This window comes from Occallatibacter sp. (assembly GCF_035317045.1).
In the GTDB taxonomy this organism is placed as follows: Bacteria; Acidobacteriota; Terriglobia; order Terriglobales; family Acidobacteriaceae; genus Telmatobacter.
This window is the reverse complement of record NZ_DATHHT010000002.1, coordinates 288,357-344,401: the sequence shown is the minus strand read 5'-3', so window position 1 is coordinate 344,401 and position 56,045 is coordinate 288,357. Positions and strand designations below refer to the sequence as shown.

Here is a 56,045-nt window from a genome sequence, read left to right as displayed (position 1 = left end):
TGTGGCTCGCAACAGCACTTCCTGTAACTTCATCGCCCGCTCCGCTGCGGTCCTCGGATAGATCTCCATGCTCTCGCGCATGGCTCCATCCTCGCCGCCCGAAAAGCGGACATATCACTTGCTAAAAACACCGGACATATTCTGTGCTAACGACACGTCTGTGGGCGAGGTTACCAATTCGCTAATAGAAAAAGACAAATACCATGAGCACAATCGAGACACTCGCCGAACCCTCCAAACCCGCGAAGCAGGCAAAAACGACCCATAAGTCAATGCTGAGAAAACTCTGCGGCTAAGCCCAAGGCAAGTGCTCTAAACTGTCGTTGATTCCAAACGGGAGGGATTGCTTCATCCTCGTCCCTCCGCAGCAGGATGCACGATGCTCCTCGAGTCATTACGCCAACAGGTTTTCGAAGCCAACCAGGAAATCGCCCGTCGCGGTCTCGCCCCGCACACTTTCGGGAACGCCAGCGGCATAAGTCGTCCCGGTATCGACGGATCCGGGGCAAAACCGCTGGTCGTCATCAAGCCCAGCGGCGTGGATTACGCTGCCCTCACTCCCGCCGACCTGGTCATCACCGATCTCGACGGCACAATCGTCGAAGGCCACCTGCGCCCCTCCAGCGATCTCGACACGCATACCCTCCTCTACCGCGAATTTCTGCAGATTGGCGGCATCGTCCACACCCACTCCGAATTCGCCACCTCCTGGGCCCAGGCCTGCCGTCCGATTCCCTGCCTGGGAACCACCCACGCGGATTACTTTCACGGCCCCGTCCCCCTCACCGAACCCCTCACCGCTGAAGAAGTCGCCTCCGGCTATGTCCGCAATACAGGAGTAGTCATCGTCCGCCGCTTCCGGCAAGATGTGCTCGACCCCGTTGCCGTTCCCGGGGTCCTTGTTGCCGGCCACGCCCCTTTCGCTTGGGGAAAGTCACCGGCAGACGCCGTCGAGCATGCCGACGTCCTCGAGTACATCGCCCGGCTCGCCTTTCGCGCCACGCTGCTCAACGCCGCCATCGAACCCATCCCCTCCCACGTCAGCGACCACCATTACCGGCGAAAACATGGCCCGAAGGCGACTTACGGACAGCGATAACACCCCGCGTTCCGATACGCATCGGATCGCACCGTAAGGGACGGTAAAACCAGCCGTTTCCGCGAAGTCCCTGACAGCAAAACGCGATACTGATTTCGGTAGGTCGATTCCTCTCTACGTATCGCACCTATTGTTTTCTGCATTTTTCACAAAAATCCACATCGGACCGGTTGACGTCATGATCGTGGAAACGTCTCTATCTTGCATTTTCTGTTTGATTTGCCGGGATGGTACCAATGGGCGTGGAGCGTGATCCGCATGGCAGCTTGCGTGCTTTCACTCAAGTGAAGCGCGAATCCCACGGTATGGAAGCGAACTTATTCAACAGGTTGCAGGCAACACTGCTGGCCCTGGCGACGGTCGGCCTGGTGGTGCTTGCCGTGTTGAATTTCCGGCAGGAGAGCCGCTTCGAGCAGCCCGACGACGGCGTTTGGTGGGTCGAGGCGCATGGTGGCCTGCAGGCAAGCAAGGTCATTCCCGACGGTGCCGGCCAGCGTGCCGGCATTCACAAGGGTGATCTGCTCACCGCAGTCAATAATGTTGCAGTCGCCCGAGTCTCTGATTTTGAGCGCGAACTTTACCGCACGGGCGCCTACGGTACAGCCAATTACTCCGTCACTCGCGGTGGAGAGCCACTCGATACGCCGGTCGTCGTCTACCCGGGAACGACGGATCGAAGTTCCTATCTCGGCCTCCGCCTGATTGGCCTGATCTATCTTGCTATTGGCATTTACGTCCTCTTTCGACGCTGGACCGCGCCACGCGCTCTTCACTTTTATCTGTTCTGTCTGGCGTCGTTTGCGCTTTACGGCCTCGCCTATACAGGGCAACTGGATACGCTCGATTGGACCGTCTTCTGGGTTGGTGTGATCGCGGGAGCCGTTCAACCTGCGCTATTTTTGCACTTTGCGGTCAGCTTTCCCGAGGAGCGCTTCAAAGGGGCTCTGCGGCACTGGATGTCGCCACTGCTCTATTTGCCCGGAATCGGCCTTTTCAGCCTCTGGCTGATGGCATTCACGCGCTGGCAGGCGACGGGTCTGCTGAAACACCGCCTCGAACAGGCTGGAATCGCCTATGACGCGTCCTTTTACGTGCTCGCCGCGATCCTCTTCTCGGTCAGCTACAGCCGGTCAAATTCGCCCCTGCTGCGGCAGCAGCTGAAATGGCTGTATCGCGGCGCATGGCTGGCGGTCGGTCCGTTTACCGTTCTCAACGCCATTCCCTTCCTGCTCGACATTCGCATGCCAAGCCCGCTCACCAAGCTGGCCGGCTTGTCTCTGGTCTTTCTTCCATTAACTTTCTGCTGGGCGATCATCCGCTACCGACTGATGGATACGGACTTGATCTTCAAGCGCGGCGTGGCCTATACGCTCGCAACCGCGACCCTGGTGGGCGGATACTTTGGTGCCATCGCTCTGAGCACCGTGATGGTTCATCAACGGCTCCCCGATGCCGTAAAGGAGTGGGGTCTCATCGTTGCCATCATCGGCACGGCTGCGATCTTCGACCCTTTGAAGCGCCGCATTCAAGGTTGGGTCGACAAGGCATTTGACCGGCAGAAATACGACTACCGCAAGGCGCTGGTCGAGTTCGGACGCAGCCTCAGTTCCGAAACCGATATCGAGGCGCTGCTCAACTCCATCGTCGAGCGGCTCCCGCGTACCCTTCTTGTTTCGCGCGTCGCAGTCTTTCTCGCACAGCCTTCCGGAGGCATGCGACTTGCCGCATCGCATGGGCTGCTCTCCACCGCCACCGAGCACAAACTGGCCCTCGGCTTCCTCGACTTTGACCGCGCGGCGCTCGATCATTCGCACATCTTTCTCGAGAATGCCCAGCAGGCGCTTCATCTGCCGCCCGAACAACAGCGCTCGGCCTCTTTGCTCGACCTGAACTATTACCTGCCGTGCCGCGTGCAGGACGGCTCGACCACGCGCACCATCGCCGTGATCGGGCTGGGCCGCACCATCGGCGGCGACTTTCTGTCGAGCGAAGACGTGGAATTACTCGAGTCTCTCGCAAGCTACATTGGCATTGCACTGCAAAATGCAAGCCTCTATGCACAGCTTGAAGTGAAGATCAGCGAGTTCGAGCGACTGAAGGAGTTCAACGAAAACATCGTCGAATCGATTAATGTCGGCATTCTCGCTCTCGACCTTGAAGACCGCATCGAGAGCTGGAATGCGCAGATGGAAGCCATGTATGCCGTGAGCCGCGCTGAAGCTCTAGGCCAGAAGCTCGGCGACGTCTTCCCTGACGAATTCGTTTCCGCAATTGAGGGCTTCCGCAACGAGCCCGGTGTGCACCATCTGTACAAGTTTCACCTCACCACCAAGGCCGGCGAACCGCGGACGGTCAACATCGCCATTGCTCCCTTGCTTTCGCGCGACTTCGTGATCGTGGGCCGCATTGTCCTGGTGGACGACATCACCGAGCGCGTGTCGCTCGAAACGCAGCTGGCGCAGGCCGACAAGCTGAGTTCCATCGGCTTGCTGGCCGCGGGCGTTGCGCATGAGATCAACACACCCCTCGCCGTCATCTCCTCGTACTCGCAGATGCTCTCAAAGCAGATGCGCGGCGATGCCCGCCTCGGCCCTGTTCTCGAAAAAATCACGCAGCAGAGCTTCCGAGCCTCTGAGATTGCCAATGGCCTTCTGAATTTTTCGCGCACTTCCACCACGGAGTTCCGCGAAACCAATCTCAACCAGGTCATTCGCGATACGCTTTCGCTGCTGGAGCACCAGTTCAAAACCGCGCAGGTCGTCGTCGACACGGAACTGATCGAAAACCTGCCGGCGATTCACGGCAACCCCGGCAAATTGCAGCAGGTGTTCCTCAATCTTCTTCTGAACGCCAAAGAATCAATGCCCGGCGGCGGAACGTTACGTATCGCCACGCTGGTCAATGGACACGTCGAAGCCGTTATATCCGATTCCGGTTCGGGCATCGCGCCGGAGCATCTGAAGCGCATCTATGATCCGTTCTTCACTACAAAAACCACGCCCAGACCAGGCGAGAGACGTGGTACAGGTCTTGGACTTTCCGTTTCCTACGGGATTATTCAGGAGCACGCAGGCAAGATTCATGTCGAGAGCGCCATCGGCGCCGGCACAACCTTCCACCTTGAATTCCCGCTACTAAGGAAGTCGGTACATGTCTGAGGTCGATCAGTCTCTAAATCTCTCTTCATCCGGTTCAGTCTTCTCGCCCGGTTCCGCTGCTGGAAGCATTCTCGTCATCGATGACGAGGGCGGCATCCGCGAGTCGCTCGAAGTGTTGCTTTCGCTCGAAGGCTATTCGATCAAGACTGCCCCTGACGGCGAACAGGGCCTGCGCATGCTCGAAATGGAGAGCTTTGATCTTGTCCTGCTCGACCTGGCGTTACCCGGCCAGAGCGGACTCGATTTGCTTCCGCAGATCAAGGAGCGCCAACCCGAGACGCCGGTCATCATGATTACCGCGTACGGCACGGTCGAAAATGTCGTCGACGCCATCCGCGCCGGGGCTGAGAACTTTGTTCAAAAGCCGTGGGACAACGAGAAGCTCCTGGCTGACATTCGTTCCGCCGTCGCGCGCTACAAGGCGGAAGAAGAAAACCTCCAGCTCAAGCGGACACTCAAGCAGCGCTACAACTTCGCCAACATTGTAGGCAAAAGCGAGATCATGCTGCGGGTTTTCGACCTCGTCTCGCAGGTTGCGCCCAGCCGCTCCACGGTTTTGATCCAGGGCGAAAGCGGCACCGGCAAAGAACTGATCGCCAAGGCGATTCATGCGAACTCGCCTCGCCGCGACAAGCCATTTGTGCCCATCAACACCGGTGCCATGCCGACCGAGTTGCTTGAGTCCACGCTCTTCGGCCACGTAAAAGGCGCATTCACCTCTGCGATCGCCTCGAAGAAAGGCCTGTTCGAAGTCGCCAACGGCGGCACGCTTTTTCTCGACGAAATTGCCACGATGGGCTCGGATACGCAGGCGAAAATCCTGCGCGTGCTGCAGGATCGCCGCTTCATGCATCTTGGCGGCATCCAGGAAATCCAGGTTGACGTGCGCATCATCGCCGCCACCAACATCGATCTACGCCAGGCCGTGCGCGAAGGCAAATTCCGTGAAGACCTCTTCTACCGCCTCAACGTAATCATGGTCGATCTACCACCGCTGCGCTCGCGCCGCGAAGACATTCCGCTGCTCGTCAATCACTTCCTGGAGTTCTACGCCAACGAAAACGGACTCTCGCCGCGAAGGCTCTCCGCCGACGCATTGCGAGCGCTGATCGATTACGAGTGGCCAGGCAACGTGCGCGAACTTGAGAACTCCATCGAGCGCGGCGTCGTGCTTTCATCGGGCCCCGTCATCGGCTCTGAACTCCTGCCGGGCCACATCACGGGTCGCAGCTTTCAGGACGCGCTTCTCGAGCACAACCCCAACGCTTCGCTGTTTGACATCCTCGAAGACATCGAGCGTCGTATCATCGTTGAGAAACTCGAGCGCTGCAACTGGAACCAGACCGATGCCGCGGAGCAGTTCCACATTCCGCTCTCCACGCTGAACCAGAAGATCAAGCGCCTGAACATCGAGATCCGCAAACGCGGTCGCGAATAATGGAGCCTTACGGAAGACCTTAAGCCCGCAGGCGGATCTCCGTCGGCTCGGTGACGCGCCGTGCTGGCGCTCCAAACCCACTCAACGCCATCTCCCACTGGCGCAAAAACCATCGGAGTTGGTCAGGCGGCTGCAGCCACACCTCCGCAGCGGTCTCCCGCCACTCTCTCCGCATCAGCACGCTTAGATGGGGATTCGGTGTTCGATTGATCGCGCAGAATGCGGACTCGTCCGTAAGATCGTCTCCCAGATAAGTCACCGGCGCGTCCAGTTCCGCCTGCTCCACGATCGCTTGCACCGCTCCGCCTTTGTCACGCCCTGCGCGCAACTCGATGCCAGCCTCAAAATCGAGCAACGACAATCCGCTTACCTGCGCCGCCGGCTCAAAGAGCGCACGCGTCTTCTGCTCGATCGATTTCGCTTGTCGCTGAGAATGCCCGCGCCAGTGCATGACCACCGCATTCGGCTTGTCTTCAAAGAGCCCGCCAAACGGATCGCGACGCAGTAGCTGCCGCAACTCCTCAAGCTTCGCGCACGCCTCCTCAGGAGCTTCCTGCAACTCGCGGCGGCCGTCGACGAACAGCCGCTCCGCACCATGCAGACCCCAGACTTCAACTGGTTCTGGCAGCTGCAGCATGGTGTTGATCTCGCCAGCTGGGCGCCCTGTAATCACCGTTAGCCGCGTGCGTTTGTCTTTCTGAATGATTGTGAGCAGTTCACGCACGCCGGCCCATGGCCGCGCTTCAAATCGATTGATGCGGAAATCGGCAAGCGTCCCATCGTAGTCCAACAACAACAGGGGAGCCTGGGCGCATTGCACCGAATAAAAGAAAGTTTCCAGCTTCTCTAGTTCTATCTGCTTCAAATCCTGTCGCATTCTAAGCCATCTTACGGTAGGGGTCGATGGACACCACCGACTCGTTTCCAGGCCCGGCATAGGTTTCCGCGGAGTCCGGACTTTCCAGCCGAACATCTCGCAGATCCCCCAGCACCATTGCGGCCCATCGATAAATATTGTGCTCCATCACCTGCTTGCGCATCTCCTGCATGCGCTGCCTGCGTTCATCACGAGGCATCTCGAGGCCGCGATGAATCGCTTCGCTCACCTCGGCAACATCGTAAGGATTCACAATGAGAGCATCGCGCAACTCGACCGCGGCTCCCGTGAATTTACTGAGCACCAGCACACCATCTTCGTCGTCGCGCGCGGCCACAAACTCCTTCGCCACCAGGTTCATCCCGTCGTGCAGCGAAGTCACCAGGCAAACATCGGCAATGCGATACCAGCGGTTGACTTCCTCGTGATTGCACTGGCGATCGATCAGCACTACCGGTTTCCATCGCGACGTCTGGAAGCGATGGTTGATGCGCCTCACCTCTTCGTCGACTCTCTTGCGCAAGTCAGCGTAGCTCTGGATACGCGTTCTGCTGGGAGCCGCAATCTGCACCATCGTCAGCCGTTCGCGATGCCACGGATGCTCCTGCAGCAGTTCCTCAATCGCCAGCAACCGCTCGACAATTCCCTTCGTATAATCCAGGCGGTCCACGCCAACCGCAATGGTCTCCGCACGCACGTTGAATTCAGAGAGCATCGCGCGCCGCTCTTCCTTGCGATCGTCTTCCCTCTCTGAAACAATCACGCGCAGAGAACTTGGAATTCCTCCGCTGAAGGCCACGCTGACCGGATAGGGCCTGACCGCTGTCGTGTGCCCCGCGCGCCGCGCCGTCATGTGCTCGCGGTCTGTACGAGCCTCAAGCACGCGGTCCACGGTCGAAAGAAAATTATGGCAATGCAGCGGAATATGAAAGCCGATCAGGTCAGCTCCGAGCAATCCATCCAGCAATTGAGCCTGCCAGGGACAGATGCCGAATGCTTCCGGATTGGGCCAGGGAATATGCCAGAAGATTGCCACACGGGCGTCAGGACGCGCCGTCTTGATAAGCCTGGGCAACAACGCGAAGTGATAGTCCTGCACAAAGACGAGCGGCTCTGCGCTGCCTTTCATTTCATCGAGAAGCGCAGCGGCAAACCGCTCATTGACGCGCTGATAAGTCTCCCAGTCTGAAGCGCGAAAGATCGGTCGCGTATGCGCGATATGGCAAAGCGGCCACAGACCCTCATTCGCAAACCCGTCGTAATAGCGCGATTCCTCTTCGGCCGAGAGCCAAACACGCCGCAGGGTATATTTCGGATCGTCCGGCGGCACACGCAGCCGATCGGATTCATCGACATTCTCGCGATCCGCGTTGCCGCTTCCGCTTGCCACCCATACTCCATCGCAAGCGCGCAAAACGGGTTCGATGGCAGTCACCAATCCGCTGGGCGGCACCACGCAGACCGTCTGGCGGCCTTCGCGGACGTGCATGTACGGCTCACGGTTTGAAACGACGAAGATCCGGCTGCTCGCTTTGCTTCTCATGTGCACTGCGAGCCTCTCGGGTGTCCAGAAGTGCTCGCCGGCATCACGCAGGCGCGCTTCGGCTGCCGCAGCCGCGCGTGCCGCAATCAAGCTCTGGGCCATCGTCTCCACTTCGCGAGCCAGCGGGCTGAAGATGCTCATCTCCGTCGAGCCGGGCGACGGTCCTCTTTCGAAGTGCCCCATCCGCAGCCGTCGCAGCCGTTCGGCCACGCGCATCAGCGGACGCATCAGGAACCAGCGCACCATCAGGAACGTTACGGTGACAATCAGCACCACGGTCGCAACGATCCACCAGAAGCTCCTTCGCCAAAGATCGTAACTCTGGTCCCGGATATATCCCGCGTCGACAAGGATGACCAATGCCCCAGCAAGGTGGTCTCCGTTGTGAAGCGGAAACACCTCTTCCAGCCACTGGACATTGCCGGTGTGACCGAATGCGTTGACCTGAATGCCTTTTTTGAGCGATCGCTCCACGTTGGTGCGCGATAGTGACGCGACCGGGGTCTTCTTGGCCAGAGCTTCAAAGGGCGCGTGCGCCAGTGCGTCAAAAACGGCTGGAGCGCCGGTGGAGGAAATCATGCGTCCCTGGGGATCGTATACTCCGACTCCCAAAGCTCCGGTTTGCGCCTTCGCATTTTCCGTCAGTGCCGGAAAGCCACCGGAATTGTCCTGCGCGAAGGCCTGCTCCAATTGAGGTTTGAGGCTAGCCCCCATCCAGCTTGAACGCCATTCAAGCTCCTGGCGAAGAACATGCTTGTGCTCCAGGACTTCAAAATAGGTCGATGCCACGGAGAGCAACGTCACGCCTGCAATGAGTGCAAGGATCAGACGCAAGCGAAACGAGTGCATAAGCCTCCCTTAGATTCTCCAGCGGGCACTAGCCATTAGATGCACAACGTCCATGAGCCGTCAGCTCATTGAGGACTCATAAAACCGCCAATGTGCTCAAGGACTTACCAAGTTCAAGGAAGATCAATGCCACAATTTCAGCCCGCCTGCTCCCATATTCAAGCTGTGCGAGCGGCCTTAAATGCCTGCAGACACCGCATCGGGATGCGCTATGCTGTGCAGAGGGGACAAGTAGTCCTTTATCCTGCAACTTACGGTGCAAAAACCTGATGGCATTCCAATCGGTCGAGAATACCGCCAAGAACATCGTAGCAACGGTGCAGGCTTATTCGCTTTTTGCCTATCGCGGTGCCACGAATATCTTCCGGCCGCCAATCTACTGGCCCGATTTCCTGGTGCAGTCCGACATCATCGGGTTCGGTTCGGCTTCCATTGTGCTTCTCTCCGGATTCTTTACCGGAGGCGTTCTGGCCCTGCAGTCTGCAGCTACATTGTCTCAGTTTGGGGCCGCTGCCGTCACGGGAAGGTTTGTCAGCACTTCAATGATCCGGGAGCTCGGTCCCGTACTCACCGGCATCATGGTTTCGGGCCGTAACGCTTCCTCAATGGCCAGCGAACTCGGCTCCATGGTTGTTACCGAGCAGATTGACGCCATGCGTGCCCTCGGCGTCGATCCCATGCGAAAACTGGTAACCCCGCGCATCTTTGCATGCGTGACTATGCTTTTCTTTCTCACCATCGTTGCCAACTTTTTCGGCATTCTCGGTGGGGCGGCGGTCACCGTCTTCATGAATCACCAGAACGGCACCCAATACTTCTCCATGGCCTATGAATACCTGGGCGTTGGCGACATCATGCAGGGACTGATCAAGCCGCTGTTTTCCGGGTTCATCATCGCCAGCATCGGGTGCTTCTACGGCCTCAGGACAACCGGAGGAACGGAAGGCGTGGGTCGATCCACAATTAAGGCAGTCGTCGTCTCCTCCGTGCTGATCATCTTCGTTGACTTCCTCGTGACTCAGATTATGCTCACCATCTTCGGCTGATGACAAACTCTACTCTCTCCACCGCGCCAACCCTCGACAACGGTTCCGCATTCAAAGGACCGGTCCTTGACTTTCGCCACGTCTCAATCGGCTTCGATCATCCAGTGCTTGTAGACGTGAGCTTTTCCGTGCAACCAGACGAGACGCGCATTCTGCTTGGCCCCGCCGGCGTCGGCAAAAGCGTTCTTCTCAAGCTTGCCAATGGGCTTCTCTGTCCGGACTCCGGTTCCGTTCATCTCTTCGGCGAAGAGATTTCGAGCATTCCCGAGCAGCAGCTCTTTCGCCTTCGCACTCGAACCGGAATGGTATTTCAGGAAGGCGCTCTCTTCGACTCGCTTCCTGTGAGGGACAATGTCGCTTACCAGCTCATCCAGGAAGAAGCCCCCGACGAGGAGATCGATGTCCGCGTCCGTGAGGCGCTTCGCTTTGTAGGGCTCGAACAGACCTTCAGCCTCTATCCCGGCAGCCTTTCCGGAGGAATGCGGCGTCGCGTTGCGATTGCCCGCGCTCTGATCCACAATCCTCAACTCCTGCTCTATGACTCGCCAACCGGCGGCCTCGATCCCGTCACGTCGACAACGATCATCGAGCTCATTGTGAAACAGCGCGATGTCTATCACACTCCGTCCGTGCTCGTTACGCATCGGCTGCAGGATGCCTTCACGATGTGCAGCCACCGTTTCGAACCGGCGGAAGACCGCATGGTGCCGCTGCCAAAAGATCAAACCGATCTGAAGACGACATTCATGATGCTGTCTGAAGGGCGTCTCATCTTTGATGGTTCTCTTCATGAGCTGGTCTCAAGCCAGGACCCTTTCGTGCGCGAGTTTATTGAGTAACCCAGTTGCTTCGGGCTGCAGCGGCAATTTCCAGGGATATCCAATGGACTCGGTACAATGACACACAGCCGTGCTGTCTCGCGGCGTTCCTTGCAGTCCTGCCTTTGCGAGGACGAGTCATCCCCCGGAGATCTATGAGACGCGGGTGCTTTCGAATCTTTGCGCAGTTGGCGCTTCTCGCTCTCACGATGTGGCCGCGTCCCGCATCACCTTATTCCCTGCTTACGCACGAACAGCTCATCGACCTTACATGGAAAGACTCGATCGTTCCCCTCCTTTTGAGTCGCTACCCCAACCTCACTCCTGCTGAGCTTGACCGCGCCCGTGCCTACGCCTACGGCGGCTGCGTGATCCAGGACATCGGCTACTATCCATTCGGCGATCGGTCATTTTCGAACCTGACGCACTACGTCCGCTCAGGGGACTTTGTCGTCAATCTCTTTCGCAATGCCCGCAACGCTGACGAATTGGCCTTTGCCATTGGGGCTCTCTCCCACTACCTCGGCGACTCCATCGGACACTCGGAGGCCACCAACCTCGCGGTCCCCGAGGAATTTCCCAAACTGCGCGCGAAGTACGGCTCATCGGTAAGCTATGCCGAAGGCAAGCACCAGCACGTGCAAACCGAATTCGCCTTCGACATCAACGAAATCGCGCATCACCGCGTTGCTCCTTTGAGTTTCCTGCGACACATCGGACTGCGAGTTTCCACACGTCAACTTGCCCTCGCCTACTACCAGACCTACGGCATTACCGAGAACTTCGGCCTGCGGCGCTTCCGTCTCATCAACGTAAGAGACTACCGTTTTGCAACGCGGACCTTCATCCCGCGCATCGCTTACGCACTCACTCTGCTTCACCGCGGCAGTGAGCCGCCCGATCCGACTTCGCCTGCGGTGATTGAGTTGGAAAAGGAAGCAGCCGCCCTCGACCAGGAAAACAACTGGCAGGCCTACCGACGCAAGGCAGGTATCGAGACTCATTTGCTGGCAGGCCTCATCTTCATCCTTCCCAAGATTGGTCCGCTTGCGCTGGTCAACATCAAAGGCCCCTCGCAGAAAACGGAGGAGGATTACGCACACAGCGTAGCCGTTGCAACCACCGATCTCCGTCTCATCCTCGCGGCATTCACTCCTGTCGGCGCACGTTCCACCGCTCCGCCTTCTCCGCTGACCAGCCTTGTGCTCAACGGGCCCCCGTCCCTCATTCAGCAGGACCGCCGCCACCCGCTTCCCAATCGCGATCTCGATACGGGCCGCGTGGTCGAACCCGGCGGCTATTCGCTCACCGACTCCACCTATGCCAGCCTGCTGCACAAACTGGTCGCAAAGCCGGATCGCCCCATTCCACCGGGCGTGAAGCGCGACGTCGAGGCGTACTATTCCAATCTCAATCTCCCCATCGCGACAAAGAAAGACCCCGCCCGCTGGAACGAAGTCCTCGCCGACCTCAAGACACTTGCCGGCATGTCCACCAGCAACGAGCCACAGCCATATCCGACCTATGGTGACGATCAAGGCACGGACGAATAGGGCCGCTCGACGCTCCCGCAAAAATCCACGCCCTCCGATTCCGGCATCCAACCTTTCGAAGGTCTGATCGGACTTGCCAGCGCGGCGCCGAATCCCAGGGTCCATGTCATCCACAACCGAAACCATTCTTGATCCAGTCGAGTCTTCCCGATTAGCCGGCCTTCGCTACGTAAACGATGCCAAGCCCGGCATCACCCGCAAGCGCCGCGGCAAGAGCTTTCAGTATTTCGATCCGGACGGCAGGGCCATCCGCAACAAAGATGAGATCGCCCGGATCAAGTCGCTCGCCATTCCGCCGGCATGGTCGAACGTCTGGATCTGTCCGCGCCCCAATGGACACCTCCAGGCAACCGGTCGCGACGCACGAGGCCGCAAGCAGAGCCGATACCATCCGCGCTGGCGCGAGGTGCGCGACGAAAACAAGTACGAACGCTTGAAGCTCTTTGGCGAAGCGCTTCCCGCGATCCGTGCGCGCGTCGAAAAAGACCTTGCCCTCACCGGCCTCCCACGCAAAAAAATCCTCGCCACCATTGTTCAGCTTCTTGAAACGACCTTCATCCGCGTGGGCAACGCAGAGTATGCCAAAGAAAACCACTCCTACGGGCTCACCACCATGCGCAACAAGCACGTTGACGTCGATGGCGCCAACGTCCGCTTCAAATTCCAGGGCAAAAGCGGTAAACGCCACACCATCGACTTGAACGATCGCCGCCTGGCAAGAATCGTGAAGCGATGCCTCGATCTACCTGGCTACGAGCTTTTTCAATACGTCGACGAGGATGAATCTCTCCGCGCCGTCGACTCCTCTGATGTGAACGACTATCTCCGCTCCATCACCGAGCAGCAGTTCACCGCCAAGGATTTCCGTACCTGGGCAGGGACTGTCCTCGCCAGCCTCGCCCTGCGCGAATTCGAAGCCTTCGAATCCGAGACACAGGCCAAAAAGAACATCGTAGAGGCGATCAAGAATGTGGCTGAAAAACTTGGCAACACTCCCGCCGTCTGCCGCAAGTGCTACATCCATCCCGCCGTACTCGAGTGTTACACCGCCGGCGAACTCCTGAAGACCCTTCAGTCTGCGGGCAAACGATATGCAAAGAACTCCCATGCGCTCCGTCAGGAAGAGACGGAACTGATGATTCTCCTCGAATCGCGCTCCAAGGCTGCCTGATTTTCTTTCTTCCGAGAGGTGACCGTAGATTCACACTCTTTGATATCGCACGAAAACACCCTCAATTGCCGGGCATTTGACCCGCACAGCAAGGCACTGTGGCAAGCCCCCAGCGCCATCTGCTAGCCTTGCAAGTTTGGGCAGCACAGAATGGCAAGGTGCAATTATGGCTTTCAAATTTCAGGGTTTTGATTTTCTCCACCTCGATGCAAGCTTCAGTGAGGACGAGCTCCTCGTCCGTCGCACCGCACGCGACTTCGTCGAAGACAATATTGTCCCGATCATCGAAGAGTGCTTTCGCACCGAACGTTTCCCGCGCGAACTCGTGCCCATGATGGGCGAGCTTGGATTCTTCGGCGCAAGCCTCGAGGGCTATGGCTGTGCCGGCATGTCCAACGTCGAATATGGCCTTGTGATGCAGGAACTCGAGCGCGGTGATTCAGGACTGCGCAGCTTCGTCAGCGTGCAATCGGCGCTGGTGATGTATCCGATTTACACGTTCGGTTCGGACGAGCAGAAAAATGCGTGGCTTCCCGCGCTCGCCAAGGGAGAGAAACTCGGCTGCTTCGGCCTTACTGAGCCGGGCTTTGGCTCGAACCCCGGCGGCATGACCACCACCGCACGTAAATCGGGCAATGAGTACATCCTCAATGGCGAAAAGATGTGGATCACTTCCGGCAACATTGCCGATGTCGCCGTCATCTGGGCCAAGGTCGAAGACGAAGAAGATCGCGTGCGTGGATTTCTGGTCGAGACCGACCGTCCCGGCTTCCGCGCTGATGCGGTTCACGGCAAGTGGTCGCTTCGCGCCTCCGTCACCAGCGGCCTTTCTCTCCAGGACGTACATGTGCCGGCCGCGAATTTGCTTCCCGGCTCCGGCGGGCTCAAGAGTCCCCTCATGTGTCTCAACCAGGCCCGCTACGGCATCGGCTGGGGCGCCATCGGCGCTGCCATGTCCTCCTACGACACGGCGCTCCAATACGCGAAGACCCGAAAACAATTTCACAATCAGCCCATAGCTTCGCACCAGCTTATCCAGGAAAAGCTCGTCTGGATGCTCAGCGAAATCTCCAAAGCGCAGCTGCTCTCGCTGCACGTGGGCCGACTCAAGGATGCAGGCACGGTCGGCCACCAGCACATCTCGATGGCGAAACGCAACAATGTGTGGATGGCACTCGAATCCGCGCGCATAGCTCGGGACATCCTGGGCGCCAATGGCATCACCGAGGACTACCCGATCATGCGCCACATGATGAATCTCGAGTCAGTCAAGACCTATGAAGGCACGCACGACATCCACGCGCTCATACTGGGCCAGCACATCACTGGCATTGCAGCCTACTGATCTCGGGGGTTTTCAATTTTCGCTGCAACACGACGGCTCATCCGTGCCTGCAATCGCAGAGGGTCAGGATTGCCCCTCATGATGATGCCCATCGCCCGAATGGCCGTCTGAGCCAGCCTGCTGATGTTCGGGGGTTGCTTCCGCAAGTTCTGCCCCGGGAATGAATTCCTTCAGGCAGTCCACCAGCTTCTCGAGCTTCCCGTCGCGGGCAAGCAGCTTCTCAATCTGTATGCGAAGATCTTCACGTTCCTTGCTGGCCTGCTGATGCGCCAGCACATAATAATCGTTTTCCATGTTATGAGTCCTCGCCGAGATCATAACATCGCCTTCGCCTGAGTCCGGCCACGAATCATTGATTATCTGTGAAAAGCATCCTGACAGTTTGCATTAGGCCCTTATTCCATGCACTCTCCAGCATGCTGGTTCCAAGCGGCTATCACCGCAGCCGACTAAGTGTGGCGTAACATGAAAGAAAGTTATTTACGCGCGTCGCGTCGATGTTATTAAGTAACTCTCCGCTTGATTTATCCCAACTTATCCACAGCGTTTTCCCTTCACACAGATGAGAATCTGTAACGCTTTTACACTCGATCAGCCGCATAGGGTGGCCCTGCTGAATCTGCAAGCACGACTTCACGGGTGCACTGCGCTATCTCGTCGATTCTGCCGCCGCGCAATTCCTTTAGCTGCTACCGCTTCAGTTGCTATAGTCGTATCCATATTGGAGGCGCCATGCGTCTGCGTTGTCTTGCCGCATTCCTGTTCTTGGCTCTTGTTCCGGTTCATGTCAACGCACAGCAGGCTTCTCCCGTCGTCTTGCACGCTGCCCGGCTGCTTCAGGTGGATACGGGCGCCATCGTACAGCCCGGCGAGATTCTCGTGGAAGGCAATCTGATTCGTGCTGTCGGTACTTCCGTCGAACATCCCACAGGGGCAAAGATCATCGACCTCGGCAACACAACGCTTATGCCGGGCCTCATCGATGCGCACGTTCATCTCTTTCTGCATCCCGGCGCCGAGGATCTGCAGACCGTGATCGAGTCCGTGCCGTGGCGGACGATCCTCGCCGAGCAGGCTGCCAAAGACGACGTGATGGCCGGCTTCACTGCGGAGCGCGATATGGGCACGGAGGGCGCGGGTTCGGCCGATACCGCCGTTCGAAATGCAATCAACCGGGGACTGATTTCCGGACCGCGCCTGCGCATCAGCGGAAACGCCATCGATATTCTCGGTGGACACGAGGATGCGAATCGCTACAATCCGGCGCAGCACGTTCTTTCGAATGCCGACTACGCTAACTCGGCCGAGCAGATCGTCGAGGTCATGCGGGAGCAGCATAAAGAAGGCTCGGACTTCGCCAAGATCTACGAGACAGGGCCGGACCGCATGGTTGACGGGGTTTTGCAAACTCCGTATCAATACTCTGCCGCGCAACTTACTGCGGCAGTTCAAGAGGCACATCGTCTCGGCGGGTTTGTCGGGGTTCACGCGATGGGTGAGCCGGGCACCCTCTACGCAGCGCAAGCGGGAGTCGCCTCAATCGATCACGCAACCCACTTGAGCGACGAAACCGTTCGCCTGATGAAGGAGAAGGGCATTTTTGCCGTGCCCACCTTCACCATCTTCGACTATTTTGCGCACCACCGCGACACGCAGGACCAGGCAGCGGCGGAAGCGGAGATGCTCGATTACAAAATCAAGGAATTCAAAAAACAGGTGGCTGCCGGTGTGCCATTCGCTGTGGGCTCGGATGTGGGTCCATTTCCGCATGGCACGCAGGCGCGCGAACTTACGCTCATGGTTCAGTACGGCATGAAACCTCTCGCCGCGCTGCAGGCCGACATGATCAACGGCGCGAAACTACTCGACTGGGAGGGCCATATCGGCGAACTCAAGGCCGGATACTACGCCGACATCATTGCGGTACCGGGCAACCCACTCGACGACATCTCAACCTGCGAGCATGTGAGCTTTGTGATGAAGAACGGAAAGGTTCTGCGCGAGCCGTGATTATGAAACGCGCTCCGTTCCCTTCGATCCACGCTCAGCTTCCTGTTTCTGGCGGCTGCGGATCTTTTCGATTGCCTGCTGGAAGCGGCGCGGCTTTTCTACCTCGAGTGAGTCCCGCACAGCCTTGCGGTATCCGCCGAGATAGATGGAATAGAGGATTGCAAGCGAACACCCGATTCCCCAGAGGAATCCGATGCAAAGGCCCAGGAGACCAAACGCGCTGAAATCAGACATGGCAGAACCGGCCTTTCCGCAGGATGCCTAGACTGCGACGGTAAAGCTGTCTTCGCTGCGGGTCACGGCGTGATACAGCGTGTCGCGTTCCACGGGCACGCGTCCTGCCTCGGTGATAAGCCGGCATAGCTCCTTGCGCGTCATGCCCTGCGGAGTCGTCGCGCCCGCGTCGTGATAAATCTTTTCTTCAATCACGGTGCCGTCGAGGTCATCGGCGCCGAAGCGTAGCGCGATCTGCGCGATTTTCGGCGTCATCATCTGCCAATACGCTTTGATGTGTGGAAAGTTATCCAGCAGCAGCCGGCTCACGGCAATTTGCCGGATATCGGTAAGACCTGTCGTCACCGGCAGGTGATCGAGCGGCGTGTTCTCGGGATGAAATGCCAGCGGAATGAAGGTCTGAAATCCACCGGTCTCGTCCTGCAGAGCACGAAGCTTGAGCAAATGATCGACGCGGTCTTCATCGTTTTCAATGTGGCCGTAGAGCATGGTCGCATTCGATTTGAAGCCATGCTGGTGGGCCAGTCGCGCCGTCTCCAGCCACTCATCGCCGTCGATCTTGTGATCGCAGATGATGGAGCGCACGCGCGTCGCAAAGATCTCGGCGCCCCCGCCCGGCATGGAGTCCACGCCGGCTTCACGCAGCTTCACGAGTGTCTGGTCAATCGTCAGCTTCGCGCGTCGTGCAAGATAGGCGACTTCCACCATCGTGAAGGCCTTGATATGCACCTTGGGAAAACGCTGCTTTAGTCCGCTCACCAGGTCCAGAAAATACTCAAAAGGCAGATCCGGATGCAGTCCGCCGACAATATGAAACTCGGTGACCGCTTCGATATAGCCGGATGCCGCAGTCTGCCACGCTTCTTCAAGCGCCATCGTGTAGCCGGCGGGATCACCCTTTTTACGGCCAAAAGCACAAAGCTTGCACGCTGCCACGCATACATTGGTCGGATTGATGTGGCGATTGACGTTGAAGTAGGTGACATCGCCGTGCATCCGCTCCCGCACATAATTGGCTAGCCAGCCCACCGCGAGCACATCCTTTGAGCGGTAAAGGGCCAGTCCCTCCTCAGCGTCGAGACGCGCGGACGCCTTCACCTTGGCGGCAATCGCTTCGAGCTTTGCGTCGTATGTGCGAAAACCTGGAATCTGCATGTGTCGGGCAGCTTCAGCCTGCATGATTCGATGATACAGAATCGCGGCAATGCCGCGGAAATGCGCATTTGTGAAAACGCATCTGCCTGAACGTTCGCCGCCGCAGTTTGAACTCGAGCACCGCGGCCGGCCCTCCGCAATTCCTGACTACTGCTCGAACGTCGATGCCGATGATCCCATACAAAACGAAGAGGTTGACTGGCTATCCAGTCAACCTCTTCTGATTACAACCGGTCCTGCAATAGGCTCAGAAAGCCCGCTTCAGGATTCAGGATTACTTCTTCTTCGGTGCGGCCTTCTTGCCGTGTACCGGAGCCTTCTTGTCAAGAAGGGTCGCGGAATCGGCGGCATTGAAGGGGTAGAGTTGCACCGACTGCTGACCAGTGTTGGTGAGAGTAACGTCGACGCGGCGGTTTTGCGCCAGGAAGATCACGTTGATCTGGCGCAGAACTTTCTTCTTATCGGCATCGCTCAGTTCAGGATTCTTGTCTACCAGATCCTTCACTTCGTCTTTGGAGAGTTCCTGAGTCTTGCCAACTGCCTGCACATCGATGGCAGTTGCAGGAATTCCCTGCGAGACCAGGAAGTCCTTGGCACGGTTGACGCGGCGTTCAGACAGCGCCTGGTTATATTTCTCCGATCCGCGCGGATCCGCGTGGCCGGTGAGGGTGAGATGAGCATCCGCCTTGAACTGGAGGTAGCTCTTGAAGTCCGTTGCAAGGGTGGTCAGAATCGTCTGCTGGCTCTCGACCAAGCCGCCCTCAGGATGCGTTTCGCGAGGCTGCGCGGTCGGGAAGAACACGCTGTGCAGTGCCAGCCGCTGTTCGAGGCGGATCTGCTCAGGTGACGGTCCCGGTGGCGGTGGCGGCGGCGCAATGGTAACGCTGGTATTCGCCGTCGCTGTGTGGCCCTTGTCATCGGAGACGTTGCAGGTGATCTGCACCGGTCCGGTCGAAGCGCCTGTCGAGGCGTAGGTAGCTGTAGTTCCACTGCCGCTGATCGTGCCGCCGGAAGCCTGGTAGCTGTAGGTCAACGGACGATTCTGCGGGCTGACACCCTGCGAAGTTACGGTCGAGGAGTCACCCGGCTTCAGGTCGGTCGGGTTCGCGGAGCAGCTCAGTGTCGGCGGCTCGTATTCCTTTACGGTGAAGGTCGCGGTGCTTGAGGCGCTCTCCCACGGCTTCAGGCCTTCCTTGCCGGGCTTGCCCTCTTTCACTCCGCAGTTAACCGTGTAGCTGCCCGGCGCGAGGTTGGAGGTATCCACCTTGGCCGTCGTGTCGGTTCCAGTTACTCCCTGGCCCGCCCATGTGTAGATCACGTGATCCTTGGGCAGCGTGCTTCCCACGGTCGCCGTAACGGTGATCGGCTCGCCCGGAAAGACCGAGTTGGGCTGCGCGGCGCAGGCGATCGTGACCGTCGGCGGAGGAGCCATTGTGTCGAAGCTAATAACGATACCGGTGCTCAAACGCGCCATGTTGAAGTTGCCGCGCACAACAGGGAACATGTCGACATGGGAGTACTGGTAATCGGCCTGGAAAACTCGAATCGCAAGCCGATGGTCGAGCCATGGGGTGTTGTAGTCGACGCCGCCGCCGGCAGTCAGCACCAGGCCCCACTTGTTGCTGTCATAGTAGGTAGTGCTGACACTCTCACCACCGATGAGGGCGTGAGCAAACGGAGTGATGTCCGCCGTTGGATAGCGGAAGATCAATCCACCCGAACCGCCGGCAAACTGATTGTGCACGACGGCGGTAGTATTTCCACCGCTCTTGTGGAAATCGCCTTCCGCCTGAATGCCGAAATAATTCGTGAAGTAGCGAGCCAGGCTCACATCCACGCAGCAGCTAATCGATCTCGCGTTGTCCTGCTGGGTGCCGTTATTGATGATGTTTCCCTTGGGCGCCAGGTAGCTATATCCGGCAAAGATGTCCCATTTGGACGGGGCTTGGGCCGAAGCTGGCGCGGCCGGCTTCGCAGTATCCTGGGCTGCCATGGCGAGCGGCAACAGACTCGTACATGCCAAAGTCAGGGCCAGGCGGGTAAATTTTGAAACTCGCGAGTACATGCGTTTCTCCTCCGCAATCAAAAACTGAAAACAGTTTGGAAATGGCGCTTCTAGCGGACCATTTTCCGTGTCAAAAAAAAGCAGCTCGGCTCCCTGCAAAATCACACTTTTTGAGTCAAGGGCGCACCACCAATTAACGTAACATAGGTTTCCGGGGCAGAGGGCACTTTCTGAATGGGTTGACCAACTGGTATCCCCCGGTAGTCTGTTGGAATTTCCCGCAAACTGCCGCCCTTAATGGCAAAACCGGGAAAGCAAGAATGTGAGCTATTCTGCGTTGAGCGTCTTCAGCAGGCTGCGCGGTTCACGCTGAATCTTCTCCTGAAGGAGCGTGATGGCATACATCAGTTGCTCGGGTCGCGGCGGGCACCCAGGGACGTACACATCGACCGGGATCACCTGGTTGACTCCCTGCACAATAGCGTAATTATTGAAAACCCCGCCCGAAGTTGCGCATGCACCCATCGAGATTACCCACTTAGGCTCGGGCATCTGGTCATAGAGCCGCCGGATGACAGGTGCCATTTTCTGGGCTACGCGGCCTGCAATGATCATCAGGTCAGACTGCCGCGGGGACGGGCGAAACACCTCCGCGCCGAATCGCGCGATATCGAAGCGCGATGCCCCCATCGACATCATTTCAATGGCGCAACAGGCTAGTCCAAAGGTCACGGGCCACACAGAGCTTTTGCGCACCCAGTTCACGGCAAAATCCAGTGTGGTGAGAAACACGCCCTCCGGTTGCTCAAAGCCATAGTTGATTTCCTGCAGTTTGGCGCGATTCTTGGCGCTGCTTTCGAGCGCGCCAAAAAGATAGCGATCGCGTTCCTGGAGAGTCCCCATGCCCCATCTTACCTCTTTCTTCCATGCCAGGTGAATCCTGCGCAGGTTGAAACCAACATGGGTCGAGGAGCTCGGTATCCGGGCATTGCGGTCATTGGCACCGTATGGTTGCCTGAGGACCTGCGCCAGACCATGGGTTATTCTGCAATGTTCGCGGAAATCATGTGAGAACACGCGAGTCGGGGTCGCCGGGATGTATCACAATCGCCAGCGAACACCTCAATCGCCTTGCGGTTTCGAAAACCGCACGAGAGCCTGTTGTCGGAGTCGAAATGTCCACTATTCGTATCGGTCTTTCTGTCTTCTTTGTTGCGCTTGCCCCTTCTTTCCTTTGCGCGCAAACCTCGTCCCCACCAGTGACACAGGCAGACGTGAAGGCGCTGCAGGACGCGATTTTCGCAGCCCGGATGAATGCGGACAACGCGTGGATGCTGGTCTCTGCGGCGCTGGTGCTGCTGATGACGGGACCGGGACTTGCGTTGTTCTACGGCGGCCTCGTACGACGCAAGAACATCCTTGGCACCATGATGCAGAGCTTCGCGATGATGGGCCTGGTCACGATCCTGTGGGCCATCGTGGGATACTCGCTTGCCTTCGCGCATGGAACAAGCTTCATCGGCGGATTGGAACACATCTTCCTGCGCGGCGTGAGTCTCGCGCCCAATCCCGACTACGCGGCCACAATTCCCGAGCAGACCTACATGGTCTACCAGCTCATGTTTGCCATCATCACTCCGGCCTTGATCACCGGCGCCTTTGCTGAGCGCATGAAGTTCGGCGCGATGGCGCTGTTTCTTTCGCTCTGGTCGCTGATCGTCTACTGCCCAATGGCGCACATGGTGTGGGGCGTTGGAGGATTGCTGAACGCAAACGGAGGAAGCATTCCTTCGCTTGATTTTGCCGGCGGCACAGTTGTTCATATCACTTCCGGCGTCTCCGCTCTCGTGACCGCCATTTATCTGGGCAAGCGCCTCGGCTATCCACACACCAACATGCCGCCGCATTCCATGGTGTTGAGTTTCATCGGGGCATGCCTGCTTTGGGTGGGTTGGTTCGGGTTCAATGCGGGGAGCGCGCTGGGATCGGGCCCGCTGGCCACCAGCGCCTTTATCAATACTCATTTTGCCGCTGCGACCGCTGCGCTGGGCTGGACCATTGCGGAATGGATTCACAACGGCAAGCCGACGGCTCTCGGCGCAATCTCCGGTGCTGTAGCAGGGCTCGTCGCCATTACGCCTGCTTCGGGCTTCGTTCAACCCTTCTCCGCGCTGCTGATCGGAATTGTCGCTGGATTTTTCTGTGCTTTCATGGTCTTCAAGGTCAAGAGCTGGTTTGGCTACGACGACTCGCTCGATGCCTTCGGCGTGCACGGCGCCGGCGGAACTCTCGGCGCATTGCTCACAGGCCTTTTCGCAACCAGGGCCATCAATCCTGCGTTCGGGCCGAATGTCGCCACCGGCGCCATCGACGGACACTGGGGCCAGTTGTTGAACCAGGCCGCCGGGGTCGCGATCGCCTGGGTTCTTTCCGCTCTCGGCACCCTCATCCTGCTGTTCCTTGTTGACAAGCGGATCGGACTTCGCGTTTCGGCCGAGGACGAGAGTGTTGGTCTTGACCTTTCTCAGCATGGTGAAGAAGGTTACGACCTGAATTCCTGATGAAAAGTTCGTGTTGGGTGGAATCCACTCGCCTATCCGGCCTGATACGCTACCAGACGAGGCAATCAAGCATGCTCAAGATTGAAGCGATTATTCAGCCTTCGAAGCTCGACGCAGTGAAGGATGCACTGCTCGAAGTTGGCATTGAAGGCATGACGATTCTGGAGGCGCGCGGACACGGCCGTCAGAAAGGCCACACCGAGTTCTATCGCGGCCGCGAATATACGGTTGACCTTCTCCCCAAGGTAAAAATTGAGATGGTTGTTCTGGACGAGATGAAGGAGAAAGCGATCGCCGCCATTGGCTCTGCGGCACGCACTGGAAGAATTGGCGACGGCAAGATCTTCGTCAGCCGGGTGGAAGAAGCGATCCGCATCCGTAACGACGAGCGCGGCGAGACGGCGCTCTAACCTGATTCCGGTCGAGTTCCCTGTTTGACCACGCGAAAAGCGGGGTAACTCCGCCAGTTCCACTACCTGTCAACCCCTCTTCCGCCAAAATTCCCGCTAACCCCCTCATTCCACTCGCCAAAAACTTTCCCCGGTTTTGCAGGCAATTATCCCCTTCCGCTGCACAATGGAATCGTGATTGAAACCACTGGCTCCGTGAATGTGCGCCTCGCGCACGCTAAACTCGCCAGCACGGCTATCTCGTCGCTAAACCTAATCGACAGAGGAATCTACGACCATCGTTAATCCATAGAAGAATTTGCCGCCACCCCTCCTCCTTAACGTCAATCCATGCAGGAGTTTACCGCCAGATTCCGGGTGGGGGGAGGGTGCCAGGAGATATCCAGCCATGTTCAAGGAATGCCGCTACATCCTGCCCTCCGGGTATAAGTGCAAGTCGCCGGCCCTCCGCGACAAGCATTTCTGCTACTTCCACAACAAGTCCCGGCGGTATGCCGCCATCCGCTCGACCTCAACCGATCCCATAGTGTTCCCCTCCGTCGAAGACACCGGCGGCGTTCAGATCGCCCTCAATCAGGTTCTCCGCAACTTCGGCGCCCGCCGCATCAATGCTCGGCACGCCGGAATTCTTTTCTACGGACTCCAGATCGCCTCGCAACTTGCCCACAAATCCGACGAGAAACTCAGCGAAAGCGTCCGCGAAACCTGCGAAGACTCCGATGGCTACACGCTCGCTCCCGAAAAGACCACCTGCGAACCGCCTGACGACTGCCAAGGCTGTCATCACCGCGAAGGCTGCGAAGACTTCGAACTCTACAAAGGCGAAATCGAAGCATTCGAAAAACAGGAAGCACACAAGAAAGCGAATGAGAACAGGGAGAAGAGGAACTAAGCACTGTCATTCCGACCGAGCGCAGGAACCCGCAGGTGCTTCTGGGTGCGCTGCGTAGACTGCCACACCAAGCCGGGTGCCCCAGAGCCTGTCCTGAGCGCAGTCGAAGGATCTCCCTTGTGAGACCTCGGAAAGCACGAACTTCCTCCGGTCTCCGGCTGATGGCGACCTGGCTTTTCGGGAGATACTCAGGGGGTGCCACAAGCCCGTTGGGCCACTGTCAGGCGCGTTTCTGCAAGATCCCACTTCGATTCAACGCTCAATAATCCCGGCCCCGGATGAGTTGTGAATTCGGAACGATTTCGAACCGATTGGGGGCGGCTTTGACGAGCGCATCGGCAAATTTGTTGCCAACAGTGGCTGTTCCATCATCCTCAACGTCTTTTACAACGGAGCGGTCAAGAATATAGTCCTGCGTGATCTTGCTCTGCCAGTCGATGTTGCCCATGTGCTCGTCGTTTGCCGCATCGTTCTGCTTCAGGGTTTGCATGTGGCTGTCGAATGACTGCGCGTTGGCCTCTCTGCGACTGTTGATGGCATCCGCCTGTGCCTGGTTCGCGATCGCCTGCTGGTGAATGCGGTTCAGATCCGCGGCGCCCTCTCGAGCGATCACGTTTCCGTCCTGGCTGTAAGACCGGATCGCAGCCAGCATCGTGGCCTGCTCGGCATCTGCATACTGCGCGGGAATGTTGGTCATGCTCACGCTCAACGCCCACATCGGCGAGCCGCGCGTAATCATTGCTCCGATGCGGGCACTGCCCTTGCGAGGCCCGATGCCATCGTTGAAGTCGACGGTGAAGATTGCCTGGATCGCAGGTCCTCCTGAGTCAGGAGGAAGATTCGTGGAACTGGTCAGAGTGAAACTTCCCTGCGCTTTGCCATTGTTTCGCCGAATCTGGTTGAAGACACTGACAAAGGCGGCGAAAAGATCGCCGCCCATGGGATAGACGATCCGGGCTTTCGGCGAATTGTTGGGCATCCGCAAGATGTTCTGTCCCGCCGGAGAGCGAGGATCGATGATCTGCTGGAAGATCATCCCCATGAACATCATTTCGCCGTGATTTCCCTCGGCGATCAAAGAGCCGCCCGCCACAGAGGTCAGATGCCACCCGTCGGGCAGCCCGATAACGGCGCTGCGATCGCCAGCCGTGGCCATGTTCAAGTGCACGGGCCCGCCCTTGGGTGTCGAAGGAGCTTCAACCCGCGATCGCGGAGCGGGGCTGCCCGCAGCAGGTCCTACCGTGGCCTGATATGCAGCAGAAACCGCCTGCAACATGCCCGGTTCGGTGGTTACAAATCGGTTGGCAAAGTCATACAAGATGCCCATCTGGGGCGAGCTATTCCCGCGCTGGGTGATGATGACCAGTCCTGCGATCGGCTTTCCACTCGTGCTTTTCGCGGTCACGGTGAAGAAGGCGGCAAGCGAGGTTCCGTCCTTCGACTGGATCAGCTTGCCGACCTGCGGCTTTTCCCCGAATTTGCCGTGTACCTGGTGGAGCATGTACACAAGTGCGTCAGTCTTGTTGGATTGGCTGGCAAGGGTGCCAAACGCATATTCTCCCCCACCCGGGTTCTGAACGATTTTGATCTCGCCCTTTGCCGGTGGTTGCCCTGGCTGCGAATGCGACTGACCGGCCGCAAAAGCTACGTTGACGCTCAAAACGGCTAAAGTTATCCCTGCTGCAGACGCGGTTCGGAACCAGTTCATCACGACGCTCCTTGATCGGAATTGCGAATTTGAATTGCCTCAAAGGCATACCCCGCTCCTGTTCTTAGGAACAACCGGATCCAAAGCAGGATTCTGCACACACTTTTGGAGCTGACGAAGTCGGCCCATTGCTCTCTTACCATGCAGTCGGGTTTTCAGAGGTTACGCCCGGGCACAGGACCTAAACAACCCAATTCTCCCTCCCCGCTGGAAAATCGCTTATCCTGTTAAAACATCTTTAATCTTCGGCGAGCCTTTCAAAACTAACTATGAATCCAGTCGCTTTAGCGGTTGACGATCTTCGGGATCAGTATCTCCGGGAGATGGCGCTCGTCCGCCAAACCTGTGAGCGCACCGGGGATGGCACCGCCGCGATCCGCCGCCGATCCGCGGTAGTTGACCGTATCCTGATTGAAATGTGGCGCCGGGCATTCGCGGGCCAGGCGGCGCAGAACGTTTCGCTGCTGGCTCTGGGCGGTTATGGGCGCAAAGACCTGTTCCCGTACTCAGACATCGACGTACTCTTTACCTTCGCGGATGAGAAGACCGAAGAGCAGACACGAGAAGCCGTCCGGTCGATCATTCAGGGCATGTGGGACATCGGGCTTCGCGCCAGTCCCAATTCCCGCACCATCAAAGAAGCTGGACGCTTCGATCCCGACAATCTCGAATTCACCTTGGCGACGCTGGACCGGCGTTTTCTTGCAGGCCAGTTCTCTCTCTACCAGCAACTGCACCAGACGGTCTTTCCGGGACTGGTGCTGAGCGAATGGAACACGATCACGCAGAAACTGGGCGAGATTGCCCGCGCGCGTCACGCGAAGTACGGCAACACCATCTTTCACCTCGAACCGAATTTGAAGGAGTGCCCCGGCGGTCTGCGCGACTATCACCTGGCGGTCTGGTTTGCGCTTCTGTTTCATCTGAAGGAGACCAAGGAGTGGCCCCGCCAGCGCGGCGGAGTCTTCCAGAGCGCCCGCGGAGATGCCGAGGCCGCCTTCGACTTTCTTGCCGCCGCGCGATGTTTCCTTCATTTTCGGCACGGACGCGACGACAACACGCTCGACTGGCAGTCGCAGGATGAGGCAGCGGCCAACTCCATCGGCCTCGAATCGCGCGGCACGGCCGACCCGGCCTACTGGATGCGCACCTACTACCGGCATGCGCGCGTGATTTACCGGCGGGCCGCGCTGCTGATGGAACATCTGCCGGCACCGGTCAGCTTCTACCGCCAGTTCCGCCGCCGCAGAACGCCCATCGCGGGCACGGACTTCATCCTCGACCAGGGCCGCATCGATATTCTTCCCGGCGCGCAATTCAGCGATACCGCTGCCATTCTTCGCATCTTTTCGCTGATGGCAACGCATGGCTACGCACTGTCGCAAGCCGCCGAAGACCGCATCACCGACGCGCTCCCGGCACTAGCCATCCACATCCCCGAAGGCCCTTATCTTTGGAATGCGCTGCGTGAAGTTCTGCTGGGACCGCATGCGGCCCATGCGCTGCGGACGATGCACGCGCTCGGTGTGCTGGAGATGCTGATTCCCGAATTTCACGGCATCGATGCCCTGGTCATCCGCGACAGCTATCACCGCTACACGGTCGACGAGCACACCTTCCTGACCATCGACAATGTACACAGCCTGCGTCAACCGGCGCACGACTACGAACAGCGCCTGGCACAGTTGCTGCCCGAAATTGATCGCCTGGATCTGTTCCTTCTTTCGCTCCTATTGCACGACACCGGCAAGGGCCGGCGCAGCGGTGAACACACCGGGCAGAGCGTTGAACTGGCTGACAGTTTTATGGCGCGGCTGGACTTTGACACCGAGGAACGCGACCAGGTACTCAAGCTCATCCGGCTGCATCTGGAGATGTCTAATGCTCTGCGCCGGGATATTTTCGACGCCGAAAACGTGCGCGCGTTCTCAGAGAAGATCGGCAGCCCGGCACTCTTGAAGATGCTGACGCTGATGACATATGCGGATATCAAGGCCGTGAATCCTGAAGCGCTGACGCCGTGGAAGGCCGAGAACCTGTGGCAACTCTACATGTCGACCGCGAACTTCATGGACCGCAGCGTGGACGAAGTGCGGTATCACGCAGCCATCGATCCTACGCTCCTGAACCGCATCCGCTCGATGGTGCCGCCAATCCAGTACGATGAGTTGCGGCAATTCCTTGAAGGGCTGCCGCAACGATATCTGCAGACCCGGCTGCCGGAACATATACGCAATCACTTTCAGTTAGCCGCCGATCTCGACAAGAATCCTGTCCAGCTTGACCTTCGCCCTCACCGGCAACTCTTCGACCTCACCGTAATTGTGCGCGACCGCAGCCGCTTGTTTGCCGACGTCGCCGGCGCGCTGGCGGCTTGGGGCATGAACATCGTGAAGGCTGGGGCGTTTTCAAATGATGCCGGCGTGGTGGTCGATAGCTTTCAGTTCACCGACGTGTTTCGCACCATCGAGCTGAACCCAAGCGAGAAAGATCGCTTTCTCGATTACCTGCATGAAGTCGTCGCGCAGAAGGTTCCTGTCGAGCAGATGCTGGAGGCACGACGCCACGCAAGCAACCCGGCCAACGCGAAGGTCGAGGTCGCGACGCGCCTGCAATTCGATTCGGAGTCCTCGACGCATTCCACAATCCTGCAAGCGGTGGCACAGGATATACCGGGCCTGCTGCGGCAGATTGCTCTTACGCTTAGCTCGCATAAATGCAACATTGAGGTTGCGCTTATCGATACGGAAGGTGAGACCGCGATCGATGTCTTTTATCTGACACAAGGCGGAGCCAAGCTAAGCAATGAGACGCAGCACGCGCTGGCGGGCGATCTGACGGCTGCAATCAATCAACTCCGCGCTCCTGTCGGCGCATAGTCAGCTCTCGCGGTCCCACGCCACACGGCCACTTCCGCGACTGAGTCTTTGTCGCTCGGGCTCAGGACTTGCCTGCGTGATCACCATATTCCCAGTCGTAGGGCACGCCAATGTCTCCAAGGATGAAATGGACTAACTGGGCAAAGCCGGCTTCAGCACGAACATCGTTGGCAAGGATCAGAGCGCAGCGTTGGCTCTTCTCAACGCACACCATTGTATTGGCAGTCTGACCGTCGTGACCGCCCTTGTAAAAGCCATGACCCTGCGGACCATCGAACGCGATGACCCCCAGCCCCGAATACAGATCCTTGCGCTGCTCGCTGACCGGCAGATCAGGGAGAAACATCGGAAAGAGACTGCCCGTTGCGATATGAAACACGGGTTTCGTGATCTCAGCGCGCGAGGCCGGCGTCAAGCCGTCACCGCGCACCAGAGCGGCGGTAAATACGGAGAGGTCGGTGATCGTGGTATTCATGGAGCCCGCCGCGCGCACCTTGCTGCGCTTGTCATGGGGCTGCGGTTGGCCCTGGTCGTTCCATCCGTCGGCAACATTCGGGTCCTGACCGTTACGCCATACAAGGCTTGTGCGGGTCATGCCCAGCCGGTCGAAGTTGGCCTTGGTCAGATCGCCGACGTCGAGCCCGAGTCCTTGCGCCTTGCGGCCATGCTCAACCACAAACTGCAGGAGAATAAAACCCTCGCCTGAATAGCTGAAGTGCGTTCCGGGTTCAAAGTGGATGTGCAGCCTCTGGTCGGGTTCAATGAACCAGAAGTTGCTGAAGCCGGTAGAGTGATTCAGGCACATCCGCGGCGTTATCTTTTCCCAGCGTGGATCGTCAGCCAGGTCCTTATAGGGTCCGTACTTGTCGGGAAAAACAGGGTCGGGTCCATAGCTCGGCAATGGATTGTCGAGATCGTCCTTGATGGGTTTGTCAAGATTCAGCTTTCCTTGATCCACCAGTTGCATAACCGTGTAGGCGAACACAGTCTTGGTCAACGATGCACCGTACATCACCGTGTCTTTCGTCAAGGGATCTCCCTTGGCGTCGCGGATGCCATAGGCGTTCACATAGACGACCTTGCCATGGTCGATGACCGCCACAGCCATGCCTTTGGCGTTGGTCCGTGCCATGATCTTGCTTACTTCGCCGTCAATGGCGGCAGCGCTGGGAATCGATTGTGCGAATCCCGCCGCCCGAACGCACAACGCAGCAGACAACAGAACAAAGAGCGGAAAAATCCTGTTCCACATTCTCATGGGTTTCCTTTAAGAACTGTATCTTGACGGGCCATGGTTCCAGGGAAAGGGACTGTATAGCCTGGGGGTCATTACGCATCGAAGCTTCAGAAAGTTCGAACTCCGTCCATGACTGGCGGGGACTTGCTCCGGGAGAGGACTGAGGATTTCTTTAGCTCTCCCGCATAGCCCGTGATCGAGAACCTCGTCATGGACAGCTAAAATATCCCTATGGCTGCACTGATTGACGCAATCGACATCAAGCGCAAGATGTACTTCGAACTCGAAAACACTCCTTATTACTGCCTGGACGTGGACGTCTCTACCCCGACCGCGCGCGGCGGACAGACGCTGGTGCGGCTGAAGATGCGCAACCTGCTGACCCGCGCCGTCTTCGACAAGACCTTCAAGGCGGGTGAAAAGTTCAAAGAGCCAGATCTCGAAACGATCGAGGCTTCCTATCTGTATTCCGATGGCGATGCTTCGTACTTCATGGACCAGGAGACCTTCGACACGATTCCATTAACGCCGGAAAAGCTTGGAGACGCGCTGCAATTCCTCACCGAGGGTCTGATCATCAAGATCGACAAGTTCAATGGCAACCCCATCGGCCTGCAGCTACCGGAGAAGGTCGAACTGGCGGTGGCATATACAGAACCCGGTGCGCGCGGCAATACCGCCAGCGGCGCCGTTACCAAGCACGCACGGCTCGAGACCGGCCTCGAAATCCGGGTGCCGTTCTTCGTCGAAGAGGGCGAAAAGGTGAAGGTCTATACGGAGACTCGCGAATTCGCGGGACGCGCCTAAGGCGATCCGCCGTGCTGGATTTTCATCTCTTCGATTCGATCCAGTCCGTAAACTACTTCGGCATCTGATGCCCGACCCCATTCCCGGGAGAGCGCAATGCCTGAGGCCCTTCGACTTCCGCTTCTCGTCATCGTCGCGTTTATTGCGGCCTTGCTGGCCGCCGTTACGGGCTTTGGCGGCGCTGCAGTGCTGCTGCCGATGCTGGTGTTCGTCTTCGGCGTACGTGAAGCCATTCCAATCCTCACGGTCGCGCAACTGATTGGCAATGCGAGCCGCGTCTGGTTCAACCGGCATGACCTCGACTGGCGCGTAGTGGCGTGGTTTGCCGTGGGTGGCGTGCCGATGGCGCTCGCGGGAGGATTCCTGTTCGCGCATGCGCCGCTGGCGGCATTGACCCATGTGCTGGGAGCATTCCTAATTCTCATCGTGGTGCTTCGGCACTTGCCAAAGCTCCCTGCGTTCAAGCCACCGCTGAAGTCGTTCGCATTGATCGGCGCGGCGGCGAGTTTCTTGTCGGCTCTACTGGGGAGCGTGGGTCCGTTGATGGCGCCATTCTTCCTGGCCTATGGACTGGTGAAAGGTGCGTATATCGGGACAGAGGCGTTGTCGACGGTGTTGATGCACGCGGCCAAATTAATCGCGTATCGCCAGTCGGCGATTCTGCCGTTCCACACGGTCGTAAGCGGACTGGCCTTGGGCCCGATCATGGTGGCCGGCTCGTTTGCAGGCAAGCGCGTAGTGGACCGGCTGCCGGAGCGCGTGTTTGTGCTGATCATCGACGTGACGCTGGTGGCGGCCGGGGTCCTATTCGTGGCGGGGTGGAGCAAGCTTTAGCGCGGGATCGCAATGTGCCCAGCGACGGCACGGCCAGCGTGGAAGGTGTTCGCGCGATGGGACGCGCTCTGGAGCATCTGAACCTGGGATGGGCGGTTGCGGGAATTGCGCTGCGACTGCCGCTGGTGTGGCAGTTTGTGCAGGTGATGATGGACGCAAGCGGGCTGGGGCCGCGCATTCCAGCCGCAGCGCTATCTTGCCCGGTATCCGAATCAACGGAACGTTAACACTGGCCGCACAGGACGGCTTCTAGCATGTAGACAGCCGCTCCGGAACAACGGAGCGATTGAGGAACAGCGCGGACCTACTTCAAATAGGCGCGAACCAGGTCGATGAGATCCTCAGCAAGTTCGGGGGCGATTTGTTCCTTGGCTCCGTCGACCAGGTGGAAGCGGATGTGCGTCTCCATAATCTCGCCCATCAAGCCGTTCACGCCGCCGCGCACAGCGGCAAGCAGCATCAACTGGCCGCCACAGTCTTCGTCTGCGCCGACGAGGCGTTCGACTGCATCGAGTTGGCCGCGCAATCGACGCACACGCTGGACCAGTTTCACCTTCTCGCGTTCAAGCAGGGACATGGGAGAAACTCCTGTTTTCTATATACCCAACCAGGGTATAGTATAAACCATAAGGGGGTATATTCCCCCTATCTTAGCGCTGAAAGCTGCCTCCATGAAAGGCTCGCCATGTTCCACCTCCTTTATCGCGGTTCTCATGCCTATTTTTTGATATGCCTATCGCTTTTCGTTGTGGTGGGCTCCTGCTTCTCCCAGAGTCCGAGATCCGTGGATGGCCTACCCTCTGCGCCGGAGCCTTCACTTCAGAGTGCGACTTTCGCGGCTACTTTCGCGCAGAACGGATCTCCAAACGCAGGGCAGATTGCTGCTGCGAAGAACGCATCTGCGGATGTACCGGCGGAACCGGAGCTCACCATGTTTCCTCACCCCGAGGATGCACGGTACTGGGTTTCTGGACAAGCGAACATCATCTTTCAGGGACGGCTTCCCTTTCACTCGCTGTATGAAGGGACGAACAGCTTCCGCAATTCGGCGGAGTACAAGACGTCGATGGTGGGAACCGCGTATACGGCCCTGCGCAGGGATCGTTCGGTTCGCTACAACACCGATTTCATCTTCGATGTGGAATCCGCTGCGGGGCGCGGCCTGAGCCAGGCGCTGGGTCTGGCGGGGTTCACCAATCTTGACGTGGTGCGAAATCCGAATCTTGGTTCAACGCCCTACGTTGCGCGCTGCCAGATTCACCAGGTGATCGGGCTGACCGGCCAGACAACGAGCCAGGAGGCAAACTTTTTCGCGCTTGCTGCGAGGGTGCCGGAACGACGGGTAGAGTTTCGCGTCGGCAAGATGACGCTGCCGGATTTCTTCGATCTGAACTCGGTGGGGTCCGACAGCCATCTGCAGTTCATGAACTGGACGGTGGACAACAACGGTGCATGGGACTACGCGGCAGACACGCGCGGCTATACAGTGGGCGGGATGGCAGAGTACGACGATCGCGCTTGGAGCCTGCGCTACGGGCTCTTTGCGATGCCGACGGTTGCCAACGGGATCGACATGGACTGGGCGTTCAGCCGGGCGCATGCACAGAATGGCGAGTTTGAGTTGCGCAAGAGTTGGATTCCGGAGCGGAAGGGCGTGACACGGCTGCTGTTCTATGCGAATCGCGCGCACATGGGGACATATCGTGAGGCGGTGCAGGCATATTTGACTGGGACAGACGCCACGCCGAACATCATCGCGCACGAGCATTTTGGCGCGCTGAAGTATGGATTCGGCTACAACACGGAGCAGGAGTTGACGGCGAACCTGCGCGCCTTCGGGCGGTTTGGATGGAACGAGGGCCAGCACGAGTCGTTCGCTTACACGGAAGTGGATCAGACCGTGGAAGGTGGTGCGGACTATGCCGGCAATCGCTGGCACAGACCGCAGGACAAGGTGGCGATCGCCGTGGTGTCGAATGCGATCAAGCGTGATCACCAGAATTATCTGCGGCTGGGCGGGCTGGGTTTCCTTCTTGGCGACGGCAACTTGAACTACGGACGCGAGAACATCGTGGAGAGCTACTACACGTGGCATGCGTGGAAGGGGCTCTTCTATTCCATCGACGTGCAGCATATCGACAACCCAGGGTATAACCGCGACCGCGGGCCGGCGTGGGTGGGGGCAGTGCGGACGCACGTGGATTTCTAGCGCGGTCCTTGATCGAGGGCGGGTGCAGCTTTCCCGCGCAGCAGATTGGTGAGATCGTCAAGACGCTCATCGAGCGTATTCAGTTTTCGTGACATTCCCTGGATCTCGGATTCCGCGCGGCGATTGACGTCGAAGTCGAGTTCGCCGCGCAACCGGTCTTTGGTGTCCTGGCGATTCTGGCTCATCATGATGACGGGAGCCTGGATGGCAGCGAGCATGGACAGAAACAGGTTGAGCAGGATGAACGGGTAGGGATCCCACGCTTTGCCGCCGAGGATGATGTTGGCCAGCGTGTAAATCGTCAGGATAACGGCAAACGTGATGATGAAGGTCCACGAGCCGCCGAAACCGGCGACCACATCCGCGATCCGCTCTCCCGTCGTCATTTCCTTTTCGATGATCTCGTTGGGATTGCGAGTCGCGCGCAGCCTCACGAGTTGATGCGCGGCATGATATTGATGTCCCAGCGTCGTGAGCAGGTCCATGCCAGCCATGGGCTTTCGCTGCAGAAGTGTGGAAATGTCATCGCGGGAGATCTCGAGGCAGGTAGAGTCTTCGAGGGCGGAGGCGCTGGTTTGATGAGGCGTCTGCTCGAGCATGGAGGCGAAGCCGAAGAACTCCCCATGGGCGGGTTCATCCACGACCACTTCCTGCTGATCTTCGTCGACCGTAGTGACCCGGACTCTGCCCGTAACCATGACGTAGGCCATGCCCGGGTCGCCGGCTTTGTAGATGCGCTCGCGCGCGGCGAAGGTTTTGAGTTCGACTTGGCCGGCCAGGACGGCTGTCTCGTCATCATCCAACAAGGAAAAGAGAGGAACGCTTTGAAGCAGTTCGGGCTTGCATGTCATGGGGATCTCCGGGATGGGGATGGTGATGAAATCTGGTTGAACGCGGACTGTGGTGCGGCGGGGGTGTGGCGCAGGGGAAAGTCCACTTCAAATCCGACCTGGCCGCCGAGTCGAGGGCTGGCGATGTGGCTGCCGCCGAGGAGCGCGAACGTCACACTCATGAGCTTGGTGAACTGATATGCGCCTCCAGAGAGCGCCTGCAGCTGGTCCTTGCCGAGGCCATTGTCAGCGGCGATCGCAGCATAGAGCTCGGCACCAAGTGTAAGGCGCGGCGTAAAGTCGTGCTGCCAGGAAACTCCGCCCGTGTAGACATGGCCGCGCGTGGTTTGCACACCGAGGACGCCGGTGCTGGTGTTGCCGGCGAAGAGATATCCGAAGTTGGCGTTGAGCCGGGTCTTGTCTGAGAGCGGTTCCTGCGCGATGGAGTTGAGCCAGTAGTCTCTGAGTCCGGAGCCAAGTTCCTGGCTCGGGTCACCGGTTGGAAATTCGAGGTACAAGCTGGCGGAGAGGGCGGGAACGCTCAAAGGGCGTTTGGCCCTATAGAAGTTCCATTTAATACCAGTATCGGCATCTCCGAAACCGATTGAGGCTTGAGATCCCGGTGCGCGGTAGATGGCGAGGTAGGGGAAGTCAACGTCGAATTCCAGCCCATGGGGAAAGCCGTAGTTGAACTTGAAATTGGAGGTGTTCTGGCGAAGATTAGGGTACTGTGCGGACTGCAGTCCGTCATATTCGTTGAAGAACTCGAAGTGCAAGGTTCCACGGTCGGTCACGTCGGCGTTATCCGTGTAAAACGGCATCTGCGCGAGCAGCGGCCCGCAGGCGAAGCACCAGATTAAGGTTAGGAGAAGCCGCCTTGCTCGATGCATGCAGTTGCAGTTCACTATACCCGGATTGGAATCGCATGAAATATCAATGCAGCATTAAAAGCTCCCGGTTGGTCAATGGTCGACATGCGCGTGTGGCGTTGCGAGCGGTCGGGGAGGACGGTCGCACCCTTACAATGTTGATGATTCCGAAGCGAGGTGGGCAGTGGGCGCCGAAGTCGAACCATGTGTGCTGGTATATGACGTGGGGGGCAGCCACATCTCCGCGGCCGTCTGCTTTAAAGAGGGATTTCGGCTGGGCCCGGTGGTTCGGGCGAATCTGCCGGAGGAGCAAACGAGCCCTGCGTTCGTTGAGGTGCTGCACTCGCTGGGCGTGAAGGCGTCGGAAGGCGTGGCTGGCGTGGAGGGTGCGGAACTAGCGATGCCGGGGCCCTTCGATTACGCCAAGGGCATCAGCTGGATGAAACACAAGCTGCCCTACCTTTATGGCGTGAATGTGAGCGAGGCACTGGCGGCAGGGTTCGGATGGAAGGCGAACCAGGTGCGGTTTCTGAATGACGCGGCGGCGTACCTGCTGGGCGAAGTGGGCGCAGGTGCGGCGCGGGGCGTGCAGCGCGTCGTCTGCTTCACACTTGGAACAGGCGTGGGCTCAGGGTTCGCCGTGGATGGCAAGGTCGTGACCGAAGGCAAGGGCGTGCCGCCGGGTGGGGAGATCTGGAATGTTCCCTATGAGGGCGGAATTGTCGAGGACCAGATTTCGACGCGCGCTCTGCAACGTGCTTACAAGGAGCGCTTGGGACAAGAGCGCGAAGTGGCATCGATTGCGCACTACGCGACGGGCGGCGAGCCGGCTTCGATTGAGGTTTTTAAGGAGTTCGGCAGGAATCTCGGCGTGGCACTGAAGAAGCTGCTCAAGGATTTTGCGCCGGATGTGGTGGTGCTGGGAGGCGGAATTTCGCGGTCGGCGTATCTGTTTCTTGCTGAAACCCAGAAAGAACTCGCGGGTACGAATTTCGAAGTGCGGATCGCGCAGCTGGGGGATGATGCTCCGCTGGCGGGCGCCGGAGTCGCGTGGTTTGGTGCTCGCCCATGAGACAGTAGGCAGTAGTCAATCTTCATGAATGGCGCCCGTGACCGAATTGCGATCCTTGAAGAAAACGAATGCCCGCAATGAAGTTGGAGCAGCCCGGTCTTGAACGCGGAGGATTCATGAAGAAGTCGGTCAAGATCGGTCTGGCTGCAGCCATAGCACTACCACTACTCGCAGCAACAGCCATTCATCTCTTCGTGGACGCCAATACTTTTCGCCCGGCGATCGAGAGCAGGCTTACCGCGGCCCTTTCCCGCAAGGTCACCCTCGGCACTCTCAGCCTCTCCGTCATGACAGGAAGCCTGGTGGCGAATGACCTCGCCATAGCCGAAGACCCGAAGTTCGGCCAGACCCCATTCTTCACCGCCAAACGATTACGCATTGGCGTTCAGATGAAGCCGCTGATCTTCAACCGGCAGCTCATTGTGCGGAGTTTTGAGATCGAAACTCCCCAAATCCATCTGATCCGTGCCGAGGATGGCACCTGGAACTTCGCCACCCTGAGCCACGGCCGTGCTTCTCAGAACACGCAGACGAACACTTTACCCGATTTTCCCGTCGGCATCATCACCATCAAAGATGGAAACGCCACAATCGAGAAGCTGCCTTTGCAGCGAAATCCGCAGGTCTACGGCCATCTCGACGTGAAATTGGAGCACTTCTCCCTGGCAGAGGGCTTTCCCTTCACGGTTAGCGCCTCGCTGCCCGGCGACGGCAAAGTGGCCGTCTCAGGAACCGTCGGTCCTATCAATCCGCAAGACGCCGCCTCCACCACCTTCGACGCCCAAGTCACTATCAAGCACCTGGACCCCGTCGTGGCCGGGTACGTCGATCCTGAGGCTGGAATCTCCATGGTCGGTGGCCTCGACGTCCACATCGTCTCAGACGGAATGAATGTCACCAGCGACGGCAACGTTCACGCCGAGCACCTCATCCTCCTCAAAGGCGGCAACCCCGCCCCGCATCCTTTCGACATCCACTATCAAGTTGTTCACTCCCTCATGGACCACGGTGGCAAAGTCTCCGATCTCGCCCTTCAGACCGGGACTGTCGCCATTCACCTCAAAGGCACCTACCAACTCGACGCAAACGTACCCGTCTTCGATCTCAAGCTACTGGCCCAGAGTGTCCCCATCGACGGACTGCAGGCGCTTATGCCCGCCGTCGGCGTAAAGCTCCCCAACGACGCCGTCCTCAAGGGCGGAACGCTGTCGGCCAACTTCGGCATCAAGGGCTCGGCCAAAGACAACGTCATCGTCGGCTCCTACGAGATCGAAAATACACAGTTGGTAGGGTACGATCTTGGCTCCAAGATCGTTGGCATCGCCGCCAAGGGTGGCATCAAGACCGGAGATACCACCGTCATCGAGATCTCCCGCGCCGACATGCGCATAACCAAAGCAGGCAGCGAGAGCACGAATATCTACTCGGTGCTTCCCGCCCTCGGCGAGTCAACAGGCAGCGGCACAGTGTCTCCTTCCGGTGAGCTCAACTTCCACTTGATCTCCAAAGTCACGAGCGCTAAAGGACTCAATAAAGTCGGCGTAAATTTCCTCACAAAGCTGAATAGCACATCTGCTTCCGCCAAACCTTCCACTGCCACCGGTATCCCCATCAATATCACCGGCACAGCGGAGAACCCCGTCATCACCGCGGATGTCAACGGCCTGGTCAATGGCAACGCCGCAACTTTACGCAGCAAAGGCGCCGCCATCCTCAATAAGACCGGCCTCAAGAAGCTCTTCGGCAAGAAAAACAATTCTTCTTCGACCACGCCGATCCAATAGTTACAGCGCGCTACATGACTGGTTCAGACGCCTGCAACGAGATTTGTCCCGGGAAACGCGTTTGTCGCCAGGAGCGATTCTGCTGCCTGTTCTGGAAATGGCACGAGGAGAAGCTAGCGGCTCGCGGGCGATTGCGGCTGCGCTGCAGGCTGGGTTTGCGGGTCGGGCGGAAGAGTATAGATAACCTCGCCGGGCTTGGCGTAATGAAGCTTTTCGCGGGCTTCGTGCTCGATGGCGTTGGGGTCGCTCTTGAGCCGGTCAACGTGGCCGCGCAGGTGCGCGTTCTCCTGCTGGAGATCCTGGATTTCTTTCTTGAGCTGCCTTTCCTGGCTCCGCTGCTGATACCAGGTGGAGAGACCGTGGCGGCCATTGACGACGCTCCAGGCAAAGGCCAGGGCGAGCATGACGGCGAAGAGCGTACCGGCGGGACGCCAACCCTGCTGCACCCAGTGGATGGCTCGCTGACGCAGCGGAATCGGCTCGTCGGCCGCTTCCTTCTTTTCCGTGAACAGATCGGGTTGCTGCATATGGCCTCGGTGGAGTGATGACGCTCAGGGGCTGAAGCCCCACCCTTTTTTGAATCGGCGTTTGCGGCACGACTAAAGTCGTGCCCTTTCAAAACCTCTACTAACCCTGCACGAATTTTTCAGCGGCGGACCGGAGCGCGACCATGTCTTTCTCGTCGCGCGCCTCGGTGTACGCCCGCACCACCGGCTCTGTGCCGGACAGGCGGAAACATACCCACGAACCGTCGTCGAGGATCAGCTTGAGTCCGTCGGTGCGCACAATGCCAGTCACCTTGCGCCCGCCAAGCTCGGTGGGATCCTTCTTCAACTCTTCAGTGAACGCGGCTTTCCGTTCCGGGGTCAAGTGGAAGTTCTCGCGAACGGGATAGAAGGAACCAACCTTGGCAAACAGTTCCTTAAGCTGGCGGCCGAGGCTCTTTTTGCGCGCGGCTACCATCTCTGTAACCAGCAGGCCGGCGATGATGCCGTCCTTTTCCGGCACGTGGCCGCGGATGGTGAGCCCGGCGGATTCTTCGCCGCCGATGGCAATCTTGTCGGCGATGATGAGTTCGCCGATGTACTTGAAGCCAACCGGTGTCTCATAAAGTGGCACCTTGTGATATTCGGCAAGGGCATTCACGAGGTTTGTGGTGGCAACGCTCTTGGCCACGCCGTTCTTCCAGCCTCGCGTTTCGACGAGGTAGTCGAACAGCAGCGCGATGATGTAGTTGGGCTGGATGAACGTGCCGTCTTCGTCGACGATGCCGAAGCGGTCCGCATCTCCATCCGTCGCGATGCCGATCTTGGCGCCTATCTCCTTCATCTTCTTTTTGCAGTTGCCGAGCAGGTGATCGTCGGGCTCGGGAGCATGGCCGCCGAAAAGCACGTCGCGATAGTCGTGCACGGTTTCAACTTCGACTCCTGCCTCGCGAAGCAAGTGGCAACTGTAGCCGCGTCCTGCTCCCCAGAAGGGATCGAAGACGACCTTGATGTGGGAGCCAGCGATGGTCTTGAGATCGACGAGTTCTCCGAGGCGGTGGAGGAAGCCGGGCTTGACGTCAGCGGTCTCGAATCCCCCCTCCGGCGGATCCGCATGAGGGATCTTGCCTTCGGTGTTCGCGTTGATCGCGGCCTCAATCTGCTTCGTCACGTCGGGCAGGGCGGGCGCGCCGTCGTGGGTAGAGAACTTGATGCCGTTGTACTCCGGCGGATTGTGGGAGGCGGTGAAGTTGATGGCGCCAGAAGTCTTGAGGGCGCGCACCGCATAGGCGATAGCCGGCGTCGGCGCGGCGTCCGGGATGACGATAGGGGTGATGCCGGCGCCGGCGAGAATGCTGGCGGCTTCGGCGACAAAGCTCTCGCCGAGGAAGCGCGGATCGCGCCCGACGAGGACCCGGTGTGGCTCAGGCTGCGTTTTGACGTATGCGGCAATGCCTGTGATGGTGAGGCGAATGTTGGCGAGCGTAAATTCGTCGGCAACGATGGCCCTCCAGCCGGAGGTGCCGAATTTAATGACGGAACTCATCGATCGTTCTCCTCAAGCGGCTAGTGCTCCGCAGAATCTGTGCATTAGGATGCGCAAGCCGCAAGGAACATACTGCAACACGGGGACGAAGTCGGCAAGTTGGGGAATACTCATGGAGGGTGGCGAAATTGGCAGGGGCCAATCGGCGACTTTGATTCGGGCGATGAAAATTGTGCTGGGATGTTGGGTCTCGCTTCGTACACTGGACGCGGGGAGAACGAAATGCTCGAATCGAACCCGCAGGCTCGGATTGTCCTGACTACGGAAAGTACGCTCGATGAAGCCAACAAGCTGGGCCGCACCCTGGTAGAGGAGCGGCTGGTGGCGTGCGCCACGCTGCTGCCGGTTGTCCAGTCGATCTATTACTGGAAGGACCACATTCATTCCGCTCCGGAAACCATGGTGATGCTGAAGACGAGCGCAGACAAGCTCGAGGCTCTGGAAGTGCGCATGCGCGAGCTGCACAGCTACCGCGTGCCGGAGTTCCTTGTGATCCCCGTAGAGATGGGAACAAAGCTCTATCTTGACTGGCTAACCGGAGCGCTCAGCCAGCCCAAATAGCAACCCGGAGTTGAGCAACCCAGAGTTGAGCAACCCGCCTTCGCCATGGCCGTCACAAAGGGGCCGGGGCGATTCAGCCCATCTGGTATTCTGAGCTTCAGCTGTGATGCGCTGGCTGATCATCGCTCTTCTGGTTTCGGTCGCAGGGCTGCTGGCGGCGGCAGCGGGGATGGCGCGCCACATCCGGCGACAACGTGCACGTCTGAAACGTCCCTCGTCTCAGGGGGATGCCGCTGCGGGAACGGCCGAAGCATCCGACCTGGAGTCAGAAAGATAAGGAACTAACGTGGAAAATGGGTTTGCGAAGCCGCTAGCTTCAGAGATCGCCAATTCTGGCGTGTCGCATGGGTTGCGTACCGCCGGCATACTGCTGGCTGGCAGCGCGCTGGTTGCGATCTGTTCGCACATCGCGTTGCCGTTGGGTTTCACGCCGGTTCCCCTGACGCTGCAGCCCTTTGCCGTGTTGCTGCTGGGGCTGCTGCTGGCGCCGCGCCTCGCCGCAGCGACGCTGGGCATCTATCTGCTGGAGGGCGCTGCGGGGCTTCCGGTCTTCGCGCCAGGGCTGGTCTTCGGCGCCGGTGTGGCGCATCTTATGGGACCGACTGGCGGATACTTGCTGGCCTATCCGGCGGCAGCGGCGCTCATCGCTTATCTGTGGCGGCGCAGCAATCGTGGATATTCAGCCGCATTGGTGAGCGCGGCGACCGGCAATGCGGCGATTCTGCTGTGCGGGTTCATATGGCTTCTGGTGTGGACGCACGCGGGCGGTTCGCTGACTTCGGTGAAGACGGCATTCGCTCTGGCAGTGCTTCCCTTCCTGCCGGGCGATGCGCTGAAAGTCGTGGCCGCGGCGGCAATTGCCAAGGCATTGGAACGGGCGCGCCGCATCCGTTAATTGAACTCATTCCCCAGGATTGTTTTTTAGTTGAAAGGATTTTCGTGTCTGTGAGCACCAGTCAATCTGAATCTGCAGTTCTCAATTCGATCCGGGAGATCTCGATCGCGCACAGCCCGGATTCGGATGACGCTTTCATGTTCTATGGCCTGGCGACAAATAAGATTCGCGTGCCGGGATATAAATTTACGCATACCCTGTGCGATATCGAAACGCTGAACAAGAAGGCGCAGGACGAAGCGTTCTACGATGTCTCGGCGATCAGCTTCCACGCCTATCCATATGTCCAGGAGAACTACGCCCTGATGGGTTGCGGCGGCAGCGTTGGCGAGGGATACGGGCCGATGGTCGTGGCGATGAAGCCAATGTCGCCTAACGATCTCAAGCGGATAAAGGTAGCCATTCCGGGCACCATGACGACGGCATTCCTGGCACTCAAGATATTCAATCCCGAAATCGAGACCGAGGTTGTCCCGTTCGACCAGATCATTCCTGAAGTGCTCGCGGGCAAGTATGAGGCGGGGCTGATCATTCACGAAGGACAGCTGACCTACGGCCGCAGCGGGCTTCATAAGATCATCGACCTCGGCGTGTGGTGGCGCGAGACCACAAAGCTGATGCTGCCGTTGGGCGGCAATGCAATTCGCCGTTCGCTGGGATCGGAGTCGCACAAGATCATCTCGAAAGCGCTGCGCGACAGTATTCAGCACGCGCTGGATCATCGGGAACAGGCGCTGGAGTACGCGATGCAGTTTGCGCGCGATCTGGATACCAGCCTGGCAAGCCGCTTTGTGAGCATGTATGTGAACGAGCGGACGCTGGACTACGGACCCGACGGACGTGAGGCCATTCGCAAGCTACTTGAAATGGGCCACGAACGCGGCATCATTCCCATCGCGCCCAAGGTTGAGTTCGTCGACTAAGCGCGAGCGTGCAACGTCGGTAATTGGAATCCACAAATTTTTCAGCCACGATTCTGAAGATTCGCTAATCCCGGCCGATGCATTGGGTATTGAGGCAAGCCCATGCTTTTGAGCCGGGATGAACTTGTGACGGCGCTCTTCTGCGAAACCGACCGCGCGCAGCGGCTGAAGATGCCGCTTTCCGTAATCGCCGTCGAGCTTGCGGATTGGGACGCACCGGAATCGGAAGTAAAGCAGGTTAGCCCCGCCGCTGCGGAACGCATCATCGTGGCGCGGATAACCGGAATTTTGCGCTGCTACGACTCCCTGGGCAGATGGGCCAATGGAGAATTCATTCTGTTGCTGCCGGGATGCGCCATAACGCATGCAAGAACACTGGCAGAGCGGCTGCGCGATGAGGTTTTCTTGGTGCCCGTGGAGGCAGGCGGCGTGAAGATGTGCGTGATGGCATGCTTTGGCGTTGCGTCGAGCGGGGGCCGGTCGCCTTTTGTGGTTCTGCGGGATGCACGAAACGCATTGCAGCAGGCCCGCACCGCCGGACCGGGATCGATCGGGTGTTCGAGTGCGGATGCGGAAGCGAACCCCGCTGCATTCCTCATTCCCGTTCTGCAGCGTGAAGACCTTCAATGGTAGCGTCTGCAAGCGCCAAGCGTGTCAGCGTGCTGTTAGAGATACGGGTGGGTTCGCGATCTCCAGGAATTCTTGAAAGACATCATTAGAGAGCAGACGACCCTGAGGGGTGAGCCGCACGGTTTCTCCATCGAAGGTGAGCAAGCTGCGTTCGACAAGTTTTTCGACGGTGTCGAGCGCATGCGCAACCATTGGGTTGCCGAACTCCTGGCGGAGGGCCGAGATAGAAACTCCGCCGTTCAGGCGCAGACCAAGAAACCAGGCCTCTTCGTGCTGGCGATCGGGCGAAAGCCATGCGGTTTCGGGCGGCTGCGACGTATCAAGATAGGCCTTCAGATCATCGTTGGTGGTGGAACGCAGGACGTAGCCGGGCTGCTCGGACTCGTCTGAACGACGAGTCGCCCGCAACATTGAGGATGCATCGAGGCCGAGGCCCAGGTACGGACGGCGCTCCCAGTAGCGCAGGTTATGCCGCGATTCAAAACCCGGCCGTGCAAAATTCGAGATTTCGTATTGAGGCAGGCCAGCCGCAGCAAGACTTTCTATCGCAGTCTCGTACATGCGGGCCATGGTGTCATCGGTTGGAACGAACTCGGCGTGGTAGCGGACGCCGCCGGCCATCAGTTCGCGGCCGAGACGCGAGTCGTCATCCACCTCGAGCATGTAGATGCTGGCATGGGCGACGCTCGTATCGAGGAGCACCGAGACGGACTCTTGCCATGATGCGAAGGTCTGGTCTGCAAGGCCAGCGATCAGATCGAGATTGAGATTAGTGATTCCAGCGGAACGGAGTCGCTCCAGGTCATTGAGGACAATCGCCCGGCTGTGGAGGCGGCCGCTCTGATGCGCTTCGCGATCGATAAAGGACTGTACGCCGAGGCTGATGCGATTGACACCGGCTTGCGTGAACGCGGCAAGCGTGGCATCGGCAATCTGGCCCGGGGCGCACTCGACCGTGACCTCGGCATCAGCCTCAGTGTTGAATTCGGCGCGGATGGCGGCAAAGAGCTGAGCAATCAGATCAGGCTCAAGCAGGCTGGGCGTTCCGCCGCCAAGATAGATGGTGTCGACGCGAGATGGCAGCTCCACGCCAAGGTTTTCGCTCCACCGGCGCGAGGCACGGATCTCCTCGATGAGACATTGAATGTAGCGGCCGTGTTCTGCGGCCGGATAGACGCCTGAACCAAAGTTGCAATAGGTGCACTTGGAACGGCAGAACGGGATTGAGATGTAGAGGCCGAGTTGTTCGCCCGCGGGTGCTGCCATATTCTGATTCTTTCATGCGTCCGGGAAACGGCACAGCCCGCATTCCGAGATCGTGTTGCTTACCTTCGCTGAGAGGTGCTTTCATAGTCCTTCCGCTTTAAAGGGATGTTTCTGGTTGTGAAGGGGTAAGACCATGGGCTTTTCAGGCAAAGGCTTTGTTATCGTCGCGGCTTGCATTTCTCTTTCTGCGGTTGCCGCCGTCGCACAGCAGGCGCACAACGATGCGCTGACTCCAGCACAGCAGACGCTGGAGTTTCCGACAGTGCTGTACGGAGCGGCCTATTACAACGAGTACATGCCCGGCGATCAGGATGCGCGGCTCACAACAGACATCGCCATGATGAAGGCCGCCGGCCTGAACGTTGTCCGCATGGGCGAGTCGACCTGGAGCCTCTGGGAGCCCGAAGACGGCCGCTTCGAATATGCCTGGATGGACCACATCGTTGACGCAATGGGCAAGGCCGGCATCAAGGTGATTCTCGGCACGCCGACCTACTCCATTCCAGCGTGGATGGCGCATCAGCATCCGGAGATCCTTGCCGATCGCATTACGGGCGGAAATTTCGGCGGACCAACCCAGCCCTCGCAGTACGGCATGCGGCAGAACATGGATACGGATTCGCCGGCGTATCGCTTTTATGCGGAGCGGCTGATCCGGCACATCGTGGCGCACTACAACAACAATCCGACGGTGATTGGCTGGCAACTCGACAACGAAACATCGAGCTACGAGGCCGCGAACCGCGATGTCTTCATCGGGTTCCAGCACTATCTCGAGAAGAAGTTCGTGACGCCCGAGGCGTTGAGCAAGGCATGGTTCCTCAACTACTGGGGTGAGAATCTGCACACGTGGGAAGACCTGCCGACGCGCAACGGCGCGCAGAGCACCGGCTACAAGCTGGAATGGTCGCGCTGGAGCCAGATGCGTGTAACTGATTTTCTGCACTGGCAATCGGAACTGGTGCGCGAGTGCGTGGGCGCACGGCAATTCATCACAACCGACTATGGCGGCATGATGAAGCGCGACGTAAACGAAGAAGCGATTGCCGAGTCGCTGGACATTGTCGCCGACAACATCTACCACGGCTCGCAGGATCACTTCGATGGAGCGGCACAGTCGATCCAGGGGGACTTTTCGCGATCGCTCAAGCATGCAAATTTCCTGGTAACCGAGACGAATGCGCAGTCCACGGACTGGACTTCGGCGCACCAGTATCCGCCCTATGACGGACAGTTGCGCGAGGACGTGTACACGCATTTATCCAACGGCGCCAACATGGTGGAGTACTGGCACTGGGCATCGATCGCGGCCAACCAGGAGACCTATTGGAAAGGCGTGCTGTCTCACGACCTGGAACCAAATCGGGACTATGCCGAAGTGGCGCGCACCGCGCATGAGTTGGAAAAGATCGGGCCGCATCTTGTCGGTTTGAAGATTCATAACGACGTGGCGATCTTGTGGAGCCGCGACTCCGCCAATGCGATCGGCTTTATGCCGTTCACGTCTTCGGGCCCGCAGTGGAGTTTTGCCGGGCCGACGGCGGACTATTCTTCGCTGGTGCAGCAGATACACCGCTCTCTCTACGACCTGAACGTGGGTTCGGATTTCGTTTTTCCGGAGACAAAGGACTTCTCCGCCTACAAGCTGCTGATTGTTCCTGGGCTCTACATTGCGGATGATGCGCTGCTCCTGCGGATTTCAGACTACGTGAAGGCTGGCGGCCACGTTGTAATGACGTTCAAGAGCGGATTCGCCAATGAGAATTCCGCAGTGCGATGGGTACGCGCGCCGGGACCGCTGCGCGAAGCCGCCGGATTCAGCTACCAGGAGTTCTCGAATCTCGAGCATCCGGTAAGCCTCACGGGTGATCCCTTCCATGTAACGCAGGAAGGTCAGGCCTCCCCTGCGAAGCCCTTTGCCAATCAGGTCCAATATTGGGCCGAATTCCTAATGCCGGAGCATGCGAAGGCGCTGGCATATTACGATCATCCGTTTTTCGGAAAGTGGCCGGCGATTACTGAAAATCAGTTCGGCGCAGGCACCCTGCTCTACGAGGGTACGTATCTTTCTAGCGAACTTCAGACCGCGGTATTGAAACGCGCTCTTGAGCAAGCAGGACTCGCTGGACCCGATCAGCAGGAACCCGGGTCGGTGCACGTGACGCACGGCATGAATCGGATGGGCAAGCGGGTGCATTACTACTTCAACTATTCCGCCGGCGAGTTGAAGGCGAACTATGCGTACGGCGCGGGAAAGAACCTGCTGGAAGGAAAGCCAGTTTCGAAGAGCGACACACTGACACTGGAGCCGTGGGACTTGGCGATCATCGAGGAGAATTAGGGACGCGAGGGCGCAGAAAGGGCGAAGATTTGTCGTAAAGGAGTTTCAAAGGCTTTCGCGAATGGCGGCGCCGCCACACGCGGCCCGGTGGGATTCTAGCACCATTCCGAGGTATTGCAAGTGGTTTAAACTCAAAGCATATCTATATTATTTTCAACAACTTACACTATCTAAACCAGACTGAATCGAATCCGCAAAACGTACAACCTCGCGGCGAAAACGGGGCATCCCAATGAAGGCCGGCGTTACGTACGCGTACGAGGTGCAGCGCGGCGACCACAGGAGCAGTTCAAAATGGCGAACACACAAGGCTCACAACAAGGACAAGGTTCCAGCAGCGGTACTCGCAGCGACCAGGATCCCGCGCAGAAGGGCGGCACTGGCCAGCCTTCTCAGCAGGGAAACCAGGGCAATCAGGGAAACAAGCCCAATGATATGAATAAGGAGCAGAAGCCCGGCAGCGGCAGCCAGCACTCGGGTGGCTCGGGCTCATCCGGCGGCAATCACTAGAGCTCGCGCGAGTTGACTTGAGCACAAACTGATGCTCTTTGCAAAATTCGAATCTGAAACAACGGCCCACGCTCTCCCCAAAGAGGCGTGGGCCTTTGCGGTTTGGAGTTCATGCGTCACATGCAGGAGACACTTGGTTGGCTATGATCGGTGGGTCCGTCTCAAAAGGACGCATCGCCTAATCAGGGGAGCCTAGAGAACTGCACGTGAGCGAAACAACACAACCGAAATCAGCCGATAAAAAATCTGCCATTCGCACCAGGCTGCACGGCGTCGATCTGCTGTTCAATTCGCGCCTCAACAAGGGCACCGCATTCACCGAAGACGAGCGCGATGTCTTCGGCCTGCATGGCTTGTTGCCGCCGCACATCGGAACGCTTGAAGATCAGCGCCAGCGCCGCAAGCGCGTTCTCGACTCGCGCGATTCGGCCTTTGGCAAATACAGCAACATGCGCGACCTGCAGGACAACGATGAGACCTTGTTCTACTCCATGATTGAGCACTACACCGAAGAGCTGTTGCCGGTGGTCTACACGCCGGCGGTGGGCGAGGGGTGCCAGCGCTTCTCTGAAATCTGGCGGCGCCCGCGCGGACTCTTCATCAGCTATCCCAACAGGCACAGAATCGATCAGATTCTTTCGGATACTCGTTACGACGACGTGCGGTGCATCGTGGTCAGCGATGGAGAGCGCATCCTTGGCCTGGGCGACCAGGGCGCAGGCGGCATGGGCATTCCGATCGGCAAGATGGCGCTTTACACCGCGCTGGGTGGCATACCGCCCGAACATTGTCTGCCAATCCTGCTCGATGCGGGAACGGATAACGAAAAGCTGCTGAATGATCCCATATATATCGGCTGGCAACACAATCGCGTACGCGGGCAAGAATATGACGACTTTGTTGAAGCGTTTGTGACTGCGGTACAGAAGCGATGGCCCAGGATCCTGCTGCAGTGGGAAGATTTTGCGGGAACCAATGCGGCACGCCTGCTGGAGCGCTATCGCGACCGTCTCTGCACCTTCAACGACGATATCCAGGGAACGGCGGCGGTCACCACGGCAACGTTGCTGGCCGCGGTGAACGCAACGGGCGTGCCGCTGTCGCAGCAGACCATCGCGATGTTTGGCGCCGGCTCGGCGGGAATCGGCATTATCGAGTTGCTGATCACCGCCATGAAGGAAGAGGGCTTGAACGACGAGCAGGCATGGAGCCGCATCTACGGGTTCAACCGCTACGGCCTGCTGGTGGAAGGAGCGCGCGGCATCAAAGCAAGCCAACAACCGCTGGTGCGAAAGCGTGCTGACATTGCGGGCTGGCAGCTCACAGACGGCGAAGATGTATCGCTGTTCGACGTGGTGCGCAATGCGAAGGTGACGGTGCTGGCGGGCGTTTCAGCGCAGGCAGGCGCATTCACCGAAGAGATTGTGCGCGAGATGGCGCGCCACACGGAGAGGCCCATCGTTTTTCCGCTGTCGAATCCGACCTCGCAGGCGGAGGCTACCCCAACAGACTTGTTGCGCTGGACCGACGGCCGCGCGCTGGTGGGAACAGGCAGTCCGTTTCCGCCGGTCGAGATTGAAGGCAGGCCTGTGCGCATTTCGCAGGTAAACAATTCCTTCATCTTTCCAGGGCTGGCATTGGGCATTCTTGTCGCGGAAGCGCAGCGTGTGACCGACGGCATGATCATGGTTGCTGCGCGAACTCTTGCGGGATTATCGCCCTCGCGCACGGACAAAACCGCGCCGCTGCTGCCGCCGATTGGCGACTCGCGCAAAGTTGCGCTGGTGGTTTCAGAGGCGGTTGCGCGACAAGCGATGGCGGAAGGGGTTGCGACGATTACCGATGCGGATTCCCTGCCCAATCGGATTCGCTCGTATATGTGGGACGCGGTTTACGTCCCTTACGAGCGCATCGTGAGCTGACTGCCAATCGGGAATTCTGGTCCCTCGCTGGAGAAAAGCGCGCGTCTTCGCCCTTTATTGATAGTATGGGTGCGGCCAAGATTAAACGTTTTATCAACGAGGAAACCATGAACTTCTCGCCTCTGCTTTCCGGGATGAAAATTCCTGCGACTTTGCTTTTGTGTTTTGCATGCGTGACAGCGCCGAGTCTTGCGCAGCGTCCGCAACCCAAGCCTCATCCAACCGGTCCCTGGTCGAACACAAGCCTTTCGCCCGACGAGCGCGCCGACCTTGTGATCAAGGAGATGACGGTTGACGAGAAGATCGCGCTGCTGCATGGCGTGGGTATGCCAACGGATGAGCCCGTCACGCCGGAGAACGCGGCGTCGAATCGCGGCGTGGGCTACGCGGTAGGCGTTCCGCGACTCGGTATTCCGGGTATCGACATGAGCGACGCGGCGTATGGCGTGCGCTCCAGCGGCGTAAACGGACGCTACTCCACGGCGCTGCCGGCCAACGTGGCCGCGGCCGCGAGCTGGGACACCGATGCAGCCTATGAATATGGCGCGCTTATCGGCCGCGAACTGCGCGCGCAGGGCTTCAACATGACGCTCGGTGGCGGCGTGAACCTCACACGCGACCCGCGCAACGGCCGCACCTTTGAGTATCTCGGCGAAGATCCTGTGCTCGCGGGAACGCTGGTGGCACGGCTCATCGAGGGAACGCAGTCGGCCAACGTGATCGGCGACATCAAGCACTATGCGCTCAATGACCAGGAGAGCGGGCGCAACTCCGTCAACATCACCATCAGCAAACGGGCGATGCGCGAGAGCGATCTGCTGGCATTTGAAATCGGCGTGGAGCAGGGCAAGCCCGCGGCGGTGATGTGCTCCTACAACCGCGTCAACGGCGACTTTGCCTGTGAAAATCAATACCTGCTGAAAGAGGTTTTGGAAAAGGACTGGAAGTTTCCGGGCTTCGTAGTTTCGGACTGGGGTGGAACGCACAGCGATGTGAAGGCCTCCGCCGCGGGCCTCGATAACGAGCAGCCGGGCAGGTTCTTTTACGAGCAGCGGTTCAAGGACGCGCTCGATGCCGGCAAGATCCCGCAGGCTGAACTGGACGAGCACGTGCACCGCATCCTGCGCTCGATGTTCGCAGCAGGGGTAATCGATCATCCGCGGCAACGAAGCGTCATCGATCCCTTTGCCGGGTTTGAGACTTCGCGCAAGATCGAAGAGGGCGGCATCGTCCTGCTGAAAAATGAAAAGGCTCAACTGCCATTAAGCGCAGCGCGGCTGAAGACGATCGCTGTTATCGGATCGCACTCCGATGTGGGCATGATCTCCGGTGGCGGCTCCGCGCAGGTCGACCCGATCGGCGGAAACGCAATCAAGGCGCCGGGGCAGGGCGCGACCCGTTGGATGGAAGAAACATGGTTTCCGACATCGCCTCTGAAGGCGATCCAGGCACGTGCGCCGCATGCGACCGTCAAGTACGATCCGGGCACCGATCCAGCGGCCGCGGCGGCAGCTGCCAAAGGCGCCGACGTGGCGGTTGTTTTCGCCTACATGTGGGCCAGCGAAGGCATGGACCTGAAGAGCTTGACGCTTCCTCACGATCAGGACGCAATCATCTCGGCCGTGGCTGCAGCGAATCCGCACACCATCGTGGTGCTTGAAACGGGCAACCCGGTGACGATGCCGTGGGTAGAGAAGCCGGCTGCGATCGTGGAAGCGTGGTTCGCCGGAAGCGATGGCGCGAACGCCGTGGGCAATGTGTTGTTCGGCACCGTGAATCCAAGCGGCAAGCTGCCCAACACGTTCCCGAAGAGTGAAGCCGATCTGCCCCATCCCACGATCACCATGCCGCCACCGGAGTCATCGCACTTCTCCGGACCCGCATCGCCTGAAAAATGGGCGATGGGCTTACCGCCGTTTCAGGTTACCTACGACGAGGGCGTGAAGGTTGGCTACAAGTGGTACGACGCGGAGAGCAAGAAGCCGCTGTTCCCGTTCGGCTACGGTCTGTCGTACACCACGTACCGCTACTCCGGTTTGCAGGTGACGCCGGGCGACAAGGTGAAAGTGACGTTTACGATTGCCAACGCCGGTGCGCGCGAAGGTTCTGAGATTGCTGAGGTCTATGCCGCCCTTCCCGCCGCCGCACAGGAACCGCCGAAGCGCCTGATTGGATTCGCGAAGGTCAAGCTGAATCCCGGCGAAAAACACAGCGTAACCGTCGAGATCGATCCGAAGTATCTGTCGATCTTCGACGAACAGAAGGATGACTGGTCGCCGTTGCCGGGCGAGTACACCATCATGGTGGGTGGATCGTCTGACAACTTGCCGCTGAAGGCGACCGTCAGCTTGAAGTAGTTCGATACTCTGGTTGCCCCAGGTCTCGATTCTGAGACCTGGGGTTTTTCATCTGCCTGCCAGCCGATCCACAGTGGTTCCTCTTACCCCTTCTCGAGCAGCTTCGGATTGGTTTTGTCGATCGTGAGAATAAGTTCACCAAAAAGGGTGTTGGCCCATGCGAACCATTCGCGCGTGAACTTCGTCGGATCGTTCTTGTTGAAGCTTTCGTGCATGAAGCCGGTTCCCGCATGTGTCGTCTTCAGCCATGCGAGGCACTGGCTTTGTTCATTCTCGTCGCCGGTGGTGAGCGCACGCATGATGATCGATATCGGCCAGATCATGTCCTGGCCGATGTGCGGGCCACCAATTCCCTCAGCTGCCGACCCGCGAAAGAAATATGGATTGGCCTCGCTCAAAACGAATCTGCGCGTGGCCTGGTACAAGGGATCGTCTTTAGTACAGGACCCGAGATACGGCATCGCAAGCAGGCTGGGCACGTTAGCATCGTCCATGCAGTTGGCGTTGCCGAATCCGTCGATTTCGTAGCCCCAGATTTCACCTGCGGTGGAATGATGCACGCGTGCGTGCGCATCGAGGGCAGCCTTGATCTCCGTCCGAAGACGGCTGGCCTGGTTTGCCGCGGTAGTGTCATGCAAAATTTCAGTGAGCATCTCTTCGATGCGTTCCAGCGTCTTCACCGCGAAGAAATTGCCCGGAATGTTCAAAGGATAGATGCACGCATCGTCGGACGGCCGAAAGCCGGAGTGGATAAGGCCGATGGGACGCGAGGGGTTGCCATAGCCGTCTTCACTGAGCGTGTCGTAGGGCGAGAAGGCCTCGCGTTGAAAGTGGTAAGGACCGCGCGAGGTTTTGCGCTGCTGAGCCGTGAAGGTTTCGAGGATGGAGTGCATAGCGCGCGCCCACTCGGCATTGAAGGGGCGAGTGTCGTGCGTGATGCGCCAGTATTCATGCGCGAGGCGCACGGGGTAACACAGCGAATCGACTTCCCACTTGCGTTCACCCACGCCGGGCTTCATCTCGGTGTGATCGGTCTTGCTCCATGAGAGCGGCTCTGCGCTGCTGAGATCGGGCATGAAGGCGTTCGCGTAAGGATCGGTGAGGATGCAGCGCGTTTGCCTGCGGATGACGCCTTCGATGAGCCGCGCCAGGTCCGCGTCGGCGGTGAGGAACGGCAGATACGGCCAGACCTGCGCCGAAGAATCGCGCAACCACATCGCGGGAATGTCGCCGGTGACAACGACGGTGTCAGGTCCCCTGGCTGAGTTCGTGAAGGTGACAGTGGTGTCGAGCGTGTTGGGCAGGCAATTTGAGAAAAGCCACGCCAGTTCGGGATCCTTCATGCGTCCCGCGACTGACTCGATCGCCGCATCGACCGCTTTGCTGCGGAAGCGACGTGCCGATGGGGCGGGGCGTTTGGACGCAAACCCGGACTGTGCGAGGGAAAAGGCAGGAACAATTGCGGCCGTGCCTAGTGTCGCAGCCGCGCTGCGAAGAAAGCTACGGCGCGAAACAAATGGAGAAGAGTTCATAGCAACTCGACACTAAGATTTTGGACCGTCATCCATGATAAGCGGTAACGAGGAGCTTCTTATCTAGAGATGCTTCTCGAGGATGGCGAACACCAGATTCTCGCGAAGAGGCTTGCCGAAACGATCGTCGTCGTAGGGGAAGGGCTCCGTCCCGCCGGTGCGGGAATAGCCCCTGCGCTCGTACCACGCGATGAGCGTATCGCGCACGCTGAGCACGCCCATGCGGATCGAGCGGGCCCCGCGCGCTTTTGCAAACTCTTCGGCAGCAGTGAGAAGCGTGCGACCCAGTTGCTGATTTTGAATTGCGGGATCGACGGTGAAGAGTCCGAGGTACCACGCCTGATCGTCCACCGGTTCAAGCCAAACAGTTCCAATTACAGCGCCGCTGTTCGGGTCGCGCGTAATCAGAAAGTGCGCATGCGGCTTGCCAGCGAGATCTTCTCTCAGCAGTGAGTCGGTTAAGCGGGTGCCCTCGATGATTCCGGATTCGATGTTCCAGCTTTCGACTGCGCCCTTGCCGCGATAGGCGGCGTTGACGAGGTTGATGATCGCGGGAAAGTCGGCTTCGGTGGCGTGTTCAAGCTGCATGAGCGATTATTCCCCATCGGGCGGGACCTGTTCCAGCAGCCTCTTCCACGTTTTCTGATTGCGCCGAAAGCCCTTCTTCAGATCCTCAAGGATTCGCTCGAAGTCGGCGTTGGTGCGTAGATTATTCCACGCAGGATTCTTCTGGAACCACGAATAGTTCTCGTTGCCCAGATAGATGGCGCGACGCAACCAGTGGAGCGCTTCGCTTGAATCGCCCTCTACGGCGAAGTACGTCGCCAGGCGATAAGCCATCTCGCTGTCGGCTTCGGCAGCGGCGAGGGTTTCGTCCTTCAGCAGTGAGGCAGCGCGCGTACGCTCTCCCACCTGCACGTAGCACATGGCCAGCGTGGGCACGGCGATGCGCAGCGACTCGTCGTCGCGGATAACGCCCTCAAGGATCTCGATCGCTTGGGGCAGATTGCCCATGCGCATCTGCTGATACCCCGCCGAGGTACGCAGCAGCGGGTGGCGCGGCTCGAGCGCGAGTCCTTTCTCCAATTCATCGCCGGCCAGCTCGATCTGGTTCTGATATTGGTACACGCGCGCGCGATGATTGTAGAGGATGGCGGCGCTGGCGGGGTTGAGCTTGAGTGCGCGATTGAACTCCACCAGCGCCTCGTCGTACATCCCGTCGCCGCGCAATGCAATGCCGGCCACCATGTGTACATTCCAGTCGTTGTGTGCTGCGGCCAGTAGGTTGGCGATGCCATGCCGCGCGGACTCTTTCTCGCCGCGCGAGAGCAGCATGTAAATGCGATAGAGATTCGCTTCTGTAGCCGCGGGATCGAGCCTCAGCGCCTCATCGAAGGCGCGGCGCGCATGCATGACGTGAATCTGGCCGCCGAATCCGTGGCGCACGTATTGGAGTTCGGCGATACCGAGGCCGCTCCATCCGGCAGCAAACTCCGGATCCTTGGTGGTGACGCCCGTAAACAATGCATGGGCTTTGTCGAGGTCGCCTTTGGAGCCAGTGCGCACCATGAACGAACTGAGCAGCGCACGGGCCTGCAGGTACTCCTCGCTCACGGGGCCGGGCAGCGAACCATCACGGAGCGCGCCGCGCGGCGCGTCCATCTGGTCGGCGGCGCCAAGGCCATGCAGTGCTGCGAAGACTTCGTTTGAAATTTCACTCTGTACGGCGATCAGATCGAGCGAGGCAACGCGAATGGCTCCGCCGGAGCGCACGCTTTGCGAGGTGACGTCGAGCAATTGCCAGTTGAGATCGAATCCGTTTTCAGAGCGGAAAAAGCTGCCGGCGAGGACATAGGAAACCAGCAATCGCTGGCCGATGGAGAGCGGATCCATCTGTGCAATCGGAATCGACATGAGCGTGCTCGACGGCCTGACCACGAGCGCCTGGATGCGCGCCAGCCGCGCGGCAATGGCATCGGCCAGCGCATACCCATAAAGCGGAGCGACCTCAATTGCGCCAAGGTTGGCGAATGGCAGCACGACGATGGAGTTCTGCTTTGCGCTCTCGCCCGCCGACTCGCGAAAGCGCTCGGCAAGCATGGAGAGGAAGCCGGTGGTGCGCTTTTCCGCTTCGGCCTCGGTCGTCGGCAGGTACGCAGCTGCCTCACCGGGAATGGCGCCCGTCTCGATCTGCAGCGCCTTCATAATGGTTTTGAGCGCCTCGCGCACCTCGGCGGCGGAGGCATAGCGCGTGGCCGGCGTCTTCTCAAGACAGGTGGCAATCACACTTTTCAATTCCGTCGAAATATCGGGGACGATTTCGCTGAGGTCGACCGGATCGGAGAACTGGATGGCGCGGATCGTCTGAAAGTCCTCCCCATCGGGCCGCGAAAACGGATGACGCCCGCTGACCAGTTCGTAGAGCAGGACGCCGAGCGCCCACACATCCGATTGCGCGCTTGACTGGCCGGTGACGAACTGCTCGGGCGCCATGTAGCGAATGGTGCCGCCGCGCGCGGTGTACGTCGCGGCGACCGATGCGTCTTTCGCGAGCCCGGGTTTCGACGGATCGAAGCTGGCGTCTTCAGGCCGCAGGCGTCGCGCAAGGCCGAAGTCGAGAATCTTCACCAGGCCGCCATCGGTGAGCATCACGTTCTGCGGTTTCAAATCGCGATGAAAGATGC

46 protein-coding genes (1 of these 46 only partly in view) are annotated in these 56,045 nt (G+C 58.8%); 28 read left to right on the top strand and 18 right to left on the bottom strand.

Annotated elements, in window-relative coordinates; all coding sequences use genetic code 11:
* The first annotated feature begins 379 nt into the window (after positions 1 to 379).
* The 3 genes from araD to VK574_RS01525 all read left to right on the top strand — a co-directional run bounded on the left by araD (position 380) and on the right by VK574_RS01525 (position 5,695).
* A complete protein-coding gene (araD, locus tag VK574_RS01535) occupies positions 380 to 1,099 on the top strand; it encodes an L-ribulose-5-phosphate 4-epimerase AraD (RefSeq protein WP_472798037.1) in 720 nt (239 codons plus the stop codon).
* 236 nt (positions 1,100 to 1,335) lie between these two features.
* Entirely contained in the window at positions 1,336 to 4,257 is a 2,922-nt protein-coding gene (locus VK574_RS01530) for an ATP-binding protein (protein WP_472798036.1), read from the top strand.
* A complete protein-coding gene (locus tag VK574_RS01525; RefSeq protein WP_472798035.1) occupies positions 4,250 to 5,695 on the top strand; it encodes a sigma-54-dependent transcriptional regulator in 1,446 nt (481 codons plus the stop codon). The genes VK574_RS01530 and VK574_RS01525 overlap by 8 nt, the downstream gene beginning before the upstream one ends.
* Before the next feature lie 19 nt (positions 5,696 to 5,714).
* Here the strand turns inward: VK574_RS01525 and otsB are convergent, their stop codons facing one another.
* Together otsB and VK574_RS01515 are read right to left on the bottom strand one after the other, a co-directional pair.
* The gene (gene otsB / locus VK574_RS01520; RefSeq protein WP_472798034.1) at positions 5,715 to 6,572 is read right to left on the bottom strand and encodes a trehalose-phosphatase; all 858 of its coding nucleotides are present in this window, start codon (positions 6,570 to 6,572) and stop codon (positions 5,715 to 5,717) included.
* A gap of 1 nt (position 6,573) precedes the next feature.
* Positions 6,574 to 8,964 (bottom strand): alpha,alpha-trehalose-phosphate synthase (UDP-forming), encoded by a 2,391-nt coding sequence (locus VK574_RS01515; RefSeq protein ID WP_472798033.1) that lies wholly within the window; start codon positions 8,962 to 8,964, stop codon positions 6,574 to 6,576.
* Positions 8,965 to 9,233: 269 nt separating this feature from the next.
* Here VK574_RS01515 and VK574_RS01510 point away from each other — a divergent pair, with 269 nt between their 5' ends.
* The 5 genes from VK574_RS01510 (at position 9,234) to VK574_RS01490 (ending at position 14,897) form a co-directional block, all read left to right on the top strand.
* Positions 9,234 to 10,010: an MlaE family ABC transporter permease gene (locus tag VK574_RS01510; RefSeq protein WP_472798032.1), complete on the top strand. Its 777-nt coding sequence runs from the start codon at positions 9,234 to 9,236 to the stop codon at positions 10,008 to 10,010.
* Entirely contained in the window at positions 10,010 to 10,849 is an 840-nt protein-coding gene (locus VK574_RS01505; RefSeq protein WP_472798031.1) for an ABC transporter ATP-binding protein, read from the top strand. The genes VK574_RS01510 and VK574_RS01505 overlap by 1 nt, the downstream gene beginning before the upstream one ends.
* A 134-nt stretch (positions 10,850 to 10,983) precedes the next feature.
* A complete protein-coding gene (locus VK574_RS01500; protein WP_472798030.1) occupies positions 10,984 to 12,381 on the top strand; it encodes a zinc dependent phospholipase C family protein in 1,398 nt (465 codons plus the stop codon).
* Positions 12,382 to 12,484: 103 nt separating this feature from the next.
* Entirely contained in the window at positions 12,485 to 13,552 is a 1,068-nt protein-coding gene (locus tag VK574_RS01495) for a DNA topoisomerase IB (RefSeq protein WP_472798029.1), read from the top strand.
* A gap of 166 nt (positions 13,553 to 13,718) precedes the next feature.
* Positions 13,719 to 14,897 (top strand): acyl-CoA dehydrogenase family protein, encoded by a 1,179-nt coding sequence (locus tag VK574_RS01490; RefSeq protein WP_472798028.1) that lies wholly within the window; start codon positions 13,719 to 13,721, stop codon positions 14,895 to 14,897.
* A gap of 63 nt (positions 14,898 to 14,960) precedes the next feature.
* On the opposite strand, the gene VK574_RS01485 is transcribed toward VK574_RS01490, so the two are convergent.
* Positions 14,961 to 15,191: a hypothetical protein gene (locus VK574_RS01485; RefSeq protein WP_472798027.1), complete on the bottom strand. Its 231-nt coding sequence runs from the start codon at positions 15,189 to 15,191 to the stop codon at positions 14,961 to 14,963.
* A gap of 438 nt (positions 15,192 to 15,629) precedes the next feature.
* Here VK574_RS01485 and VK574_RS01480 point away from each other — a divergent pair, with 438 nt between their 5' ends.
* The gene (locus VK574_RS01480) at positions 15,630 to 16,907 is read left to right on the top strand and encodes a metal-dependent hydrolase family protein (protein ID WP_472798026.1); all 1,278 of its coding nucleotides are present in this window, start codon (positions 15,630 to 15,632) and stop codon (positions 16,905 to 16,907) included.
* Here the strand turns inward: VK574_RS01480 and VK574_RS01475 are convergent, their stop codons facing one another.
* The 4 genes from VK574_RS01475 to VK574_RS01460 form a co-directional block, all read right to left on the bottom strand.
* On the bottom strand, positions 16,908 to 17,141 hold the full coding sequence (locus tag VK574_RS01475; protein WP_472798025.1) for a hypothetical protein: 234 nt from the start codon (positions 17,139 to 17,141) through the stop codon (positions 16,908 to 16,910).
* A 27-nt stretch (positions 17,142 to 17,168) separates the two neighbouring features.
* A complete protein-coding gene (mqnE, locus tag VK574_RS01470; RefSeq protein WP_472798024.1) occupies positions 17,169 to 18,296 on the bottom strand; it encodes an aminofutalosine synthase MqnE in 1,128 nt (375 codons plus the stop codon).
* 274 nt (positions 18,297 to 18,570) lie between these two features.
* Positions 18,571 to 20,361, bottom strand: coding sequence for an OmpA family protein (locus VK574_RS01465; RefSeq protein WP_472798023.1), 1,791 nt, complete (start codon positions 20,359 to 20,361; stop codon positions 18,571 to 18,573).
* A gap of 267 nt (positions 20,362 to 20,628) precedes the next feature.
* Positions 20,629 to 21,204, bottom strand: coding sequence for an NADH-quinone oxidoreductase subunit B (locus VK574_RS01460; RefSeq protein ID WP_472798022.1), 576 nt, complete (start codon positions 21,202 to 21,204; stop codon positions 20,629 to 20,631).
* A gap of 272 nt (positions 21,205 to 21,476) precedes the next feature.
* Here VK574_RS01460 and VK574_RS01455 point away from each other — a divergent pair, with 272 nt between their 5' ends.
* From VK574_RS01455 to VK574_RS01445, 3 genes are all read left to right on the top strand, one after another.
* The gene (locus VK574_RS01455) at positions 21,477 to 22,862 is read left to right on the top strand and encodes an ammonium transporter (protein ID WP_472798021.1); all 1,386 of its coding nucleotides are present in this window, start codon (positions 21,477 to 21,479) and stop codon (positions 22,860 to 22,862) included.
* A 71-nt stretch (positions 22,863 to 22,933) separates the two neighbouring features.
* Positions 22,934 to 23,272 carry a P-II family nitrogen regulator gene (locus VK574_RS01450; protein WP_472798020.1) on the top strand — a complete coding sequence of 113 codons (339 nt, stop codon included), beginning with the start codon at positions 22,934 to 22,936 and terminating at the stop codon, positions 23,270 to 23,272.
* 388 nt (positions 23,273 to 23,660) lie between these two features.
* Entirely contained in the window at positions 23,661 to 24,164 is a 504-nt protein-coding gene (locus VK574_RS01445; protein ID WP_472798019.1) for a hypothetical protein, read from the top strand.
* Between the two features lie 259 nt (positions 24,165 to 24,423).
* Here the strand turns inward: VK574_RS01445 and VK574_RS01440 are convergent, their stop codons facing one another.
* Positions 24,424 to 25,872: a hypothetical protein gene (locus VK574_RS01440; RefSeq protein WP_472798018.1), complete on the bottom strand. Its 1,449-nt coding sequence runs from the start codon at positions 25,870 to 25,872 to the stop codon at positions 24,424 to 24,426.
* Positions 25,873 to 26,141: 269 nt separating this feature from the next.
* On the opposite strand from VK574_RS01440, the gene glnD reads away from it, so the two are divergent.
* A complete protein-coding gene (gene glnD, locus VK574_RS01435) occupies positions 26,142 to 28,751 on the top strand; it encodes a [protein-PII] uridylyltransferase (RefSeq protein ID WP_472798017.1) in 2,610 nt (869 codons plus the stop codon).
* Between the two features lie 61 nt (positions 28,752 to 28,812).
* Here glnD and VK574_RS01430 read toward each other — a convergent pair whose 3' ends face one another.
* Positions 28,813 to 30,003, bottom strand: coding sequence for a serine hydrolase domain-containing protein (locus VK574_RS01430; protein WP_472798016.1), 1,191 nt, complete (start codon positions 30,001 to 30,003; stop codon positions 28,813 to 28,815).
* A gap of 216 nt (positions 30,004 to 30,219) precedes the next feature.
* Between VK574_RS01430 and efp the strand changes: the two genes are divergently transcribed.
* The 3 genes from efp (at position 30,220) to VK574_RS01415 (ending at position 31,856) form a co-directional block, all read left to right on the top strand.
* A complete protein-coding gene (gene efp / locus VK574_RS01425; RefSeq protein ID WP_472798015.1) occupies positions 30,220 to 30,795 on the top strand; it encodes an elongation factor P in 576 nt (191 codons plus the stop codon).
* 96 nt (positions 30,796 to 30,891) lie between these two features.
* A complete protein-coding gene (locus VK574_RS01420; RefSeq protein WP_472798013.1) occupies positions 30,892 to 31,629 on the top strand; it encodes a sulfite exporter TauE/SafE family protein in 738 nt (245 codons plus the stop codon).
* Positions 31,614 to 31,856, top strand: a complete 243-nt coding sequence (locus tag VK574_RS01415) for a hypothetical protein (protein WP_472798011.1) — start codon at positions 31,614 to 31,616, stop codon at positions 31,854 to 31,856. Before VK574_RS01420 ends, VK574_RS01415 begins: the two co-directional genes overlap by 16 nt.
* 77 nt (positions 31,857 to 31,933) lie before the next feature.
* Here VK574_RS01415 and VK574_RS01410 read toward each other — a convergent pair whose 3' ends face one another.
* Entirely contained in the window at positions 31,934 to 32,206 is a 273-nt protein-coding gene (locus VK574_RS01410; RefSeq protein WP_472798010.1) for a metal/formaldehyde-sensitive transcriptional repressor, read from the bottom strand.
* A 354-nt stretch (positions 32,207 to 32,560) separates the two neighbouring features.
* Here VK574_RS01410 and VK574_RS01405 point away from each other — a divergent pair, with 354 nt between their 5' ends.
* Positions 32,561 to 33,838 carry a carbohydrate porin gene (locus VK574_RS01405; protein WP_472798009.1) on the top strand — a complete coding sequence of 426 codons (1,278 nt, stop codon included), beginning with the start codon at positions 32,561 to 32,563 and terminating at the stop codon, positions 33,836 to 33,838.
* Here VK574_RS01405 and VK574_RS01400 read toward each other — a convergent pair.
* Positions 33,835 to 34,689, bottom strand: a complete 855-nt coding sequence (locus VK574_RS01400; protein ID WP_472798008.1) for a DUF1003 domain-containing protein — start codon at positions 34,687 to 34,689, stop codon at positions 33,835 to 33,837. The genes VK574_RS01405 and VK574_RS01400 overlap by 4 nt on opposite strands.
* Positions 34,686 to 35,558 (bottom strand): transporter, encoded by an 873-nt coding sequence (locus tag VK574_RS01395; RefSeq protein ID WP_472798006.1) that lies wholly within the window; start codon positions 35,556 to 35,558, stop codon positions 34,686 to 34,688. The genes VK574_RS01400 and VK574_RS01395 overlap by 4 nt, the downstream gene beginning before the upstream one ends.
* 163 nt (positions 35,559 to 35,721) lie before the next feature.
* On the opposite strand from VK574_RS01395, the gene VK574_RS01390 reads away from it, so the two are divergent.
* A complete protein-coding gene (locus tag VK574_RS01390; protein ID WP_472798005.1) occupies positions 35,722 to 36,609 on the top strand; it encodes an ROK family protein in 888 nt (295 codons plus the stop codon).
* A 68-nt stretch (positions 36,610 to 36,677) separates the two neighbouring features.
* Positions 36,678 to 38,393 carry a DUF748 domain-containing protein gene (locus VK574_RS01385; protein WP_472798004.1) on the top strand — a complete coding sequence of 572 codons (1,716 nt, stop codon included), beginning with the start codon at positions 36,678 to 36,680 and terminating at the stop codon, positions 38,391 to 38,393.
* Positions 38,394 to 38,506: 113 nt separating this feature from the next.
* Here VK574_RS01385 and VK574_RS01380 read toward each other — a convergent pair whose 3' ends face one another.
* The gene (locus VK574_RS01380; protein ID WP_472798001.1) at positions 38,507 to 38,920 is read right to left on the bottom strand and encodes an FtsB family cell division protein; all 414 of its coding nucleotides are present in this window, start codon (positions 38,918 to 38,920) and stop codon (positions 38,507 to 38,509) included.
* Between the two features lie 100 nt (positions 38,921 to 39,020).
* The gene (locus VK574_RS01375) at positions 39,021 to 40,424 is read right to left on the bottom strand and encodes a phosphoglucomutase/phosphomannomutase family protein (RefSeq protein ID WP_472798000.1); all 1,404 of its coding nucleotides are present in this window, start codon (positions 40,422 to 40,424) and stop codon (positions 39,021 to 39,023) included.
* Positions 40,425 to 40,646: 222 nt separating this feature from the next.
* Between VK574_RS01375 and cutA the strand changes: the two genes are divergently transcribed.
* The 5 genes from cutA (at position 40,647) to VK574_RS01350 (ending at position 43,436) form a co-directional block, all read left to right on the top strand.
* Positions 40,647 to 40,985 carry a divalent-cation tolerance protein CutA gene (gene cutA / locus VK574_RS01370; RefSeq protein ID WP_472797999.1) on the top strand — a complete coding sequence of 113 codons (339 nt, stop codon included), beginning with the start codon at positions 40,647 to 40,649 and terminating at the stop codon, positions 40,983 to 40,985.
* Positions 40,986 to 41,088: 103 nt separating this feature from the next.
* Positions 41,089 to 41,262, top strand: a complete 174-nt coding sequence (locus tag VK574_RS01365) for a hypothetical protein (RefSeq protein WP_472797998.1) — start codon at positions 41,089 to 41,091, stop codon at positions 41,260 to 41,262.
* A 9-nt stretch (positions 41,263 to 41,271) separates the two neighbouring features.
* Positions 41,272 to 41,880 carry a biotin transporter BioY gene (locus tag VK574_RS01360; protein WP_472797996.1) on the top strand — a complete coding sequence of 203 codons (609 nt, stop codon included), beginning with the start codon at positions 41,272 to 41,274 and terminating at the stop codon, positions 41,878 to 41,880.
* Between the two features lie 44 nt (positions 41,881 to 41,924).
* Entirely contained in the window at positions 41,925 to 42,803 is an 879-nt protein-coding gene (locus VK574_RS01355; protein ID WP_472797995.1) for a menaquinone biosynthesis family protein, read from the top strand.
* A 102-nt stretch (positions 42,804 to 42,905) separates the two neighbouring features.
* A complete protein-coding gene (locus tag VK574_RS01350; RefSeq protein WP_472797994.1) occupies positions 42,906 to 43,436 on the top strand; it encodes a GGDEF domain-containing protein in 531 nt (176 codons plus the stop codon).
* Positions 43,437 to 43,457: 21 nt separating this feature from the next.
* Here the strand turns inward: VK574_RS01350 and hemW are convergent, their stop codons facing one another.
* The gene (gene hemW, locus VK574_RS01345) at positions 43,458 to 44,699 is read right to left on the bottom strand and encodes a radical SAM family heme chaperone HemW (protein ID WP_472797993.1); all 1,242 of its coding nucleotides are present in this window, start codon (positions 44,697 to 44,699) and stop codon (positions 43,458 to 43,460) included.
* Positions 44,700 to 44,832: 133 nt separating this feature from the next.
* On the opposite strand from hemW, the gene VK574_RS01340 reads away from it, so the two are divergent.
* The 4 genes from VK574_RS01340 to VK574_RS01325 all read left to right on the top strand — a co-directional run bounded on the left by VK574_RS01340 (position 44,833) and on the right by VK574_RS01325 (position 51,829).
* Positions 44,833 to 47,040 (top strand): beta-galactosidase, encoded by a 2,208-nt coding sequence (locus VK574_RS01340; RefSeq protein ID WP_472797992.1) that lies wholly within the window; start codon positions 44,833 to 44,835, stop codon positions 47,038 to 47,040.
* 294 nt (positions 47,041 to 47,334) lie between these two features.
* Entirely contained in the window at positions 47,335 to 47,550 is a 216-nt protein-coding gene (locus tag VK574_RS01335; protein WP_472797990.1) for a hypothetical protein, read from the top strand.
* A 206-nt stretch (positions 47,551 to 47,756) separates the two neighbouring features.
* Positions 47,757 to 49,472: an NAD-dependent malic enzyme gene (locus VK574_RS01330; protein ID WP_472797989.1), complete on the top strand. Its 1,716-nt coding sequence runs from the start codon at positions 47,757 to 47,759 to the stop codon at positions 49,470 to 49,472.
* A 107-nt stretch (positions 49,473 to 49,579) separates the two neighbouring features.
* Entirely contained in the window at positions 49,580 to 51,829 is a 2,250-nt protein-coding gene (locus VK574_RS01325; RefSeq protein WP_472797988.1) for a beta-glucosidase, read from the top strand.
* A gap of 83 nt (positions 51,830 to 51,912) precedes the next feature.
* On the opposite strand, the gene VK574_RS01320 is transcribed toward VK574_RS01325, so the two are convergent.
* The 3 genes from VK574_RS01320 to VK574_RS01310 all read right to left on the bottom strand — a co-directional run.
* On the bottom strand, positions 51,913 to 53,361 hold the full coding sequence (locus tag VK574_RS01320) for a glycoside hydrolase family 125 protein (RefSeq protein WP_472797987.1): 1,449 nt from the start codon (positions 53,359 to 53,361) through the stop codon (positions 51,913 to 51,915).
* A gap of 63 nt (positions 53,362 to 53,424) precedes the next feature.
* Positions 53,425 to 53,949, bottom strand: coding sequence for a GNAT family N-acetyltransferase (locus tag VK574_RS01315; protein ID WP_472797986.1), 525 nt, complete (start codon positions 53,947 to 53,949; stop codon positions 53,425 to 53,427).
* Between the two features lie 6 nt (positions 53,950 to 53,955).
* Positions 53,956 to 56,045: the 3' portion of a protein kinase domain-containing protein gene (locus tag VK574_RS01310; protein ID WP_472797984.1), read on the bottom strand. The gene runs 376 nt beyond the window's last position; only the last 2,090 of its 2,466 coding nucleotides appear in the window; its start codon lies beyond the right edge, outside the window; the stop codon is at positions 53,956 to 53,958.

Bases quoted from the DNA above. Each gene is read 5' to 3' on its own strand.
- araD (WP_472798037.1), top strand. From the start codon at position 380: ATGCTCCTCGAGTCATTACGCCAACAGGTTTTCGAAGCCAACCAGGAA.
- VK574_RS01530 (WP_472798036.1), top strand. From the start codon at position 1,336: ATGGGCGTGGAGCGTGATCCGCATGGCAGCTTGCGTGCTTTCACTCAA.
- VK574_RS01525 (WP_472798035.1), top strand. From the start codon at position 4,250: ATGTCTGAGGTCGATCAGTCTCTAAATCTCTCTTCATCCGGTTCAGTC.
- otsB (WP_472798034.1), bottom strand. From the start codon at position 6,572: ATGCGACAGGATTTGAAGCAGATAGAACTAGAGAAGCTGGAAACTTTC.
- VK574_RS01515 (WP_472798033.1), bottom strand. From the start codon at position 8,964: ATGCACTCGTTTCGCTTGCGTCTGATCCTTGCACTCATTGCAGGCGTG.
- VK574_RS01510 (WP_472798032.1), top strand. From the start codon at position 9,234: ATGGCATTCCAATCGGTCGAGAATACCGCCAAGAACATCGTAGCAACG.
- VK574_RS01505 (WP_472798031.1), top strand. From the start codon at position 10,010: ATGACAAACTCTACTCTCTCCACCGCGCCAACCCTCGACAACGGTTCC.
- VK574_RS01500 (WP_472798030.1), top strand. From the start codon at position 10,984: ATGAGACGCGGGTGCTTTCGAATCTTTGCGCAGTTGGCGCTTCTCGCT.
- VK574_RS01495 (WP_472798029.1), top strand. From the start codon at position 12,485: ATGTCATCCACAACCGAAACCATTCTTGATCCAGTCGAGTCTTCCCGA.
- VK574_RS01490 (WP_472798028.1), top strand. From the start codon at position 13,719: ATGGCTTTCAAATTTCAGGGTTTTGATTTTCTCCACCTCGATGCAAGC.
- VK574_RS01485 (WP_472798027.1), bottom strand. From the start codon at position 15,191: ATGGAAAACGATTATTATGTGCTGGCGCATCAGCAGGCCAGCAAGGAA.
- VK574_RS01480 (WP_472798026.1), top strand. From the start codon at position 15,630: ATGCGTCTGCGTTGTCTTGCCGCATTCCTGTTCTTGGCTCTTGTTCCG.
- VK574_RS01475 (WP_472798025.1), bottom strand. From the start codon at position 17,141: ATGTCTGATTTCAGCGCGTTTGGTCTCCTGGGCCTTTGCATCGGATTC.
- mqnE (WP_472798024.1), bottom strand. From the start codon at position 18,296: ATGCAGATTCCAGGTTTTCGCACATACGACGCAAAGCTCGAAGCGATT.
- VK574_RS01465 (WP_472798023.1), bottom strand. From the start codon at position 20,361: ATGTACTCGCGAGTTTCAAAATTTACCCGCCTGGCCCTGACTTTGGCA.
- VK574_RS01460 (WP_472798022.1), bottom strand. From the start codon at position 21,204: ATGGGGACTCTCCAGGAACGCGATCGCTATCTTTTTGGCGCGCTCGAA.
- VK574_RS01455 (WP_472798021.1), top strand. From the start codon at position 21,477: ATGTCCACTATTCGTATCGGTCTTTCTGTCTTCTTTGTTGCGCTTGCC.
- VK574_RS01450 (WP_472798020.1), top strand. From the start codon at position 22,934: ATGCTCAAGATTGAAGCGATTATTCAGCCTTCGAAGCTCGACGCAGTG.
- VK574_RS01445 (WP_472798019.1), top strand. From the start codon at position 23,661: ATGTTCAAGGAATGCCGCTACATCCTGCCCTCCGGGTATAAGTGCAAG.
- VK574_RS01440 (WP_472798018.1), bottom strand. From the start codon at position 25,872: ATGAACTGGTTCCGAACCGCGTCTGCAGCAGGGATAACTTTAGCCGTT.
- glnD (WP_472798017.1), top strand. From the start codon at position 26,142: ATGAATCCAGTCGCTTTAGCGGTTGACGATCTTCGGGATCAGTATCTC.
- VK574_RS01430 (WP_472798016.1), bottom strand. From the start codon at position 30,003: ATGTGGAACAGGATTTTTCCGCTCTTTGTTCTGTTGTCTGCTGCGTTG.
- efp (WP_472798015.1), top strand. From the start codon at position 30,220: ATGGCTGCACTGATTGACGCAATCGACATCAAGCGCAAGATGTACTTC.
- VK574_RS01420 (WP_472798013.1), top strand. From the start codon at position 30,892: ATGCCTGAGGCCCTTCGACTTCCGCTTCTCGTCATCGTCGCGTTTATT.
- VK574_RS01410 (WP_472798010.1), bottom strand. From the start codon at position 32,206: ATGTCCCTGCTTGAACGCGAGAAGGTGAAACTGGTCCAGCGTGTGCGT.
- VK574_RS01405 (WP_472798009.1), top strand. From the start codon at position 32,561: ATGTTTCCTCACCCCGAGGATGCACGGTACTGGGTTTCTGGACAAGCG.
- VK574_RS01400 (WP_472798008.1), bottom strand. From the start codon at position 34,689: ATGACATGCAAGCCCGAACTGCTTCAAAGCGTTCCTCTCTTTTCCTTG.
- VK574_RS01395 (WP_472798006.1), bottom strand. From the start codon at position 35,558: ATGCATCGAGCAAGGCGGCTTCTCCTAACCTTAATCTGGTGCTTCGCC.
- VK574_RS01385 (WP_472798004.1), top strand. From the start codon at position 36,678: ATGCCCGCAATGAAGTTGGAGCAGCCCGGTCTTGAACGCGGAGGATTC.
- VK574_RS01380 (WP_472798001.1), bottom strand. From the start codon at position 38,920: ATGCAGCAACCCGATCTGTTCACGGAAAAGAAGGAAGCGGCCGACGAG.
- VK574_RS01375 (WP_472798000.1), bottom strand. From the start codon at position 40,424: ATGAGTTCCGTCATTAAATTCGGCACCTCCGGCTGGAGGGCCATCGTT.
- cutA (WP_472797999.1), top strand. From the start codon at position 40,647: ATGCTCGAATCGAACCCGCAGGCTCGGATTGTCCTGACTACGGAAAGT.
- VK574_RS01350 (WP_472797994.1), top strand. From the start codon at position 42,906: ATGCTTTTGAGCCGGGATGAACTTGTGACGGCGCTCTTCTGCGAAACC.
- hemW (WP_472797993.1), bottom strand. From the start codon at position 44,699: ATGGCAGCACCCGCGGGCGAACAACTCGGCCTCTACATCTCAATCCCG.
- VK574_RS01340 (WP_472797992.1), top strand. From the start codon at position 44,833: ATGGGCTTTTCAGGCAAAGGCTTTGTTATCGTCGCGGCTTGCATTTCT.
- VK574_RS01335 (WP_472797990.1), top strand. From the start codon at position 47,335: ATGGCGAACACACAAGGCTCACAACAAGGACAAGGTTCCAGCAGCGGT.
- VK574_RS01325 (WP_472797988.1), top strand. From the start codon at position 49,580: ATGAACTTCTCGCCTCTGCTTTCCGGGATGAAAATTCCTGCGACTTTG.
- VK574_RS01320 (WP_472797987.1), bottom strand. From the start codon at position 53,361: ATGAACTCTTCTCCATTTGTTTCGCGCCGTAGCTTTCTTCGCAGCGCG.
- VK574_RS01315 (WP_472797986.1), bottom strand. From the start codon at position 53,949: ATGCAGCTTGAACACGCCACCGAAGCCGACTTTCCCGCGATCATCAAC.